Source organism: Rhodococcus sp. NPDC059968, assembly GCF_042738615.1.
Lineage (GTDB): Bacteria > Actinomycetota > Actinomycetes > Mycobacteriales > Mycobacteriaceae > Rhodococcus_F.
Map to the genome: position 1 here is coordinate 1 of NZ_JBHWUE010000057.1, position 57,671 is coordinate 57,671.

Below are 57,671 nucleotides of genomic sequence, written 5' to 3' on the forward strand. Positions count from 1 at the left end.
GGGGGGGGCTCTTGGGGCCCCCCCCGGGTTTGGTGCGCGGCCACGGGGCCCGGGCCCCCCCCCGCCGCTCACGTGTGGGTGAGGTGCCGGTCCTTCACCCTCCGGCCCACTGCCACGGACAGCAGCATCAGCAGTGCCGCCCCCACGAAGCAGGTGGCGTAGCCGACGTGCGGCGCGAGGAGTGAGATGACGAACGGGACGGCGAAGCCGATGTAGATCAGGCAGTAGAACACCGCCACGGTCTGCGCGAGTTCGTCGGCCGGCGCCAGCTTTTCGACGGACGCGAGACCGGAACCGAGCAGGATGCCGTAGCAGGATCCGAGGAGGAAGGCCGCGACGACGATCGCGGCGACGGACAGCGCACCGTGCGTGTATGCGACCACGGTCGCGGCGCCGAAGCCCAGCACCCCGAGGGTGATGCCGACCCGGATTCCGGCGGCGGCGTCGTCCTGCTGCGACCACCGTGTGGCCCACGGCTGGATCACCGCCCCGGTGATCAGGGTCAGCGCCGCGACGAGCCCGGTGAATGCCACGGACGCGGAGCGCAGCGACTCGGAGACGAGCGGCGGAAGGGTCGCGAACGACACGGTCGCCACACCGAACACCCACGGCGCCCAGGGTGTGATGCCCCACCGGAACTGCGGTGTTGCCAGCGCCGACAGGGGTTTGGCGGTGAGGTCCGTCGCCCGGACCCGTGCGTCGGGCACCGTCCACACCAGCGCCAGTGCACCGATCATCATCGCGATGTGCACCAGGTACGGGAGCAGTTCGGGGGCGGGAAGCCACTGCGCGATCACGCCGGCGAACAGGGCTCCGCAGCCGAATCCCGCGGACAGTGACACGGCGGCGCGGCGTGCACCCGCCCCGGCCGGCGCGGTGGAGCTGAGTTCCTTCATCCAGGCGGTTCCGGCGCCGAACGCCATGCCGGACGCGAGTCCGGCCAGCACCCGGCCCAGGTAGAGCAGGTCGGGGACGGCGGCGCCCGCGATGAGGACGAGCGAGGAGACGATGCCGACGGGGATCATCGGGCGGATCACGGCGCGCCTGCCGAAGCGGTCGGACACGCGCCCGAAGTACAGCAGGGCGGGTACGAGCCCGACGACGTACGACGCGAGCATCGCGGTGAACGAGCCGTTTCCGAGGCCGAGATGTTCGCGGTAGACGAGCTGCATCGGGGCGAACTGGTTGGCACCCCAGCTGACCGCGAACAGCGCGGCAGCGAGGCGAACCCAGGGCGAGAGCATCACCTGATCCTCCCAGAGCCTGTAGCGCGGCGAAGTATCAACTCTTCACAGCCCGGGGCGCTCATTCCTGTGCACACTGGCCGTGTGCGGCGGGTGCGGGGATGTCTAGCGTCGATCCCTGAGCACGAGCCGAGGAGGACATGTGTGGGGTAACGACGGAAGCTGGGTCGGCTCGGACGCGCACGCGATCGCCCGCGCCGTGACGAGCCGGGAGGTGTCCGCGAGCCAGGTGCTCGACGACCACCTGGCGCACATCAAGGCCCGCAACCCGGAGCTGAACGCCGTCGTCACCGTCGCCGAGGACCAGGCGATCCGGGCCGCCGACGACCTCGACACCCGGATCGGCCGAGGGGAAGACGTCGGGCCGCTGGCCGGGGTCCCGTTCACGGTGAAGGACCTGATCGCGACCGCGGGTGTCCGGACGACGGCGGGATCGCGCGCACTCGAGCACAACGTGCCGCGCGTCGACGCGCCCGCGGTGGCCGCGATGCGGGCGGCCGGCGCGATTCTCGTCGGGAAGACGAACACCCCGGAGTTCGGGGCGAGCGGCCTCACACACAACGACCTGTTCGGGTACACCGTGAACCCGCTCCGGCCCGACGGCGTTCCCCGCTCCCCCGGCGGTTCGAGCGGCGGCGAGGCGGCGGCGGTCGCGTCCGGGATGAGTGTCGTCGGTCTCGGCACCGACTTCGGCGGCTCGGTCCGCTGGCCCGCCCACTGCACGGGACTGCGGTCCGTGCGCCCGACGATCGGCCGGGTGGACCCCGACGGACAGTATCCGGGCGTCCCGTCGGGCGATCACCTGTTGACCAACCCGGCGACCATGCACGGCACGCTGCAGACGATCGGTCCGATGGCGCGGACCCTGGACGACGCGGCCCTCGTGCTGCGGGTGCTCTCGTCCCGGCAGTACAACTGGACGGACCCGGGTTCGGTAGACCTCTCGCGTCTCGACATCACGTGGGCGCCCGGTGAGGGGACCGTCCCGGTCGACAGGGAGATTTTCGCGGCCGTCGCCGGTGCCGCCGGCCGGCTCGGTGCCCGACCGTACCGGGGTGCGGCGCTGTCGGAGGGGAACGACCTGTTCGGAAGGTTGCGTTCGGTCGAAACCCACACCGACATCGAAGAACTCGGCACCGGATTCGGGACGAACATCACTACGATGCTCGCCGACGCGCGGGACGTGGATCGGCGCCTGGTCGAGCGGCTGTGGGCGCAGCGATCGGAACTCGTGCACCGGCTGCTCGGCGAGATGGGTGACGTGCTCGTCCTTCCCGTCGCCTCGATCCCGGCGCCGCCGCTCGGCGAAGAAGTCTTCGACGTCGGTGGGCAGTCGCTCACGTGGGCGCAGGTCCTGGCGAGCTGTCGCGCGATCAGCGTGACGGGTCTGCCGTCCGTCGTCGTTCCGGTGGGAATCACCCGGTCCGGGTTGCCGATCGGCGTGCAGGTCGTGGCGCGGCCGTGGTGCGAGCACGTGGCGTTGGCCGTGGCCGCCCGGTTGTGAGGCGACCACGGCCGACGCGGGTGTCAGATCACCCGGTCTCGCCGCAGGCCCTCGATGTCTTCGTCGCTCAGCCCGAATTCACCGAGCACCTCGGCCGTGTCCTGCCCCAGTACCATCGGCGGCGCATTCCGGATCGGCAGGGTTTCGTCGTCCACCCAGAACGGACCCCGGACCAGCGGCACTTCACCGCCGTCGGGGGTGGTCACCGGCTGCACCATCTTCAGCGCCTGCACCTGCGGGTCGGCGAAGGCCTGATCGATCGTGTGGACGGGACCGCACGGGATGCCCGCCGCGCGAATCGACGTCACCCATTCGGCCGCCGACCGCACGGACAGCAGTTCGAGAAGTTCCTTGGTGAGCCGATCCCGGTGCGCGAGTCGTGATTGGCCGGTGCGGTATTCGGGCCGGTCGGCGAGGTCGGGATCCCCGAGAACCTCGCACAGCGACACCCAGTGCCGGTCCGAACCGGTCGCGATGATGATGGGGAAATCGGCGGTGTCGAACGTGCCGTACGGCGTGATCGTCGGGTGCGTGTTTCCGTTCGGCTCCGCGACGCGTCCGGTGCTCAGGTAGTTCTGCGCCTGGAACGACATGATCGACAGGGCGGATTCGAGCAGGGATGTCTGCACGTGATGACCGGCGCCGTCGCGGCCGCGGGACACGAGTGCGGCCGTGATGCCCAGCGCCGCATAGATACCGGACACCGTGTCGATGATCGGGATGCCGACGCGCATCGGCGTGTGGTCGCCGGCGCCGGTCACCGACATCAGACCCGACATGCCCTGCGCCACCTGATCGAGTCCCGGCGAGAACTGCTCGGGTCCGGTCGGGCCGAAACCGCTGACGCTCATGACGATCACTCCGGGGTTGTCCTCTGCGAGCGACTCCTGGTCGAGCCCCATGTCCGCGAGGACGCCGGGACGGAAGTTCTCCACGATGACGTCCACGTCGACGGCAATGCGGCGCAGCAGTTTCCGGCCCTGCTCGCTGCGCATGTCGAGAGCGACGGAACGTTTGCCACGGTTGACGGAGGCGAAGTACAGGCTGTCGCTGCCGTCGAACGGCGGCCACTGCCGGGAACTGTCGCCACCGGAACGGGTCTCGACCTTGATGATGTCGGCGCCGAAATCGGACAGCAGTGCCGTGCACAGCGGACCGGCGAGGGCCCGCGTGAGGTCGAGGACCCGGATCCCGCTGAGCAACTGATTCATGGTGGATCCTCGGTTCTCTGTGAAGGAAGGGGGACCGTCCGAGAATTGCGGACGCGTCGATCGATAGCGATGGCGACAATGCACAAGCGGCCGCTGGGGATTTCGGCGCATTGTGTGCCGCGACGGCCGATCGTCGCCGGTTAGCGTGAGGTTCCCTACGAAGCACCCGAGGAGTACGAGACGATGCGCGACATCCTGACGGGCCTGGAAGCGTGGTTCGACCGTGGCGAGAACTTCGCCCTCGCCACGGTGGTGCGCACCTGGAAGTCGTCTCCGCGGGCACCGGGCGCGGCGATGGCCGTGTCGGAATCCGGTGAGGTGCTCGGAAGTGTGTCCGGTGGGTGCGTCGAGAGTGCGCTGTACGAGACGGCGCGGGACGTGCTGGCCGACGGGCGGAGCCGGACGGAAGTGTTCTGCGTGGCGGACGACGACGCGATCGGTGTCGGTCTGACGTGCGGTGGCACCATCGAGGTGTTCGTTCAGCGCATCGGGCACAACGACTTCCCGGACTTCGCGGACGTCGCGCGACGCATCCGCGGCGGTGAGTCGATCGCCGTCGTGACGGAGACCTGCGACGGAGCCCGGACCCGGCGCTGCGTGATCACCGGGGACGGACCCGTCGGCGACCTCGACCTGCCCGAGACCGATGTCGAGAGCGTCCGCCGTCGCCTCCAAGCCGGTGAGTCGCTGGTGTATCAGCTGCAGTCCGAGACGGTGTGCATGGTCGAGATCTTCGCGCCGCCACCGCGGATGTACATCTTCGGAGCCATCGACTTCGCCGCGGCCATGTGCACGCTGGGCGCGTTCGCCGGCTACCACGTCACGGTGATCGACGCCCGCGCCGTGTTCGCGACGCGGGCCCGGTTCCCGGACGCCGACGACGTCGTCGTGATGTGGCCGCACCGATTCCTCGAGACCGCGGCGGTCGACCACCGGACGGTCCTCGCGGTACTCACCCACGACGAGAAATTCGACATCCCGCTGCTGGAGCTCGCCCTGCGTTCGGGCGCGGCGTACATCGGCGCAATGGGCAGCCGGGCCACGCACGACCGCCGGGTCGCGCTGCTGCGCGAACGGGGGACGACCGCGGCGGAGCTGGCGCGGCTGCATTCCCCGATCGGCCTCGACCTCGGCGCCCGCACCCCCGAGGAGACCGCGGTGTCGATCCTCGCCGAGATGATGAAGACGACCCGGGGCACGACGGGGCTCGAGCTTCAGCAGCTGAGCGGTCCGATTCACCGTGACGCGCCGGCCGGGACCGGCCGGCCGCTCGAGTGCTCCGCGTGAACACCGTTTGACGGGTATTCGGGTCGCGACTTAAGGTCACACTTTCGCGCCATCCGGGGCGAGTGTCGGATCAGGTGAGCAGGGTGTTGCAGTGACGACGAGGGATGCCGGTAGTTCCGCTCCCGGGTTCCGCGCAGCCGCCGACACCGGCAACGGGCCTGGTCCGGGCATTGCGCCGCAATCGTTCGCCGACGTGCTGGTGTCCGATCTCCTCGTCTCCCCGACCCTGGTCGCCGGCGAGACCGGCACCTCGCGAGAGGTGTCGAACGTCGCCGTGATGGCGGTGCCGGACATCGGACCGTGGCTCCGGACCGGACAGTTGCTGATCACCACGTCCGCGGTTCTCGGCCGGCTGGTCGAGCCGATCGACGTGTTTCTCGCCCGGCTCGACAGGCGAGGCGTCTCCGGGCTCGCCGTCCGCCTCGACGACCCCACCGCGGCGCTGCCGGCCGAGATGTCCGATGCGGCCGACGAACTCGGGCTTCCCGTCGTCGTGGTCGCGGACCTGTACTCGCAGGCACACCCGCTGGCGGGTGCTCTGGCGGAGCTGTCGGCCCGGCAGGTCGACGCCGTGTTCGAGGCGGACCGGTTGCGGAGAGTGCTCGTCGACGTCGTGATGGCCGGCGGAGGGTTCGCCGAGCTGTCCGTCGCCGTCGCCCGTGAACTGGGCGGTGCCGTGCTGATCACGACACCCGACGGCCGTCAGTTGTGCCGGGCCGGGGACGAGTCCGAGCTGAGCCGGCTGGCGTCGAGTGCGGCGCTCGACTCCACCGGGCGGGTTCGCACCGATTCGACGGAGGGCGGGCTCGGCCTGCACCGGCTGGGCGACGAGTTCATCGCGGTCTCATCGATTTCGGCCAACGGCATCGATCACGGGCGGCTGGTGCACTTCAGCACCGGGCATGCGCTGCGCAGCGAAGACCTGTATCTCGTCGAGCAGGCGGCGGCGGTGTGCGCCCTGGTGGTCGCCCGCGAACTGGTGGTCTCCTCGGTGGAGGAGAAGCATCGCGCGAACTTCGTCCGGGACCTGCTGCTCGGCCGCGGCGGCGAACACGAGCACGTCGTCGCGCACGCCAAGACGTTCGGCTGGGACCTGGACCGTCCCGTGGTCGTCGTGGTGATCGAACCCGATCCGGTCGGTGAGGACGAGCCGTCGGTGCCCACTCGGATGCCTCTCGTCGAGCGACAGGCGCGGGCATTCACGAGTGCCGTCGCGGGCCGTGACACCGGCGCCGCGGTCACCGCACTGGCGTCGGAGACGGTGATCCTGATGGGTGTCGGCACCGACACGATGAACCTCGTCCACGAACTCGTCGCCAACGTGCGTGGCGCCGGCGGCGGTGGTCGCCGGGCGTTCGGGGTGGGCGTGTCCCGGCCGACGGACTCGGTGGACGGCATTCCCGCCCTCTACGGCCAGGCCCGGACCGCGCTGAAGGTGGGGCGGCAGATCACCGGCGCCTGGGCGGTGACACATTTCGACGACCTCGGCGTCTACCGACTGCTGAGCCTCGTCGAGGACGACCGCGAACTCGAGTCGTTCGCCAACGAGACCCTGCGCGAACTGACCGCGGACACAGCCGAGGCGCAGGACATGCGCCGCACCCTCGAGGTGCTGCTCGCCACCAACATCAACATCGCCGAAACCGCACGTCAACTGCACTTTCACTACAACACCCTGCGGTACCGGGTGGTGAAGCTGGAGAAGATGCTCGGGTCGTTCACGGACCACCCCGAATTGCGCCTCGACCTGTCTCTCGCCCTCAAGATCATGGCGATGCGCGGCATCAATTCCTAAAGTTGCCAATTTCGCCGGGCACGCACTGGCAGATTCTTCTCACGCCGGGTGGCTGACGCTGTAATAACGTTGCCCTCCTATCGAGGTGCAACTGTGACATGCGGCACATCATCGAAGCTGGCCGCCGGCACCCCTGCACCGTCACCTGTCTGAAAGGTCCCCCTATGCCTATCTGGACACTGCACGGAGATGGCAAGACCATCGCGCCCGGGGAGGTCGTCGCCCCGAGCGAACGGCTGAGCTGGGGTCGCACGATCGGGCTCGGCGGGCAGCACGTGGTCTCGATGTTCGGGGCCACGTTCGTCTTCCCGATCATCATGGGTCTCAATCCTCAACTGGCCGTGATGTTGTCGGGGTTCTGCACCCTCTTCTTCCTGCTCGTCGTCAAGGGCCGGATTCCCAGTTATCTGGGGACGTCGGCCGCGTTCGTCGGCGGCATCGCCGCCATCCGCGCCCAGGGCGGCACCTCCGCGCAGGTGACGGGGGCGATCCTGGTGTCGGGTCTCGTGCTCGCCGGGATCGGCGTGCTGATCCACTTCCTCGGCGGCGGGGTGGTGTTCAAGATCCTGCCGCCCGTGGTCACCGGCGCCGTCGTCATGCTGATCGGGTTCAACCTGGCCCCGGTCGTGGCCGGGACGTACTGGCCGCAGGACCAGTGGGTCGCGTTGACGGTGATGGTCGTGCTGGTGGTGGCGAGCGTCGCGCTCCGAGGATTCCTCGGAAGGGTCGCGATCTTCCTGACGCTGCTCTTCGGATACGCGCTGTCGTGGGTGCTCGACCTGACGACCGGCATGATCACGTCGTACGACCCGGTCGCAGGCGGGGTCACCGAGCACTTCCGCGTCAACTGGGACGGAGTGTCCTCCGCCTCGTGGATCGGGCTTCCGCCGTTCTCCGACGAGGCGAACGGCATCGTGGGCATCCACGCGCCGTCGTTCAGTCTCACGTTCATCGTCCTCGTGCTGCCCGGTGTGATCGCCCTGATCGCGGAGAACGCCGGACACGTCAAGGCCGTCGCCGAGATCACCAAGACCGACCTCGACCCGATGATGGGACGCGCCCTGATCGGGGACGGCCTGGCCACCACCATCGCGACCAGCCTCGGCGGATCCCCCACGACGACGTACGCCGAGAACATCGGCGTCATGGCCGCGACGAAGGTGTACTCGACGGCCGCGTACGCCGCGGCAGGTGTCATCGCGATGCTGCTGGGCTTCTCTCCCAAGTTCGGCGCCGTCATCTCCGCGACCCCCGGCGGGGTGCTCGGCGGAATCACCGTGGTGCTCTACGGGATCATCGGCCTGCTCGGCGCGAAGATCTGGAAGGAGAACGGCGTCGACTTCGGCAATCCGCTCAACCTGATGCCCATCGCCGCCGGCCTGATCATCGCGATCGGTGACACGGAGCTGACGTTCACGGACAGCTTCTCCCTCAGCGGCATCGCGCTCGGCACGATCGTGGTGATCGGGATGTACCACCTGTGCCGCGTCATCGCCCCGAAGGATGCCGACGACGCCGGCACCGGCCGTCACCACCCGAAGCCGACCGCGGACGATGGAACGGTCCCCGATCGGGTCGGTCAGCTCACGTGATCTGCCATCGGGGGGACGTGAGTTTTGTCACTAGTTCACGAAACGTCGAGCGTACGATACGGGCAGGATCTGAGGAATGAAACCGTCGCCACTGACTTATCACCGACCTCGGTCGATCGACGAGGCCTGTCAGATCCTCGCGGACGTGGCTCACGAGGGAAAGGTGCTCGCGGGCGGGCAGTCGCTGATCCCGTTGCTCTCGATGCGGCTGGCCGCGCCGGCGCACCTCGTCGACATCGGATCGATCCCCCGGCTGGACGCGGTGTCGTCGTCACGCGATCTCGGCGTCACGTTCGACGCACTGACCACCCACTCGGTGCTCGAAGCCGACCGCGGCGCCGCCCAGGTGCAACCCCTGATCGGCCGCGGGCTGCGTCTCGTCGCACACCCGACCATCCGCAACCGCGGCACGACGGTCGGATCCATCGTCCACGCCGACCCGTCCGCCGAGATGCCGGCCGTGCTCGCGCTGCTCGGTGGCTCGGTCACCGTGCGTTCCGTGCGCGGGGTCCGGGAGATCCGCTCGACCGACCTGTTCGCCGGACCGCTCGAAACGACGCTCGAGGCGGACGAGATCGCCACGAGCGTCGCCGTCCCGGCCGCCGAGCCCGGTGTCGGAACGGCGATCGACGAGATCGCCCGCAGGCACGGCGACTACGCACTCGTCGGGGTCGCGGCGCAGGTGCGGGTCGAGGACGGTGCGGTCGCAGAGGTCCGGATGACGTACGTGTCGGCCGGCGAGCTCGGTGAGGTCGTCGACTACACGGACGTGCTACGGGGTGCGTCCGCGACGGACGACCGGGACCCGTTGTGGCGGAATCTGTCCGAGTTCGCGCGGGAACGGATCGATACCGAACCCGACATCCATGCCACGGCGCGGTACCGGTCACAGCTGGTGGCGGCGCTGACCGCCCGGGTCGGGTTCGCGGCCGCGCAGGATGCAGTGCTCGACGGTGCCGCCGTGCACGCGTCGGCGGGAGGAAGGTGACCATGGCAAAGGCAACACGCAGCATCGACGAGCAGCTCGCCGAACTGCAGGAGGAGACGGGCGAACAGCACGTCGCGGTGACGTTCACGCTCAACGCGGTGACGCAGACGGTGGTGCTGCCGTCGCGCACGCTCGCGTCCGACGCGATCCGGCACCATCTGCGCCAGACGGGGACACACGTCGGTTGCGAGCACGGGGTCTGCGGCGCGTGCACCGTGCTGCTCGACGGCAAACCCGTGCGGTCGTGCCTGGTGCTCGCCGCGAGCCTCGAGGGCCGGGAGATCACCACCGTCGAGGGTCTCGTCGAACCCGACGGCACCCTGCATCCGGTGCAGCAGGCGTTCATCGACTGCCACGGCCTGCAGTGCGGCTTCTGCACGCCAGGCTTCGTCACCACCATCGCCGCGTTCCTCGAGGAGAACGATTCGCCCACCCGCGAGGAGGCCACCGACGCGATCGCGGGCAACCTCTGCCGGTGCACCGGATACCAGAACATCAGGGCAGCCGTGCTGCGCGCCGCGGAGATCAAGCGCGAGCGTTCGGGCGAGTTCCCGCTCGGCGCGGACGACGAGTCGTCGCGGGCCTCACTCGACCCGAAGGTCCGCGGCACGACCAACCCGGTCGGTGGAAGGGCAGGGCGAGCATGAGCGTCACGAAACCCCGCACCGAACCCGCGCCCACCAAGGGAGCCGACGCGCCCGCCGCGTCGGAGAAGTTGTTCGGCAAGCCGATTCCCCGCACTGAGGACGCCCGGCTCCTGTCCGGCAACGGCCGCTACCTCGACGATCTGGGCCACAACGCGCTCATCGCCGCGTTCGTCCGGTCACCGCACGCGCATGCCCGGATCACGGGGATCGACATCGATGCCGCGCTCGATCTGCCCGGTGTGCACGCGATCTACACGTACGAGGACCTCGCGGACGACTCCCCGGAGATGGCGGAGAACCTGCCCCTCCTCATCCCGCATCCGGCGATCACCGCACCGCGCAACGGGTATCCGCTCGCCAAGGACGAGGTGAACCACGTCGGCGAGGCGATCGCGATGGTGGTCGCCGACAACCGGTACATCGCCGAGGACGCGTGCGCCAAGATCGACGTCACGTACGAGATGCTCCCACCGGTCGTGGGCGTCGACGTGGCGCGGCAGGCGGGCAACGCCGTTCACGCGGACGTCCCCGACAACGTGGCGGCGCACCTGCAGCACGGATTCGGCGACGTGGACGCGGAACTGGCGAACGCACCGCACCGGCTGACCCTGAACCTCGAGATCGAGCGGTCGGCGTCGATGCCGATGGAGGGCAAGGGCGTCTACGCTCGCTGGGACACCGACGAGCAGGCGCTCACGTTCTGGACGTCCACGCAGACGTCGACGTCGGCCCGCGCCGCGATCGCGGCACGACTGAAGATGGCGCACAACAAGGTCCACTGCATCGCACCCGACGTCGGCGGCGGTTTCGGCGTCAAGATCGTCCACCCGTGGCCGGAGGAGGTCATGGTCACCTGGGCCGCGCGGCGGCTCGGGACGGCGGGCATCTCGAGCGAGGTCAAATGGGTCGAGGACCGGCGCGAGCACTTCGTGTCGAGCGCACACGAGCGCGGCCAGATCCAGGAGGTGACGGTCGGATTCGACGACGACGGCACACTCCTCGCTTTCGACTTCACGTTCTGGCACGACAACGGCGCCTACCTGCCGTACGGCATCATCGTCATGCTGAACACGTCGACGCAGGTGCTCGGGCCGTACAAGCCGAAGTCGTTCCGGGTGGACGCGTACTCGCTGTACACGAACACCGTCATCGTGACGCCCTACCGCGGCGCCGGCCGTCCGCAGGCCGTGTTCGCGATGGAACGGGCGATGGACGCGATCGCGAAGTATCTCGGCAAGGACGTCATCGAGGTTCGTGAGCACAACTTCATCCGGCCCGAGGAGATGCCGTACGACTTCCACCTCACGTTCCAGGACGGCCGCCCGCTGATCTACGACACCGGCGACTACCAGGCCGGGATCGACAAGCTGAAGAAACTGATCGACTGGGACGGGTTCGCCGAGTACAAGAAGCAGGCGAAGGCCGAAGGCCGGGCCGTGGGCATCGGGATCGGCGCCTATGTGGAGGGCACCGGACCGGGCCCGTACGAGGGCGCACACGTTCTCGTGGAAACGTCCGGGAAGGTCAAGGCCGCAACGGGTCTGACCACCCAGGGTCAGGGCCACCAGACGGCGTTCGCGCAGATCGTCGCGGACGACCTCGGCGTGCCGGTCACCGACGTGGAGATCGTCACCGGCGACACCCGCCGATTCGGCTATGCCGTCGGCACGTTCGCGTCCCGCGGCGCCGTGATGTCGGGTTCGGCGTTCCACGTGGCCGCGCAGATGGTGGCGGAGAAGGCCCGCACGATCGCCGGTGAGGCGCTGAACCTCGATCCCGCCGAACTGGAACTGCGCGGTGGGCACGTGTGCAAGATCGGCACGCTGCCCGGCGCCGAGGGCACGTCCATCTCGCTGGGTGTGGTCGCCGTGCTGTCGAACCCGCTGCGCTACGCGTTCGACGACGCGTCGAGGCAGGCCACCGGATTCGCGAAAGCCGACACGGACATGACGATTCCGCCGGTCCGGGAGGGCGAACAACCCGGGCTCGAGGCGACCGGCTACTACTCGCCGCCGACGTCGACGTTCGCGTCCGGCGTGCACGCGGCGATCGTCGAAACCGATCCGGTGACGGCCGAGATCCACGTGCGGCGGTACGCCGTGATCCACGACTGCGGCAACGTCATCAACCCGCGGATCGTCGAGGGCCAGGTCATGGGCGCCGTCGCGCAGGGTATCGGCGGCGCACTGTACGAGAAGATCGTCTACGACGAGCACGGCCAGCTGCTCAACGCGTCGTACATGGATTTCCTGATGCCGTTCGTCACCGAGATGCCCGACTCGCTCGAGATGGACCACACGGTCACCCCGTCCGGCCTCAATCCCCTCGGGATGAAGGGCGCGGGCGAGGCGGGCGTGATTCCCACGTCCGCCGTCATCGCGGCAGCGATCGAGGACGCGGAAGGCATTCCGATCACGTCCATGCCGATATCCCCGTCAGAGTTGTTCGAGCTTCGCCTCGCACACGCGTCGTCACAGAGCAAGGAGAACGAATGAGAATCGCCGGCACCGCCCTACTGACGGCCCCACCGGAGGCCGTGTACGACAACCTGCAGGACGGACGGGTCCTCGCGGCGACCATCCCCGGGGTGCAGTCCCTCGAGCAGCTCAGCGACAACCACTACAAGTTGTCCATCACCGCGGGTGTCGCGTCCATCAAGGGCACGTACGACGGCGAAGTGATTCTGTCGCAGCAGAATCGGCCCGAGTCGTTCGTGATGACGGCATCGGGTGCGGGTGCTCCGGGCACCGTCAAGGCGGATGTGACGGTGCGGCTCGAGGAACGTGACGGCGGCACCCTGCTCAGCTACGACGCGGACGCCGTCGTCGGCGGCATGGTCGGCGGCGTGGGGCAGCGGATGATCACCGGCGTCGCGAAGAAGATGGCCGGGGTGTTCTTCAAGGGCATCGACGGCGTGATCGCCAACGGCATCCCTGCGGCCGAGGTCGTCGCGGCGTCGGGCGAGGTGCCGGCTGCCGCCGGCGTCGCAGCGGCAGCCCCGGTTCCCGCGGCAGCCGCCGCGCGGGTGCGGGTACCCGAGGGAACCTCCACGACAACCGTTCTCGCGTCGGCCGCCCTCGGCGCCGGCATCGCCCTCGCCGGTGTTCTCGTCGGCGGCATCCTCGTGCGGGGCAGCTGCTCGAAGTAGCGCCGCGAACACATCGTCACACAGCACCCCGAACCGTCCGGTTCGGGGTGCTGTCGTCTGTCCGGGTTCATCCGGTCGCGGGCAGCGCCGAACGAGGACCGGTGAGTTCGGCGATATGTGACAAAGAAACCGGGCGGCGAAAGCGGTGCAATTGCTTTACGCGAGACGAGCCCAGGAGGAATCGTGGAATCCAGAAAGATTCGGGTCGGTATCGACACCGGCGGAACATTCACCGACGTCGTGGCTGTGGACGAGGAGTCCGGAGCCGTCGTCACCACCAAGACACCCTCGACGCCTGCCGACCCGGCGCAGGGATTCCTCACCGGAATCGAGAAGGTGCTCGCCAAGCTCGGCGAGACCGGCGACGCGATCGGCGCCGTCAGCCACGGCACCACCGTCGCCACCAACAAGCTCCTCGAAGGCAAGGTCGAAAACCTCGGGTTCATCACGACCGAGGGTTACGAGCACGTGCTCGAGATCGCCCGGCAGTCCGTCCCCGACGGCTACGGCAACTCCTACTTCTGGGTCAAGCCCGACCGCATCGTCCCCGCAGACCGGGTCCGCACCATCGGCGGCCGGCTCGCGTTCGACGGCAGCGAGATCCGCCCCCTCGTCGAGGACGACGTCCGCAAGGCCGCCCGCTTCTTCGCCGAGCGCGGCATCCGCACCATCGGCGTGTGCCTCATGCACTCCTACGCCGACCCGAGCCACGAGAACCGCGTCCGGGATCTTCTGCTCGAGGAATACCCCGAGGCCACGGTGAGCATCTCCAGCCAGGTGCTGCGCGAGTACCGCGAATACGAGCGGTCCATCACCACGCTGGTCGACGCGGCCGTGAAGCCGAACATTCGCAACTACGTGAACAACATCGCCAACCGACTGCGCGAATTCTCGTCCGACGAGGGCGAGGCCCGCGACATCCCGTTCTACGTGATGAAGTCGAACGGCGGCGTGCTCTCCGCCAAGGAGGTCGTGCACCAGCCGATCACGACAGTGCTGTCCGGCCCGGCGGCCGGCGCACTCGGGGCGGCGCTCATCGCGAGTGTCGCGGGTGTCGAGCAGGTCCTCACGTGCGACGGCGGCGGAACGTCGACCGACGTCACCGTCGTGGTCCGCGGTGAGCCCGCGCTGACCACCGAGGGTCGCGTGGGGGCGTATCCGTCGAAGATCCCGATGATCGACGTCGTCACCGTCGGCGCCGGCGGCGGCTCCATCGCCTGGCAGACCCCCGAAGGCACGCTGCGCGTCGGACCGCAGTCGGCGGGCGCCGACCCCGGCCCGCTCTGCTACGGCAAGGGCGGCAGCGAGCCCACGATCACCGACGCCCACGTGCTGCTCGGCCGCATCCCACCCCACCTGCTCGGCGGCGAGATCCCCCTCGACACCGAACTGGCCCGCAAGGGCGTCGAGCAGCTCGCGCACCAGCTGAAGCTCGACTTCGAGGCGTGCGCCACCGGCATCCTCGAGGTGTCGGCGTGGAACCAGGCCAACGCGCTGCGGCAGGTCACCGTCAAGCGCGGCCTCGACGTCCGCGACTTCACTTTGGTGACGTTCGGCGGCTCCGGTTCGCTGCTCGCCTGCCGGCTCGTCGACATCCTCGGGCTCAAGGACGTCCTCGTCCCGCTGAACCCGGGCAACGTGTCCGCATTCGGGCTGCTCACGGTCGACGTCCGCAACGACTACGTGCAGACCCACGTCTGCAGGCACGACCGGTTGAAGATCGAGGAACTGCAGTCGGGGCTGGACGCGCTCGCCGCCGAGGCGGAACGCGCACTCGCCGACGAGGGCTTCGGCGAGGCGGAGCGCAAGTACGCGCGCTCGGCCGACCTCCGCTACCTCGGCCAGGCCTTCGAGGTCCGGGTGCCGGTCGGTGAAGGTCCCGTCACGCAGGAGTTGATGGACGACGCCGCGGACAGGTTCCATCAGGCGCACAAGGAGCTGTACGGCTACGACTTCCGCGGCGACCCGCACCAGCACGTCGAGTGGGTCAACCTGCGCGTCAGCGGCATCGGCCCGATCAAGCGCCCGACGCTGAACGAGATCGCGGCGGGGGCCGGAGCCGAGTCCGCCGTGACCGGCACGCGTCCGGCGTACTTCGACGAGTGGGTCACCACCCAGGTCTACGACCGGGCGCGGCTCGGCGCGGGCGACGTCCTCGAGGGTCCGGCGGTGATCGAGGAATTCAGCTCGACCATCCCCGTGCACCCCGGTTTCCAGGCGCGGATCGACACCTTCGGAAACATCCGCATCACCAAGATCGCCGACTCGAACGGAGCGAACCGATGACCGTCACCACCGAACCCGTTGCAGTGCAGGCGGCCAAGCCCTACCGGCTGACACCGGTCGACGGAAAGACGCCCGACCCGGTGCTGGTGGAGATCGTCGCCGGCTACCTCGCCAGCGTCGAGATGGAGGTCGAGACGTCGATCTCGCGGACCTCCCGCTCCCCCATGATCCGCGACGCGCACGACTTCCGTGCCGGCATTCACGACCGTAACCTCCGGAAGCTCACGGGCCGTTCGTATTCGGCGCTCGTGCATCCGGTGGCGCGGGACTTCCCGCTCGACACGATGAAGCCCGGCGACGTCTACTTCCACAACGACGTCTACCTGTCCGAAGGCGGCATCGGCCACCTCCCCGACCTCTGCGTCACCGTCCCGGTGTTCGCGACCCGGCCGGGCGAGGAGGAGCCGTCCGTCGTCGCGTTCGTGCAGGCGTTCGGCCACCACGACGACATCGGCGGCTGCTGCCCGGGATCGATGCCCTCGGGCGCGACCACGGTGTACGAGGAGGGCCTGATGGTCCCGCCGATCAAGCTGTGGGATCAGGGTGTGCCCAACGAGGCCGCACTGCGCATCATGACCCGCAACTCGCGGATGCCCGACGCGCTGGCCGCCGACCTCGACGCCGAATGTTCGGCGTGCCTCATGGGCGCCCGCCGCCTCACCGAGCTGTTCGAGCGGTACGGCTGCGACACCGTCGAGGCCTGCTTCGACGCGATGATGGACGCGACCACCGAAACGTACCGGCGGGAGATCCTCAGCAAGATCCCGAAGGGCGAGTACACGTGGGAGGACTACGCCGAACACGACGGCGTCGACGAGCCCATGCTGCACCGCCAGCGGATCACGCTCACCAAGACCGGCCCGGAGGACGAGGGCGGCGAACGCCTCATCCTCGACTTCAACGGCACCGGACCGCAGGCCAAGGGGCCCATCAACCACTGCGGTGACTACGCCGACGGCAACTTCCTCATCAAGTGGCTCGCGCCGATCCTGCGCAACCTCGCCGACAGTCCCGAGCGGATGGCGGAACTCGACGTCAACGAGGGTGTCGTGCCGTTGATCGAGATGAAGTTCCCAGAGAAGGGCACGCTGATCACCCCGATCTTCCCGGCGCCCACCAACGCCCGGACGTTCGTGATCCTGCGTCTGCTCGGCGTTCTCGCCGGTGTCGTCGCGAAGGCCGTCGACGGGAACATGCCCGCCGACCAGGAGACCATCCGCTACACGGGTGTGTACGGCGAGGACTTCGACGGGCACTCGTACCTGATGCGGGAGGTGCTCGGCGGCGGGTCCGGTGGCAGGCACTACGCGGACGGTGAGGACACCATCCACGTCGTTCCCGATTCGCGGAACCTACCGACCGAGTTCACCGAGAGCCGGTTCCCGTTCATCGTCGAGAAGCTCGGCCTGGCGAAGGACTCCGGCGGTGCCGGACGCTACCGCGGCGGCCTCGGCTACGAGAAGCACATCCGGATGCTCAAGGACGCGAACTTCATGTCCATCGCCGACCGCTCGATCCTCTCCTGCTGGGGGGTCAAGGGCGGCAAGGCCGGACGTCCCTTCTCGGTGGTCCTCGACCCGGGCGGCCCGAACGAGCGCGAGTTCGATGCGCTGACCGACGCCGAACCGATCAAGGCCGGCGAAGTGGTGCGCATCCGCACCACCGGTGGCGGCGGCTGGGGCGACCCGCTCGACCGTCCGATCGAGGAAGTCGTCCGGGACGTGCTGTGGGGCAAGGTGTCCGCGGAGGGTGCACGCGTCGACTACGGTGTGGTGCTGGCGTCGTCGACCGAGGAGCCGGTCGCGGACGTCGACGCCACCGACGCGCTGCGCGAGCAGATGCGCGCGGACCGCGGCCTGGACGAGCCGTTCTTCGACCGCGGTCCCGGCTACGAACGTCTCTCCGGCGGTGCGAAGTTCGCCGAGTTCGACTTCATCGACCGGTGATCCGATGACCGAGTCGCTCTCCCGCGGTGCCGAGATCGCCGTCATCGGCGCCGCGGGGAAGACCGGAGCCGCCGTCGTGGCGGCGCTCGAGGGGCTCGCCGACGTACGCCGGGTGGTGCACACCGCCCGGCGTTCCGGCGATTTCGCCGTCGACCTCGAAACGGGTGCGGGACTGGAAGAGGCGCTGTCGGGTTGCCGGGGCGTGTACTTCATCGCCCCCAACGTGCACCCCGACGAGCCCGCGCTGCTGCGGAACGCGATGGGCGCCGCAGCGTCGGTGGGTGTCGAGCACCTCGTCTACCACTCCGTGGCCTGGCCTTACACCCCGCTCATGCCCCACCACGTCGACAAGGCGCGGTGTGAGAACGAGCTCAGGACGTTCGGCGGGCTCCGGTGGACCGTCCTGCAGCCGTGCGCGTACGCCGAGAATTTCGGGGCGGTGCTGGCGGGCTCGGCGACGACCGTCGAACTGCCCTACAGTCCCGACGCGGTGTTCTCGTTCGTCGCACTCGCGGACGTCGCCGAGGTGGCCGCGCGAGTGCTGATGGAAGGCCCGGACATCCACCACGGCGCCACCTACGAACTCGGCGGTCCGGAGGCCCTCAGCGTGCGGGATCTGTGCGACCGGGCGGGTGGTCCGGTGTCGGTGAAGCAGGTGTCCGTCGACGAGTGGATGTCGCGGCACGGGCGGGACCTGACGGACGACGGTCGCGCGCGGTTGTCGGCGATGTTCGAGTTCTACGACCGATTCGGGTTCCTCGCAGGCGGCGTGATGTTCGAGGCGCTGCTGGGCCGCCCGCCCACCCCCGCCATGTGAGTGGCAAAGCGTGCCGGGGCACACTTTGCCACTCACCTGGGGTCAGACGCCGATCCGGCCGCCCGACTTCCACACCGCCACGACGGCGGGACGCGGCTGCGAGTCCCCGCCGTCGGGCCAGTGCGACACCGGGTTGTCGGCGCTCGCGTCGTCCAGTTCACCCGGGTGCTGCACGCACACCGTGACCCGCTCCTCGCCGACGATCGGACCGCACGTCTCGGCGCCCTTGGGCACGGTCAGGAACTGCTTGGTCTCCCCGCGGTTCGGGCCCTCGAGGACGACGCTGAACAGGCCGTCGTTGGACTTCAGCGCGTTGCCGTCGGTGGAGATCCACAGGTTGCCGTGCGGATCGAACGCCAGGTTGTCGGGGCAGGAGATCGGGCTGACGCTCTCCTTGTCGAAGCCGCCGAAGTAGGTGTCGGCCACCTTCGGGTCGCCGCACACGAGCAGCAGGTTCCACGTGAACGCGGTGCCGGCGTGGTCGTCGGTGAGTTCGAGGACCTGGCCGTTCTTGTTGTTGTTCCGCGGGTTGGCCTCGTCGGCCGCCGCGGCGCCGTCGACGCCGCGCTTGGTGTTGTTGGTCAGCGCCACGTACACCTTGCCGGTCGTCGGGCTGGGTTCGAAGTCCTCGGGACGGTCCATCTTGGTGGCACCCACCTTGTCGCCGGCCTGACGGGTGAACACTGCCACCTCTTCGGCGCTCATGCCGTCGACGAGCGACTCACCCCGGCCGTCCTCACCGGTGCGCAGCAGCGGGATCCACTTACCGGTGCCGTCGAACGTGCCGCTCGACGGCAGCGTGCCCGACCCGTCGATCTCGTCCGCCGAGTTGCCGCTGAACTTCGCGACGTACAGGGTGCCTGCGTCGAGCAGCGTCATGTTCTGGCGCACGGCGGCCTGGCTGTTGCCGTCCATCATCTTGCGGCTGGAGACGAACTTGTACATGTAGTCGAAGCGCTCGTCGTCGCCGCTGTACGCCACCACCGTGCCGTCGTCGGTGACGTGGATGGTGGCGGCCTCGTGCTTGAACCGGCCCAGTGCCGTGTGCTTGACGGGTGCGGACGTCGCGCCCCACGGATCGACCTCGACGACGTACCCGAAGCGGTTGACCTCGTTCGGCTCCTGGACGAGGTCGAAACGCTTGTCGAACCGTTCCCACTTACGCTCGGACGCAGCACCTTCCACGCCGTACCGCTTCAGCCGTGCGGCGACGACGGGGTCGGTGACCAGTTCGGCGTTCCCGAAGTACTGGTTGAAGTTCTCCTCCCCCGACAGCACCGTGCCCCACGGGGTCACGCCACCCGAACAGTTGTTCAGTGTGCCGAGCACCTTCGTGCCCGTCGGGTCCGTGGACGTCTTCAGGAAGTCGCTGCCCGCGGCGGGACCGGTGACGGCGAATTCCGTCGTCGCCGTGATGCGCCGGTTGTACGGTCCGAAGTCGGGAGTGAGCGTGCCCGAGCCGGATTCGCCCTTCACCTGCACCACGGACAGCCCGTGGGCGGCGAGCGCGGTCTGGAACTGCTCCGGCGACGGGTTCTCGGCGTCGTAGCCCTTGAACATGAACGGCTCGGTGGTGTACTCGTGGTTGACCACCAGCAGGAAGGTGTTCGGCTGCCCCTCGACCGGCAGAAGTCCGGCGAAGTCGTTGTTGAACCCGAACTGCTGCGCCTGCGCCTGGGCGGTCTGGTTGTCGAAGTCGAACGCGGGAGCCCCGGGCAGCACCGGGTCGCCCCAGCGGATCACCACACCCTGCTTGTACCCTTCGGGGACGACGAGGGCGTCCTCGGTGTTGGGGGCGACGGCGTCGAAGTTCGTTCCGGCGGGCGCGCCGCCGTCCGAACCGCCCGTGCCGGAGACGCTTCCCTCGCCGGAGTCGTCCGAGCAGGCCACCAGCGCACTGCCCGCGCCGACGGCGAGGACGGCCATCCCCGTCCCGCGCAGCATCCCGCGCCGCGACAGGGCGGTACGGGCGATGTCACGGAAGTACTCGCCGTGCGAGGTGTTGGGCACGTCGTGGGAGCACGCGTTGCCGCACTTGTACTGACAGGTGACGGATGCGCGCGAGGACACTCCGGCGTGATTGACGAACAGTGCGAGGGGTTTCAAACTCACCGTGGCTCCCGATTCGAATGTGGACAACTCCGGCACCGTAGAAGTCGTAAGCGAGACGAAGGGAACGGTTGCATGAACGTGCGGACAACGAGGTGACCCTAAGTTCTGGCAGAAATTGCTTCTAGCCAGCAGCCCGGCAGCCGTGCACCATTGAAAGATGGACCCCGTCGAAGCGCTGCGGGAAATTGCGTTCTGGCTCGAGCGCTCGCGTGACGAGGCACAGAGGACCGCCGCATTCCGGCGGGCGGCCGATGTGCTGACTTACGCGGACGAGGACGAACTGGCCGATCTGGAGGAGCGCGGGTGGGTGTCGCCACCCGACATCGGGTCCGAGGCCGCCGCGATCATCCGTGAGTGCGCCGAGTCGGTGCCGCTGTACCTGACGTACCTGCGCAATGCGGCCGAGCCGATCGGACTCGGCGGGACGGAACTGCTCGACGCGCTCCGCGGCGACCTGCACACCCATTCGGACTGGTCGGACGGCCGGTGCCCGATCCGGGAAATGATGCGTCGGGCGGCCGCCCTGGGCCACGAGTACTGCGCGATCACCGATCACTCGCCGCGACTGACGGTCGCGAACGGGCTGTCGTCGGAGCAGCTGCTCTCCCAGCTGAGCGTCGTCGCCGAACTGAACGCGGAACTCGCGCCCTTCCGCGTGCTCACCGGCATCGAGGTCGACATCCTCGACGACGGTTCCCTCGACCAGGACGACGACCTGCTCGCCGACCTCGACATCGTGGTGGCCAGCGTGCACTCGCACCTGGACACCGACCGTGCGACGACGACCAAGCGGATGCTGCAGGCCGTGAAGTCCCCGCACGTCGACGTCCTCGGGCACTGCACCGGCCGGCTCGTCGAGGGTGCGCGGGGACCACGGGCCGAATCGAAGTTCGACGCGGAACGGGTGTTCGAGGCGTGCCGCGAGTACGGCACCGCGGTCGAGATCAACTCCCGCCCCGAGCGGCGCGACCCGCCGGGACGCCTGATCGACCTCGCCCTGAACAGCGGTTGCAAGTTCTCCATCGACACCGACGCGCACACCACCGGTCACCTCGCGTGGCAGGGCTACGCATGCGAGCGCGCCGCCGAACGCGGAGTCGAGCCGTCGGACGTGATCAACACCCTGCCCGTCGCCGAGTTGCTGGAGTGGGCCGGAGCACCGATTCGGCAATGATCCGCGTCGGCATCGTTGCGCTCGCAATCGTCGCTCTGCTGGTCGCCGCCGTGTGGGTGTTGCAGCGACGACTGATCTACTACCCCGACAACTCGCCGGTGCCGCCCGCGGACCGGCTGATCGCCGGGGCCGAGGACGTCACCCTGACCACGTCGGACGGCCTCGAACTCGGCGCCTGGTACGTCCCACCCGCGAGCAGGGACCCGCTGATGACCGTCCTCGTGGCCGCCGGGAACGCCGGCAACAGGGCTGACCGGGCGCTGCTGGCGTCGGACCTCGCTGCCGCCGGTTTCGCCACGCTGCTCTTCGACTACCGCGGGTACGGCGGCAACCCCGGTCACCCCGGCGAGGACGGGCTGGCACTCGACGTCCGGTCGGCCCGCCGTCACCTCGTCGACGAGCGTCGCGTGCCGCCGGAGCGGCTGCTCTACTTCGGGGAAAGCCTCGGCACCGGCGTCGTCACCGAACTCGCCACCGAGCATCCACCTGCGGGCCTGTTGCTCCGGTCGCCGTTCGTCGACCTCGCGTCCGTCGGCGCCCGGCACTACCCGTTTCTGCCGGTCCGCCTGTTGCTGCGCGATCGATTCCCCGTCGCGGAGTTCGTCGCACGCATCGATGTGCCCACCACCGTGGTCTACGGCACGGCCGACATCGTCGTTCCACCGGACCAGAGTCAACGCGTCGCCGATGCGGCGCTCGGCCCCGTCGAGACCGTCGTGCTGACCGGGGCGGGGCACAACGACGACGTGATGTTCGGTGGCGCGGAGATCGTCCGCGCCACCGCCGATCTCGCCGCGAGGGCGCTCCGCGCCCCGTGAGCCTTTTTGGTACCCGGGACTACCAAAAGGGCGCACGGGCGCGTCAGCGCACTATGACGACGTCCAGCGTCCGGGGACCGTGGACGCCCTCGACGCGGTTGAGTTCGATGTCGCTGGTGGCGCTGGGACCGCTGATGAACGTCAGCGGCTTGGTCGCGTCGAGGGTCTGGAAGGCCTGCGGCACGGTGTCGACGATCTGATCGGTGCGCACGATGCAGATGTGGTGATCCGGGACCAGGGTCAGTGCCCGCCGCCCCTGACCGGCGCCGCCGTCGAGCACGATCGTCCCGGTGGCGGCGATCCCGAGGGTGCAGCCGGTGACGACCACGTCGAGCGCGTCGAGTTCGAGCGTCGACAGTTCGGCGGGTGACCCGTCGACGACGACGTCGCGTCGCGGCCGCCACGACAGCGGCAGGTCCGGTGGGACGACGGCGCGCGCCCCCTCCGCGATCAGCCCGGTGACGATCTCGGCGACCGTGTTCTCGTCGGCGCGATGGACCTGCGCGCGGTAGTCGTCGACGGTGTGGGCGAAGAACTCGACGTCCCCGGGACCCGACGCGGGCTGCCGGTGGTAGTCACGGGGAACGGGTTCGGGGGCGGGAGCTTCGGCGAGCGCCGACCGGATCCGGGTCAGTATCTCTTCGCGTGCGGTCATCGTGTCGTGTCCTCGTGAGTGCGGGCCCACCATTGTCGGAACGTTTCCTTCGGCGGGGAGGGCAGGTCGCGGCTCGCGGTCCACTTCGATCCCGGGTACGGCAGCGACGTGATGCGTCCCTTCTTGCCGCCCAGCACCCGGCCGACCTTGGACGCCGTCTCGGCGGCGGCGAACCGCTTCTCCGACCCCATCACGAAGCCCGCGGCCTTCATCGCGAGGTCCTGGCCGCCCGGAAGTCCGTGCCGCTCGGAATCGACCTGTTCCGCGCGCAGGTGCACCAGAATGCTGGGGATGTCGATGCGCACCGGGCAGGCGTCGAAGCACGCGCCGCACAGCGTCGAGGCGAACGGCAGCGAGGCGTTCGGGTCGTCGTGACCGGTGGTCCCGGTGAGTTGCGGGCTGAGGATCGCGCCGATCGGGCCCGGATACACCGACCCGTAGGCGTGGCCGCCCGCCCGCTCGTAAACGGGGCACACGTTCAGGCAGGCGCTGCAGCGGATGCAGTGGAGAGCCGACCGCCCGACCTCGTCCGCCAGCACGTTGGTGCGACCGTTGTCGAGGAGGACGACGTGGAAGTTCTGCGGGCCGTCGCCGGGATGCACCCCGGTCCACATGGAGGTGTACGGGTTCATCCGCTCGGCGGTGGACGACCGCGGCAGCAGTTGCATGAACACCTCCAGGTCGGTGAACGTCGGGACCAGTTTCTCGATGCCCATGAGGGTGATGAGGGTGTCGGGGAGGGTGAGGCACATCCGCCCGTTGCCCTCCGATTCGACCACCGCGAGCGTCCCGGTTTCCGCGACCCCGAAGTTCGCGCCGCTGACCGCCACCTTGGCGGAGAGGAACTTTCGCCGAAGGTGTGCCCGCGCGGCCATCGCCAGCGCCCGGGGGTCGTCGGTGATGTCCTTGTCGATGCCGGGCATCGATTTCAGGAAGATCTCGCGGATCTCGGCGCGGTTGCGGTGGATGGCGGGAACGAGGATGTGGCTCGGCTTGTCCTCGCCGAGTTGGACGATGAGTTCGGCGAGGTCGGTCTCGATCGCCGCGATCCCGTTCTCCTCGAGGTGCTCGTTGAGGCCCGTCTCCTGGGTGGCCATCGACTTGACCTTCACGACCTCGTCGGAGCCGGTGGCCCGCACGAGGTCGGTGATGATCCGGTTCGCCTCCTCCGAGTCGCGCGCCCAGTGGACGGTGCCGCCGCGGGCGGTGACGTTCTCATCGAACTGCACGAGCAGTTCGGGGAGCCGCGCCATCACGTCCGCCTTGAGGGCGCTGCCGGCCCGGCGCAGTTCCTCCCAGTCGTCGACCTCGGCGACCGCGGCGATGCGCTTGTTGCGGATGGTGGTGGTGGCCGCGCCGAGATTGGCCCGCAGCTGGGTGTCGGCGAGCGATTTCCGCGCCGCGTCGGGGAAGGATTCTGTGCCCCGGATGTTTCCGGTGCCCGCATGGAAGGTGGGTGAGCCGAGGAACGTGGTCATGCGTTGCTCCCGATCTTCTCGGTGCTCGCCAGGATCTCGGCGAGGTGGACGGTGCGGACCCCGCTGCGCAGCCGGGACAGTCCGCCGCCGATGTGCATCAGGCAGGACGAGTCGCCGGCGCTGCACACCTCGGCGCCCGTGCTCAGGACGTTGCCCATCTTGTCGGCGAGCATCGCGGTCGACGTCTCGGAGTTCTTCAGCGCGAACGTTCCGCCGAAACCGCAACAGGATTCGGCCGCGGGGAGCTCGATCAGGGTCATCCCCCGCACCGCGCGAAGCAGTTGCAGCGGCTTGTCGGCGACGCGCAGCATCCGCAGCGAGTGGCACGTCGGGTGGTACGTCACCCGGTGCGGGTAGTAGGCGCCGACGTCGGTGACGCCGAGGACGTCGACCAGCAGTTCGGACAGCTCGTACGTCCGGGACGCGACCTCCTCGGCGCGCGTCGCGAGCGATTCGTCCCCGTACCGGCGGGCGACCATCGCGTGCTGGTGCCGGACGGATCCGACGCAGGAACCGGACGGTGCCACCGCGACGTCCCAGGACGGTCCGCTCTCGAACGCCTCCACGTGGTGACGCACGAGCGGCAGCGCCTCGGCCTGGTAACCGGTGTTGATGTGCATCTGCCCGCAGCACGTCTGCTTCGGCGGGAACACGACCTCGTGGCCGAGCCGCTCGAGCAGGCGGACCGTCGAGGTGGCGGATTCGGGGAACAGGGCATCCGCCAGGCACGTGGCGAACAGGGCGATTCTCATCGGGTACTCCAACCGGGCTGGGCTGTGGTCTGACCACAGTAGCGCACTGTGGTCAGACCACACCAGGTAAACTTCGTTCGTGCGCACACACGAGGTCGTCCTGCACCGCATCGAGCAGGATCTGGCCGCCGGCAAACTCACCGTCGGCGGACGGCTGCCCGCCGAGCGCGCACTCGCGGAGGAACTGGGCGTCGGACGCTCGTCCGTCCGCGAGGCCATCCGCGTGCTCGAGGCGATGGGCATCGTCCGCACGGCCGTCGGGTCCGGACCGGACGCAGGCGCGATCGTGGCCGCCGACCCGGCCGCGTCCATCGGCGCGGCCCTGCGACTGCACATGGCGACGCGCACGCTGCCGATCCGCGACGTCGTCCAGACGCGCACGCTGCTCGAGTCGTGGGCGGTGCAGGAAGCCGCCGGCCAGGCCCGCGACCTCGACTTCTCGGCCATCGACACGCTGCTCGACGCGATGGACGACGAGGACCTCTCCCCGGAGGCGTTCCACCGGCTCGACGCCGACCTGCACGTCGCGATGGCCGGACTCGCGGGCAACGTCCTCGTCGAGGCGATGATGGTCTCGCTCCGCGACTCCATTCACGGCTACGTCATGCAGGCCGTTCCGCTGCTCGACGACTGGCCTGCGGTCGCGACCCACCTCCGCTGCGAGCACCGCGGCATCGTCGCCGCCCTCCGCGACGGGCACGGCGCCGAGGCCGCCGGCCTGGTGCGGGAGCACATCGAGGGCTTCTACGGGCTGATCCGCTAGGTGCTCCGCACCCGTGCGCCTTTGTGGTTGCTCCAACTACCAGAAAGGCGCACGGGCGCGGTGCGCCTCAGTACGCCCCCAGGATCTGCGCCTCGGCGTCTTCGAGGTAGGTCTTGAGCAGCTGACCTGCGGCTTCGGTGTTGCCGGCGGTCAGGGCGTCGTAGATCTCGTGATTGCGGGTGAGGTACGGGCCGTGGAATCGGTGGGCGTCGTCCATGACGTGGAAGACGAGCCGCGCCTCGTTCCACACGCTGCGCATCAGTTCGTCGATGCGATTGCTGTTGTTGAGGCTCGCGAGGGCGCTGTGGAAGTGGATGTCGGCGGTGCCGACTCCGGTCCAGTCCTCGACGGCGTACCGTTCGTCGGCCAGGTCCAGGGCCTCGGCCACGCGCGACAGGTCGCCGGTGGCGGGGTCGAATCCGTTGACACCCGCGCATTCGACGACACGCCGGCAGATGTAGAGCTCCGTGATGTCCTCGGCCGTGGGCACGCGGACGAAGACGCCGCGGTTGAGTTCGTGCGCGACGAGCCGGTCCTCGATCAGGATCTGGAAGGCCTCGCGCACCGTGTTGCGGGAGACGTCGAGGGCGGCGCAGATGTCGGGTTCGGAGAGTCGCGCCCCTGGTTGGAACGTTCCGTCGATGATCGCGTCCCGCAGAATGCCGGCAACCCGGGTGGTCCTGCTGGTGCGTTCGAGCAGGCCGCGGTGAGCGGCCAGGCGGGAATGCGCATCGCCGCGAAGGGCATTCGAGCTGGTCAAGTCCACTCCTCAGGTTTCGATCTCGACCGCAATCATAGTTGTGAGCTCAGTTCCGCGATGTATTCCATGTTAAACGATCCTCTCAGGGTATTGCAGGATCGTTGAACGATTTGTACCGTGATGGGAGTTACACCGTTTCTTCCGGCAGTTACATCCCTTCTTCAGGCGAGGTGCCATGACCACAGATACACAGACCGAGGTCGCGCAGGCGCGCCCCTTCGACTGGTTCCGCACCCTCGGGCCGAAGGGAAAGAGAGCCTTCGTCGGGGCGTTCGGCGGATACGGACTGGATTCCTACGACTTCCAGGTCCTCCCGCTCGGCCTCGCGGCCATCGCCGCCTACTTCGGCCTCACCACCGGTCAGGCTGGTCTGCTGACGACGGTGACGCTGGTCGTGTCTGCGCTCGGCGGTGCCCTCGCCGGCATCCTCGTCGACAAGATCGGCCGGGTCCGCACCCTGCAGGTCACCGTCGCGACGTACACGATCTTCACGGTGCTGTGCGGCTTCGCTCAAAACTTCGAGACGCTGCTCGTCTTCCGCGCCTTCCAGGGCCTCGGCTTCGGCGGCGAGTGGGCGGCGGGTGCGATTCTCGTGGCCGAATACGCCCGGGCCGAGTACCGGGGCCGGGCCGTGGCGTTCGTCCAGAGCGCGTGGGCAGTCGGCTGGGCGCTGGCGGTGATCGTCTACACGGTCGTCTTCCAGCTGTTCGATCCCGACGTCGCCTGGCGAGTGCTGTTCTTCACCGGTGTTCTGCCCGCCTTCCTCATCATCTGGGTTCGCCGGAACCTGAAGGACCCCGAGGTCGTCACGAAACGTCGTGAGTCCGCGGGCAAACAGACGGGTTCGTTCGCCGCCATCTTCCGCGGCGGACTGCTCCGCACCACCATCTTCGCGTCGCTGCTCGCCACCGGTGTGCAGGGCGGCTACTACACGCTGGCGTCCTGGCTGCCCACATTCCTGAAGACCTCGCGCGGACTCGACGTCGTCGGCACCGGCGGGTACCTCGCCATCTTGATCTCGGGTGCGTTCCTCGGTTACGTCAGCGGCGGCATCCTCACCGACAAGCTGGGCCGCAAGCGGACCATGCAGCTGTTCGCGGCACTGTCGGCCGTCTTCATGGTCGGCTACACCCAGGTGCCCGAGGGTGCGAACACGTTGATCCTCATCCTGGGCTTCCCCCTCGGCTTCTGCACGTCGGCGATCTTCAGTGGTTTCGGATCGTTCCTGTCCGAGCTGTACCCGACGCAGTCCCGCGGCACGGGCCAGGGCTTCACGTACAACTTCGGCCGCGCGGTCGGTGCCGTGTTCCCCGCGGTCGTCGGTTTCCTGGCGGCCACCCAGCTGGGTATCGGCGGCGCGATGATCTTCGGTGCGCTCGGTTACGCCATCGCCGTCGTCGCCTTGTTCTTCCTCCCCGAGACCCGCGGGATCCAACTTGACTGACTCACCGACCGACCTCCGATCCGCATTCCGTTCGGGACGTATCACCCCGACCGCCGGTCTGGCGCCCGGATTCGCACAGACGAATCTCATCGCCGTTCCGCAGGACTGGGCCTACGACGTTCTGCTGTTCACGCAGCGGAACCCGAAGCCGTGCCCCGTCCTCGACGTCGGCGACGTCGGCTCCAGGGCGACGATGCTCGCCCCCGGCGCCGACATCGCCACGGACCTGCCGCTGTACCGCGTGTGGAAGGACGGCGAACTGGCCGACGAGACCGCGGACGTGTCGGCGCTGTGGCGGGACGACCTCGTGGCGTTCCACATCGGATGCAGCTTCACGTTCGAGCATCCGGTGGCCGCCGCCGGGGTGCCGCTCCGGCACGTCGAGCAGGGCAGCAACGTCCCGATGTTCGTGACCAACCGCGAATGTCGGCCCGCAGGCCGGATGAGCGGACCGATGGTGGTGTCGATGCGACCCGTTCCCGAACATCAGGTGTCCCTCGCGGCGGCGATCTCGGCGCGGATGCCCGCCGTCCACGGTGGACCCGTGCACGTCGGTGATCCCGCGGAACTCGGCATCGCCGATGTCGCGGCCCCCGACTTCGGCGATCCGGTGAACTTCGAGCCCGGCGACGTGCCGGTGTTCTGGGCCTGCGGGGTCACCCCGCAGGCGGCGGTGATGGCGTCCCGGTTGCCGTTCGCGATCACCCACGCGCCCGGGTACATGCTCATCACCGACACCCCGGACAGCGAGTACGTCCTGGAGGTTCCCGATGCGTGTTGATCTGAACTGCGACCTCGGTGAGGGCTTCGGGCAGTGGACCCTGGCGGACGACGAGGCCCTCCTCGACATCGTCACCAGCGCGAACATCGCGTGCGGGTTTCACGCGGGGGATCCGATGATCATCCGCCGGGCCTGCGAGGGCGCGGCCGAGCGCAACGTCGCGATCGGCGCGCACGTGGGGTTCCGGGATCTGGCCGGATTCGGCCGCCGTGAACTCGCAGTGGCGCCGGCGGATCTGCGCGACGAAACGTTGTACCAGATCGGCGCGCTCGCCGGGTTCGCGCGGGCCGCGGGGTCCCGCGTGTCGTACGTCAAACCGCATGGTGCGCTCTACAATTCCGCCGCGCTCGACTTCGGGCGGGCCGAGGCGATCGCGTCGGCCATCGACCGGTTCACCGAGCCGCTCGCGCTGATGGGTCCACCCGGCTCGCAGTTGCAGCGTGCGGCGGAAACCCACGGCATCGAGTTCGTCGCCGAGGGTTTCGCCGACCGCCGCTACACCGCCGCGGGCTCGTTGACCCCGCGCTCGGTGACCGGCGCCGTCATCGACGATCCCGACGTCGCCGCCGCCCAGGCCGTGCGCATGGTGTCGAGCGGAACGGTGGAGTCGATCGACGGCGACGATGTCGCGGTGTCGGTGCGCAGCATCTGCGTGCACGGCGACTCGCCCGGATCCGTGCGCACGGCCCGCCAGGTCCGGCACGCCCTGGAGAGTGCCGACGTCACGCTCGGGGCCTTCGCATGACCACCCCCAGCGCCGGCACCCGGATCCTTCCGGCGGGCAACCGGGCCCTCCTCGTCGAACTGGAGTCGGAACCCTTCGTGGTGTCGTTGACCGAACGTCTCCGCAACACACCGGTTCCCGGTGTGGAGGACGTTCTTCCGGCGGCGCGGACGGTGCTCGTCACCACGACTCCGCGGACCGACCTCGACGAGGTGCGCCGCGCACTGCGGACGATGACCGTCGACCTCGAGGCGCAGGAGCGCACCGGCGTCCTCGAATCCGAACCGGTCACCGTCCCGGTCCGCTACGACGGCGCCGATCTCGCCGACGTCGCCGACCATCTGCGGATGAGTCGCGAGGACGTGATCGCGGCCCACACCGCGGCCACCTGGCGCTGCGTATTCATCGGATTCGCACCGGGTTTCGCCTACCTGAGTTGTGGTGACGACCGGCTCACCGTGCCACGGCGGGCCCAGTCCCGCACCGTGGTGCCCGCCGGGTCCGTGGCCCTCGCGGGTGGCTACGGCGCGGTGTATCCCCGGTCTTCCCCCGGCGGATGGCAGATCATCGGAACCACGGACTCCCCGATGTGGAACCTCGACGCGAACCCTCCGGCGCTGCTGCAGCCGGGGCGTCGCGTCCGATTCGTCGACGAGGAAACACTGTGAGTGAACTCGAAGTACTCGAAACGGGTCCGCTCAGCCTGATCCAGGATCTCGGTCGCCCCGGCTACCTGAGTTCGGGTGTGGGCGTGTCCGGCGCCGCCGACCGCGGGTCCGCGAAGCTGGCCAATCGGCTGGTCGGGAACGACGAGAACAGCGCGTGCATCGAGGTGCTGATGGGCGGCCTCGCCCTCCGCTCACGGGAGGTGACGATCGTCGCCGTCACCGGTGCACCCGCCACGGCGCTGCTCGACGGAATCCCGATGGGGCACGCCAGCGTCATCGTGATGCAACCGGGACAGACGCTGCGCCTGCAGTACGCGCAGGCCGGTCTGCGCAGCTACGTCGGCGTCCGAGGCGGCGTCGCGGTGCCGGACGTGCTCGGCTCCCGCAGCACCGACACCCTCTCCGGAATCGGCCCGGAAGCGTTGAAACCCAACGATGTTCTGCCCGTGGGAACCGCTGCGACGAACTTCCCGAACGTCGACGTCGCACCCGTTCCCCCGATGGACGCGGGAACGCTGTCGGTGCGCGTCATCGGCGGCCCCCGCGACGACTGGTTCACCAACCCCGAAGCGTTGACCGCCGGGGCGTGGGCCGTGTCCTCGGACACCGATCGCATCGGGGCCCGCCTGAACCGGCACGGCGACGCGCCGTCTTTGATGCGGACGTCCGAGGCCGAACTCCCGACCGAAGGTGTCGCGCTCGGCTCCATCCAGGTTCCGCCGAGCGGGCAGCCCGTCGTCTTCCTCGCGGACCATCCCATCTCGGGCGGTTATCCCGTCATCGGCGTCGTCGCGGACGAGGACATCGACCGGATCGCCCAGGCTCGACCAGGTCAACTGATTCGCTTCACCACTGCGTGATCGGCTTCGCACCGATCCCACCACAGGAGATCACCCCATCGTCATGAACAGCATCGGCACGGAACTCGACACACCCTGGTCCCACGAGCTGTGGCGCAGCACGCTGCTCGCGGAACCGCACCATCAGGGCACCGCGGTCGCGCGCCACTACGCGTCCGCGCTGCCGATCAGCTATGCCACCGAAACCGATCCGGCACAGGCGATCCGCGACGTCGCCGAGGTGGAGCGTCTCGGCGTCGACAGGGTGGCGCTGACATTCACGACCGCCGAGGCGTCCGCGCCGTACGAGAACCTGAAGATCTACGCGGTCGGGAAACCCGCACCGCTCAACGAGGTTCTGCCGATCCTGTCCAGCCTGGGCGTCAACGCGCTCGACGAACGGCCGGCCGCCTTGACCCGCCCGGACGGGCACCGCGCCTGGATCTACGACCTGACCGTCGATCTGGTCACCGTGACGGAGGGCCACGGGGTGACCCGCGACAGCCGGATCGCGGACGCGTTCCGGGCGGCGTGGACGGGTGAGACCGAGGTCGACGGGTTCAACGCGCTCGTCCTGCACGCCGGGCTCGGCTGGCGTCAGGTGACCGTCCTCCGCGCGTACGCCGCCTACCTGCGTCAGGCCGGGCTCCCCTACAGCCGCAGCAACGTCGAACGAGTCCTGCTGGGCAACAGTGTAATCACGCAACTTCTCGTCGAGTTCCACGCGCTTCGGCTCGACCCGGGCATCGAACGCGACGCCGCCGCGGAAGACGCGCTCGAGGGCCGCATCGTCGACGCGATCGACGCCGTCGCCGGGATCGACGCCGACCGGATCCTGCGGGCACTGCTCTCGCTGATTCGCGCCACCACCCGGACGACGTACTACGCCGGCGACCGTCGGCCCCCGCGCGCTCTCGCGTTCAAGTTCGATTCCTCGTCGATCGACGAATTGCCGCTGCCCCGGCCGAAATACGAGGCCTACGTGTACTCGCCCCGCATGGAGGGCGTGCACCTGCGATTCGACGACGTCGCCCGCGGCGGCATCCGGTGGTCGGATCGTCGCGACGACTTCCGCACCGAGATCCTCGGACTCGTCAAGGCGCAGGCGGTCAAGAACGCCGTCATCGTCCCGGCGGGAGCGAAGGGCGGCTTCGTCGTCAAGAACCCGCCCGTGCCGACCGGCGACGCCGCTGCCGACCGGGACGCGATGCAGTCGGCGGGCATCTCCTGCTACCGCGAATTCATCTCGAGCCTCCTCGACATGACGGACAACCTCGACATCACCACCCGGCAGGTGATCGCGCCGGAGGCCATCGTCCGGCGCGACGGCGACGACACCTACCTCGTGGTCGCCGCAGACAAAGGGACAGCGGCGTTCTCGGATGTCGCCAACGCGATCGGACTCGAGCGCGGGTACTGGCTCGGCGACGGATTCGCGTCCGGCGGTTCCGTCGGATACGACCACAAGGCGATGGGCATCACCGCCCGCGGTGCGTGGGAAAGCGTCCTGCAGCACTTCCGTGAGATGAGCGTCGACACACGCACCGACGACTTCACCGTCGTCGGGGTCGGCGACATGAGCGGCGACGTCTTCGGAAACGGGATGCTGCTCAGCCCGCACATCCGCCTGATCGCGGCGTTCGACCACCGGCACGTCTTCATCGACCCCGATCCCGATCCGCAGCGGTCGTGGGACGAGCGGGCACGGCTCTTCGGGCTCGGCAGGTCGAGCTGGAAGGACTACGACAAGGCGGTCCTCAGCGACGGCGCCATGATCGTCGACCGGTCGGCGAAGTCGGTTCGGCTGACACCGGAGGCGCGGCGTGTTCTCGGGATCGAGGACGATCGGGTCCTCACCACCGTCGAACTCGTGCGCGCCGTCCTCGGTGCGCCCGCGGACCTGCTGTGGAACGGCGGCGTCGGCACATACGTGAAGGCGACGACTGAGAGCCACGCGGACGTCGGCGACAAGTCGAACGACGCGGTCCGGCTCGACGCGCCTGCGCTGCGGGTCCGGGTGGTCGGCGAAGGCGGCAACCTCGGCCTGACGCAGCTCGGGCGAATCGAATACGCGCGCAACGGTGGTCGCGTCAACACCGACGCGCTCGACAACTCGGCCGGCGTCGACTGCTCGGACCACGAGGTCAACATCAAGATCGCCCTGGCAGGCGCCACCGCGGACAACACGCTCACCGCGCAGGACCGGCGAGAGCTGCTGTCCGACATGACCGACGACGTCAGCAGGCTCGTCCTCGCCGACAACCGCAGCCAGAACGAGATGATGAGCCTGAACCGGGCGCAGGCGGGCACACTCGTCAGCTTCCACTCCCGCATGGTCGACGACCTGGAACGCCGCGGCCACGTGGACCGCGCGATCGACGTGCTCCCGACGTCCGCCCAGTTCGGCGCACTCGAACGTGAGCAGAAGGGGCTGACGAGCCCGGAGCTGGCGCAGCTCACCGCGCAGGTCAAGCGTTTCATCAAGAGCGAGGTGTCGGGCACGACGCTCCCCGACAACAGGGTGTACGCCGGCCGGCTGCACAACTACTTCCCGCCGCGCCTCGGCCGGGAGTTCGCGCACACGGTCGCCGCGCACCCGTTGCGCCGGGAGATCGTCACGACGTCGGTCGTCAACGACATGGTCGACCGCGCGGGGATGACGTACGCATTCCGGCTGCGGGAGGAGACGGGCGCCGACTCCGCGGAGGCGGTGAACGCCTTCACGGCGGTCACCGAGATCTTCGACCTCGGAGCGACTTTCGAACGGATCCGGGCGGCCGCCGACACGACGCCGACGCCGGGCACGAATGCACTGACGGTGCAGACCCAGCGACTGATCGACCGCGCGTCGCGGTGGCTGACCACGCACCGGCCACAACCGCTGCCGCTCGAGGCCACCATCGCCCGCTACCGGCCGGTCGTCCGCGACCTCGGGCCACGCGTGCGGGAATGGTTGCGCGGCGACGAGATCACTGCGGTCGAGCGGCGCACCGAGGCCCTCACGTCGCGAGGGGCGGACGCCGGGCTCGCCGCCGACGTCGCGGACCTCCTGCACACGTATTGCCTCCTCGACATCGTGGACATCGCGGAGATCTCACAGCACCGTCCCGAGGACGTCGCGGAACTGTACTTCGCGCTGTCGGCGCATCTGCACATCAACACCGCACTGACCGCCGTCACGGCGCTCCCCAGGCTGGACCGGTGGCACGCCCTCGCGCGCCTCGCCCTGCGCGACGACCTCTACAGCTCGCTGCGCGCCATCACCCTCGACGCGCTGTCCGTGAGCGAACCCGGCGAGGACGCAGCCGACAAGGTCGACCAGTGGGAACAGCACAATGCCGCCCGGCTCGCCCGCGCGCGTGCCCTGCTGACCGAGATCGAGTCGGAGGTCGCCACCGAACCCACGCTGGCGCTGATCTCCGTCGCGGCCAGGCGGATCCGGGCGATGACGCGGTAGGCGCTTCGCGCCCGTGCGCCTTTCTGGTTGTTCCAGCTACCAAAAAGGCGCACGAGCCGCGGAGCGGCCTAGAGCACCTGCGACAGGAACTGCTGCAGCCGTTCGGTTTCGGGTTTGTCGAACAGCTGGTCCGGCTTGCCGGTCTCGACGACGGCGCCGTGGTCCATGAACAGCACGGTATCGGACACCTCGCGGGCGAAGCCCATCTCGTGGGTGACGACGACCATCGTCATGCCGCCGTTGGCGAGGTCGGCCATCAGCGCGAGGACGCCCTTCACCAGCTCGGGGTCGAGTGCGGAGGTGGCCTCGTCGAAGAACATCACCTCGGGCTTCATCGCGAGGGCGCGGGCGATCGCGACGCGCTGTTGTTGCCCTCCCGACAGGTTGCCGGGCCGCGAGTCGGCCTTGTTGGCGAGGCCGACGAGTTCGAGTTGCTCGAGCGCCACCGACCGCGCCTCGTTCTTGGACATACCCTTGAGCTTGCGGGGCCCGAGGGCGATGTTGTCGACGACGGTCTTGTGCGGGAACAGGTTGAAGTGCTGGAACACCATGCCGATGCGCTGCCGCAGCTTGTCCGGGTTGTCCTTCAGCACCGACTTGCCGTCGAGCAGGACGTCGCCCTGATCGGGTTCGTGCAGCCGGTTGAGGACCCGCAGCAGCGTGGATTTGCCGGAGCCGGACGGTCCGATCACGGTGACGGTGTCGCCGGCGTCGACGTGGAGGTCGACGCCGCGGAGCACCTTGTTGGTGCCGAACGCGAGATGCAGGTCGGTGCCAGTGAGAGAGACGGCCATCGCCTTATCCCCTTTCCACGACGATGGACTGTTCCACCGGGTCGAGCGTGCCGGACGTGTCGGCGCGGCCGGTGCGCAGACGGTTGTCGATGTAGTTGACGAGGTGGGTCAGCGGAATCGTCATCGCCAGGTAGAACAGGCCGGCGGCGACGAGCGGCGACAGGTTGCCGGTCTGGGCGTTGAGGTCGCGGCCGACGGCGAACAGCTCCCGCTGGCTGACGAGCAGGCCGAGGAAGTAGATCAGCGACGAGTCCTTGATCAGGGAGATGAACTGGTTCATCAGCGCGGGCAGCACCCGTCGCACACCCTGTGGGACGACGACGAGCGTCATCGACTTCCGGTAGCTGAAGCCGAGCGCCCGGGACGCCTCGAGCTGTCCGGGTTCGACGCTCTGGATGCCGGACCGGAAGATCTCACCGATGTACGCGGACGCGAGCAGCGACAGCGCGGCCGCACCGAGCCAGTAGGGGTTGTTGCCGGTGAGTCCCTTGACGATGGGTCCGGCGCCGAGGCCGACGATGAGGATGATGACGACGGCGGGCAGGCCGCGGAACACGTCCGTGTAGATGCGGGCGGGCCAGCGGAGCCAGCGGGTGCGGGAGATCCCGGCCATCGCGAGCAGCATGCCGAGGACGGTGCCGACGATGCCCGACGCCAACGCCAGGATCAACGTGTTCGGCAGACCGGTCTTGAGCAGATCGGGGAATGCCCGCGTGTAGAGGTCCCAGTTGAAGAACGTGTCCTTCAGCTGCTGGAGTGTCGATTTGGGTTCCGCGACCGGGGTTTCGGTCGTGTTCTGCGAGTTCTGGGCGGCGAGCGCGGCGAAGTCCGGCAGGTCGGGCGCCGGTGCCGCCTTGCTGCCGGGCTTCCAGCCCTCGGGCAGTTCGCGGGGCACCCAGTCGGAGTACAGCTGCGCCCACGTGCCGTCCGCGATGGTCGCGTCGAGACCGGAGTTGAGGGCGTCGATGAGCGGCTGGTTCTCCTTGTTGACGGCCCAGCCCACGAAGTTGTTGACGCTGAAGGTGTTCTCGACGATCGACGTGGGATCGCCCGGCGCGATGGCACCCTCGGCCTGCTGCGACGGCGCCACCCAGGCGTCGATCTGCCCGGACTTCAGATTCGCGTAGGCGGTGGCGTAGTCGGGGAACTTCACCGGGTTCAGCTTCAGCGTGTTCACGACGTAGTCGTCCTGGACGGTGCCCTGGACGACGCCGATGCGGGTGGACGCGGTGAGGTCGTCGAAGCCCTGGATCGGACCGCCGTTGGGAACGACGAGGGAGAAGTAGCCGAAGTCGTAGCCGTTGGTGAAGCCGACGGTGTTGCGGCGTTCGTCCGTCGTCGTGATGGACGAGGATCCGACGTCGAAGCGCCGCCCGGCGACCTGGGCGAGCAGTCCGGCGAACTCGGTGCCGACGAAGTCGACGCGCAGGCCCAGTTTGCCGGCGACGGCTTTCAGCAGTTCGTTGTCGTAGCCGGTGAACTGGTTCTCCGAGTTCACGCAGATGCTCGGCGGTGCGTCGGACAGCGTGCCGACGGTGAGCACACCGGGGGTGATCAGGTTCAGTTTCGACGTGTCGATCTGGTCGATCGGGGTTGTCGACGGCGTCGTGTAACGGTCCTCGGCCGCGGCACCGGCGGCGGCGAGGTTGGTCGGGGCGGCGGTGGCCGCGCCCACGCCGGGTGGCGAACACAGATCCTGCGATGCCGCCCCCGACGTCTCCCCGTCACTCGAACACGACGACAGGGTCAGCGCCAGCAGGGCGGTGAGCAGCAGCGCCACCACCACACGGATCTTCGCTCCGACGGAAGAAAACATGGTGAGCAGCGTAACCCTGGCAGTCGGTATTTCCGGGGTCGGAGGACGTGTGGGGCGACGCCCGTCACTCTCCTTGTTTGTCATACAAACAAAGTCGAGTTATTGTTTGTCATACAAACAAGTAGGAGCGCAGACATGGTGCCGCAGACGGGCCGAGCAGCGCGAGCCACCCGGGAGTCCGGTCGTCAGACCCGCGACGCCCTGTTCACCGCCGCCACCGAACTGTTTCTCGCGAACGGCGAGGGCGTCCCGATCACGCAGATCTGCGCCGCCGCGGGGGCCCACCCCAACCAGGTGACCTATTACTACGGTTCCAAGGAACGGCTCTTCGTCGAGGTCGCGTGTGCTGCCGTGTTGCGCGCAGGCAAGAGGGCCGAGGACGACGCGGCCACCGCGGAGACCGTCGGCGACTACACGGAGAGACTCGTCGGCTCCCTGCTCGGGCCCGGCGCGCCCAGCGTCGAACTCTTCACCTCGGCGATGCTGATGACGGGACGGCGCAACGAACTGCGCGACCTCATCACCGACACCCTCCGCACTCTGCACTCCTCGGGCGAGGACGCGCTGATCCGCACCCTGATGCGCACCGGTTGGCAACTGCGCGCCGGCATCGACGTCGAATCGAAGGCGTTCTGGTCGGCGATCTTCGGCCTCGTGATCCAGAAGACCGCCACCGGTGAGAGCTTCGGCTACTCGCTCGAGGAGGCCGTCGCCGTCATCTTCGCGAACCTCCAGATCCCCGAGACCGTCCTCAACACCTCCATCGACTGAACCCCTCTTCTTCAAGGAGCGCGATGAACATCGTGCGCGTATTCGACAGCAACGTCCGGAAGACGCCCGACAAGGTCTTTCTCCATTTCCAGGGGCGCGACCATACGTATGGTTCCGTGCAGGACGGCAGCCGCCACGCGGCCGCCCTGCTGCGGAAACTGGGGGTCGGGCGCGGCGAGCGCGTCGCCCTCATGTGTTTCAACACCCCCGGCTTCGTCTACGCGATGCTCGGCGCCTGGCGCATCGGCGCGGTGGTGGTGCCGGTCAACCACAAGATGCAGGCACCCGAGGTCGACTACATCCTGCGGCATGCGCAGGTGAAGGTGTGCGTCTTCGACGGCGAACTCGCACCCGTGATCGAGCGACTCGAGACGCCGGTGCAGCTGCTGACCACCGACACCGCCGTGGCGGGCCTCCCCTTCTTCGACGACGCGATCGCGGACCCGGACGGCATCGACGGCATCGACCTCGACGAGAACGACCCCGCGGAAATCCTCTACACCTCCGGTACCACCGGCGCGCCCAAGGGTTGCGTGCACAGCCACCGCAACGTCGTGCTCGTCCGCGAGTACCACCCCGTCCACTTCCTGGAAGCGGTACAGCAGCAACGCATCACGCTGTGCTTCGGACCGCCGGTCATCTACACCACGGCACTGAATGCGGTACCGGACTTCGCCGACTACGACCTGTCCAGTGTCCGGGCCTGGCTCTACGGCGGCGGGCCGATCGGCGCCGACGTGGCGCGCCGGCTCGTCGAGTCGTACCGGACGACCCGCTTCTACCAGGTGTACGGGATGACGGAGACGGGTCCCGTCGGGGCCGTCCTCTACCCGGAGGAACAGCTCGCGAAGGCCGGCTCGATCGGCCGGGCGGCGCTCGCCGGCGTCGACATGCGCCTGGCCGGCCTCGACGGCTGTGATGTGCCCGCCGGGGAGATCGGCGAAATCTGGCTGCGTACCGAGACTGTGATGCAGGGCTACCTCGACGATCCCGGTGCCACCGCAGCCGTGTTCGCCGACGGCGGCTGGTACCGCACCGGCGATCTCGCACGCAAGGACGACGGCGGCTACCTCTACATCGTCGACCGGGCGAAAGACATGATCATCACCGGCGGCGAGAACGTCTATTCCAAGGAAGTGGAGGACGCCATCTCCGGCCATCCCGACGTCGTGGACGTCGCGGTGGTAGGCCGGCCGCACCCCGAGTGGGGTGAGACCGTCGTCGCGCACGTCGTGTGGCGTGAACCGGACGTCGTGGGTGCCGACGACATCCGTGACTACCTGTCGGACAAGCTGGCGCGCTACAAGATTCCCCGCGACTACGTGTTCGCCACCGTGTTGCCCCGCACTCCCACCGGCAAGATCCAGAAGCACCTGATCCGCTCCGCGAGCTGACTCACGAAAGACAGTGTCATGACTACTTTTTCCGAAACGAACGTCACCCATCCCGCACCCCACCGGACGCACGCCGTGCTCAACCAGTCGGTACCCCGCACCGAGGTCAACGAGTTCACCCTCGACACGGTGCTGTCCGAGGGCGTGCGTCGCCACGACGCCGACTGGGCCACCGGCGAACTCACCGACATCGGCGCACTCGTCGGCAGCGCCACGTTCCAGCACGACGCCGAACTCGCCAACACGATCATCCCCGAACTGAAGACGTTCGACCGCTGGGGCAACCGGATCGACGAGGTCGAATACCACCCCGCGTACCACCGGATCATCTCCGCGGCCGTCGCTCACGGAGCGCACACGTCGGCCGGGGCCGATCCGAAGCCGGGCGCGAACGTCGCTCGCGCAGCGGCATTCATGATGTTCGCGCAGATCGAACCCGGACACTCCTGCCCGATCTCGATGACCAACGCCGTCATCCCCTCCCTCGAACTGCAACCCGACGTCGCCGCGATCTGGAAGCCCCGCGCGCTGTCCCGCAGCTACGCCCCCGAACTCGACGCACCCGGCAAGGCGTCCGCGATCTTCGGCATGTCCATGACGGAGAAGCAGGGCGGCTCGGACGTCCGGGCCAACACCACCGTCGCGAAACCCGCCGGTCGCGGCGGTCCCGGCGCCGACTACCTCCTGACCGGGCACAAGTGGTTCTGCTCCGCGCCGATGTCCGACGCGTTCCTCGTCCTCGCGCAGGCGGAAGGCACAGGCGGCGAAGGACTGTCGTGCTTCCTGCTGCCGCGCATCCTCCCGGACGGCACCCGCAACGTCTTCCGCATCCAGCGGCTGAAGAACAAGCTCGGCAACAAGTCCAACGCGTCGTCCGAGATCGAACTCGACGGCACTGTCGGCGTCATGGTCGGCGAACCGGGGCGCGGCGTCCGCACCATCATCGAGATGGTCGCGCGCACCCGCCTCGACTGCGTGCTCGGCAGCACCGCGGGGATGCGGCAGTCCGTCGCCGAGGCGGTGTGGCACGCCCGGCACCGTTCGGCGTTCGGCAAGGTCCTGGCCGATCAGCCCGCGATGACGTCGGTGCTCGCCGACCTGGCGCTCGAGTCGGAGGCGGCCATCGTCACCGCGCTGCGCCTCGCCCGGGCCCACGACGAGGACGCGAGCGAGCAGGAACGCAGCTTCCGCCGCCTCGCGACCGCGGTCGCGAAGTACTGGATCTGCAAGCGCGGCCCGCACCACGCCTACGAGGCGCTGGAATGCCTGGGCGGCAACGGCTACACCGAGGACTTCCCGCTCGCCCGCCGCTACCGAGAGCAGCCCGTCATGGCCGTGTGGGAGGGGTCCGGCAACGTCATCGCCCTCGACGTCCTGCGCGCGATGACCCGCGAACCCGACAGCGTCGACGCGTTCGACGCGGAGGTGAACCTGTCCCGCGGCACCAACGCGGTGCTCGACGAGCACCTCGACCGGGTCCGGCGTCTGCTCGGCGAACTCGCCGGACTCGACGCTGCGGCCGCCCAACTGCGCGCCCGTACCGTCGTCGAATCGATGGCCCTCGCGCTGCAGGCGTCGCTGCTGACCCGGTTCTCGCCCGCCGCCGTCGCCGATGCATTCGTCGACGCCCGCCTCGGCCCCGACCGCACGCACGAATACGGCACCCTCTCCCCGTCCGCCGACCTGCAGGCGATCCTCAGGCGGGCGTAGGCGGCTCCGCCGCCCGTGCGCCTTTTTGGTAGCTGGGACAACCAGAAAGGCGCACGGGTGCGAAGCGCCCTCGGGCTCGGACGGCGGTCCCTGCGCAGACGACCACGGCGACGCCGCCGAGGATGGTGGCCCAGGTGAGCTGTTCACGCAGCAGCAGGGCCGCCCAGCTGATGGTCAACACGGGTTGGACCAGTTGGACCTGGCTGACCTGCGCCATCGGCCCGATCGCGAGGCCGCGATACCAGGCGAAGAAGCCGAGGAACATGCTCACCACGCCCAAGTACGCGAACGCGGCCCACTCGATCGGTGAGCCGGTGGGCGGCTGCCGGATCGCCGACATGACTGCCAGGGTGATCATCAGCGGCGCGGCGACCATCAGCGCCCAGGATACCGTCTGCCATGCGCCGAGTTCGCGGGCGAGGAGGCCCCCCTCGGCGTATCCGACCGCGGCGGCCACGACGGCGCCGAACAGCAGTAGGTCCGCCCAGTGCAAGTGACCAACCCCGTCGCCCTGCATGGATGCGAACACGACAGACGCCAGGGCGCCCACCCCTGCCATGATCCAGAACGACAGTGGCGGATGCTCCTTGCCCCGGACAACAGCGGTTACCGCCGTGGCCGCCGGCAGCAGCGCGATGACGACGGCACCGTGACTGGCAGGCACAGTCGTCAGGGCGAAGGACCTGAGAAGCGGGAAGCCGACGACGATTCCGGCCGCCACCACACCGAGACGCGCCCACTGCACACCTCGCGGAAAGCGCTGCCGGGTCAGCGTCAGAGCTGCCGCCGCGAGCACCGCCGCGATCACTGCCCGGCCCGAGCCGATGAACATCGGCGACAACCCGGTCACCGCCACCCGAGTGAACGGCACCGTGAACGAGAACGCTGCCACCCCGAGCAGGCCCCACCAGAGGCCGGCGCGAGAAGGCGATAACACTGTTGCGCGAATTTGAGTAGCGCTACTATCTACCGTCATGGTCAACGATAGCAGCGTGCGCATCGTCACCGCACTGGGTAAATGGATCGCCCAGGCGCCACCCGGCGCGCGGCTCCCATCGACCCGGTCACTCGTCGCCGAGTACGCGGCGAGTCCGGTGACCGTGCAGAAGGCCCTGCGTACCCTGACTGCGCAGGGGCTGATCGAGAGCAGGCCCGGCGTCGGCACGTTCGTTCGCGCCGTTCGGACGGCCCGGCCGCTCGACTACGGATGGCAGACTGCGGCTCTGCGATCCCCGCAGAGCCGCCTCCCCGCGCTGTCGACTCCGATGCGCCGGGCCCCCAACGATGCGATCGCGTTGCACGCCGGCTATCCGGATCGGGAACTCCTACCCGAGCGCCTGGTTCGATCCGCGCTGACCCGGGCAGCACGCAGCGACGCCGCGCTGTCACCCTCTCCCGCCGCGGGCCTCCCGGAGCTGCAATCGTGGTTCGCCAACGAACTGGGCACCTCGACACCCGTCGGCGTCACGCCGCCCACGGCGAGCGACGTCATCGTTTTGCCCGGAAGTCAGAGCGGGCTCAGCTCCGTCTTCCGGGCCCTGGTTCCCATCGGGCAACCGCTGCTGGTGGAGTCGCCCACGTATTGGGGGGCCATACTGGCCGCGGCCCAGGCCGGAGTGCATGTGGTCCCCGTCCCCAGCGGACCCGAAGGCCCCGACCCGGACGAGCTGGCGCGAGCCTTCGCGGAGACCGGCGCGCGGGTGTTCTACGCTCAACCGAATTACGCCAACCCCACCGGCGCGCAATGGTCGAACATGGTGTCCGAAAACGTATTAGAGGTTGTCCGGGCAAACGGCGCCTTCCTCGTCGAAGACGACTGGGCCCACGATTTCGGGATCGACACCGACTCCAACCCCGTCGCCGCGCACGACGACGCCGGCCATGTGGTCTACCTCCGCTCGCTGACCAAGAGCGTGTCACCGTCCATACGCATCGCCGCAGTCATCGCCCGCGGTCCGGCCCGGGAACGCATCCTCGCTGACCGCGGAGCCTCATCGATGTATGTCAGCGGACTACTCCAGGCCGCAGCACTCGACGTCGTCACCCAGCCCGGATGGCAGACCCACCTGCGCAATCTCCGGCAACAACTCCGAGCACGCCGCGACCTGCTCGTCACCAGCCTGCGCGAGCACGTCCCCCGAGCTCACCTCACCAACGTGCCCAAAGGCGGACTCAACCTCTGGGTGCGCCTGCCCGACGCAACCGATCTCCGGCAACTCGTCCGCGACTGCGAAGCCGCAGGAGTGCTCATCGCGCCCGGCGGCGAGTGGTTCCCCGCCGAACCCGCCGGGCCATTCATCCGACTCAACTACTCCGGCACGAACCCCGGCGCCTTCCCTGAAGGCGCACGCGTGATCGGCGAAAAGCTCGCCCGCAACACCTGAGGCGGCTCCGCCTCCCTGCGTGGTCAACGAGTCTCTGGACTCCTTGGCCGCTCACGGGCGGCGGAGCCGCTTGTCTCCGGCGGACAAATCCCCGCGCAAACTCGAGCCCCACGGAATATTCCGCATCTCGCTCCCCCTGCATAGTGTCGTGGATCACACCACCACTGAAGGGGATCGAAACCGTGTCGGACATCGGCTATTTCGCTTGGGACCTCGCGACAGCACGTGCTGACGCACCGTGCCTGCGCGACGACCACCTCGACCTCACCTACCGGCAGTTCGCCGACCGCGTGGATGCGTTCGCGACGCAACTGACAGACAACGGCGTCCGGAGCGGGGACGTCGTCGCCGTGATGCTGCCCAACCGGGCGGAACTCCTGGTCGCCCTGATGGCCGCGTGGCGGATCGGCGCGACCGCGACCCCGGTCAACCCCACGTTCACCGCCGTCGAGGCGGAATACCAGTTCGCGGACGCCGAGGCCGTCCTCGTCGTCAACGAGGGACCGGGCGCACCCTCCGGCGGCCGCCCGACGATCGCCGTGGCCGACATGGCGACGACCCCGCGCCCGAACTGGGCCCCCGACAGTGGCCCGTCCGGCGACGACATCGCACTCCTCATCTACACGTCCGGTTCGACGGGACGCCCCAAGGGGGTCATGCTCACCCACGACAACCTGCAGTTCATGAGTTCGTCGATGGTCGAGCACTTCTCGCTCACGGCCGCCGACCACTGCCTGCTCGTCCTGCCGCTGTTTCACGTCAACGCGATCTGCGTGAGCTTCCTCGCGCCGATGCTGGCCGGCGGGCAGTTGAGCGTCACCGGACGGTTCTCTCCGGCCCGGTTCTTCGACGACGTCGCCAGGCTGCGGCCGACGTACTTCTCCGCGGTCCCGACCATCTACGCCCTCCTGGTCTCCCAGGACACCGTCGGCGACACCTCGTCGCTGCGGTTCGCGGTCTGCGGGGCGGCACCGATCTCCAAGGAACTCCTCGACCGTGCCGAGCAGCGTTTCGGACTCGTCATCGTCGAGGGGTACGGGCTCACCGAGGGCACGTGCGCGTCGGCGTGCAACCCGCCCGGCGGTGTCCGCAAGCTCGGCACGGTGGGCCCGGCGCTGCCCGGACAGCGGATCGCCATCGCCGGACCCGACGGCGAGCACCTGCCCGTCGGCGTCACCGGAGAGGTGATCGTCGCAGGTGCCAACGTCATGCACGGTTACCGGGGACGCCCCGAGGAGACCACACGGACCGTCGTCGACGGTTGGCTGCACACCGGCGACGTCGGCCGCCTCGACGAGGACGGCTACCTCACCCTCGTCGACCGGATCAAGGACATGATCATCCGCGGCGGCGAGAACATCTACCCCAAGGAGATCGAGAACGCCCTCGCCACCCACGACGGCGTGCTCGAGGCAGCGGTGATCGGCGCACCACACGAGGTGTACGGCGAGGTGCCCGTCGCGTACGTCGTCACCTACCCCGACAGCCCCGTCACCGGCGACCAGCTCACCGACCACCTCCGAGGATGCCTCACGAAAGTCAAACTGCCCGTGTCTATTCACGTCGTCGACGCTCTGCCGCGCAACCCCGTCGGCAAGATCGACAAGCCCGGCCTGCGCAGCCGCCACCGGCCTGCCGCCGTCAGCTGATCCAGTACGCCCCACACCTCGGGACCCACCCGAGGCGATGACCCCTACCCACCTCAGCCCAGGAGCCTCCCATGGGATTCAAAACCGGGAACTTTCCCGACGTCGACCCCGCCACCTTCCTCGACCGCCCGTTCTTCGACCGCATCCGCGCCATGTCGACGCACTGGGTCGACTACGGCTTCGGGACCCCGAAGATGGTGCACACCATCTACATCCTGAAACTACTCGTCCTCTATCTCGGTGTGGGCCTGTCCATCGCGACCTTCACCTCCGGGTACAACGTCCTCGACGTCGGTGCATGGTGGAACGCCCCGGTCGTGTATCAGAAGCTGATCCTGTGGACGATGCTGATCGAGATCCTCGGACTGGGTGGTTCCTGGGGGCCGCTCGCCGGGCACTTCAAGCCCATGATGGGCGGCGCCCTGTTCTGGTTGCGACCCGGCACCATCCGGCTGCCACCGTGGCCGGGGAAGGTGCCGCTGACGTCCGGTGACACCCGCACCGTGTTCGACGTTCTCGTCTATCTCGCCATCCTCGTCAACCTCGCCCTGGCGCTCGGGTTCGCCGGCGTGCACACACCGTCCATCGACGCAGTGCTGCCCGGCAACCACGGCCTGGTGAATCCCACGCTTCTGTTGCCGCTGATCGTCTTGCTGGTCGTGATCGGGCTGCGCGACAAGGTCGTCTTCATCGCAGCGCGCGGCGAGCAGTACTTCCCGGCCGTCGTCTTCTTCGGTGTCCTTCCGTTCGTGGACATGATCGTCGCGCTGAAGCTGCTCATCGTGTCGGTGTGGGTCGGCGCCGGCGTCTCCAAGCTGGGCCACCACTTCTCGATGGTCGTGCCTCCGATGCTGTCCAACACCCCCTGGTTGCCGTTCAAGTCGATCAAGCGCGCCCACTACCGCAGCTTCCCGAACGACCTGCGGCCGTCGGTCGTCGCCGGTGGGGTCGCCCACGTCCTCGGCACCGTCGTCGAGGTGGTCACGCCGCTGGTGCTGCTGTTCACCACGAACGGCACCGTCACCCTGCTCGCGGTCGCGCTGATGGTCGCGTTCCACCTGTTCATCCTGTCGACGTTCCCGCTTGCAGTTCCGCTCGAGTGGAACCTGCTGTTCGCCTACGCGTCGGTGTTCCTGTTCCTCGGCTTCCCGAACGCCAACGGCTTCGGATTGGGAGACTTCTCGTCCCCGCTGCTGCTCGCCGTGATCATCGCGGCACTGGTGTTCTTCCCCATCCTCGGGAACCTGCGCCCCGACCTCGTCTCGTTCCTGCCCTCGATGCGCCAATACGCGGGCAATTGGGCGTCGGCGACCTGGGCCTTCGCGCCGGGCGCGGAGGACAAGCTCGACCAGTTCGTGAAGCGGCCCAGCCAGAACACCCGCACCCAGTTGCTGGCGACCTACCCGCCCGAGGTGGCCGACGTCGTGATGCACCAGCTGCTGGGCTGGCGGTCGATGCACAGTCAGGGCCGCGCCTTGCTCTCACTGATGAGCCGGCAACTCGGCGACAACATCGACACCTACTCCCTGCGTGAGGCCGAATTCAGCTGTAACTCACTGGTGGCGTTCAACTTCGGCGACGGGCATCTGCACAACGAACACCTGATCGCCGCGCTCCAGCGCCGCTGCAACTTCGCCCCCGGCGAGTTCCTCATCGCCTGGATCGAGTCGCAACCGATCCACAAGGGCGTCCAGGAATACAAGGTGATCGACGCCGCCCTCGGCGTGATCGAACGCGGCACCTACAAGGTCGCCGACGCCATCGCCGAGCAACCGTGGCTGCCGAACGGTCCCATCCCGTTCGACGTGCAGTGGACACTGGAGGGAGACATTGCCAGGTCGAGTACGCAGGAGGCGACGGTGCCGGACAATAGTGCGGCGGTGCGGCCGTGACCACCGCAGTCGTGGTCGGCAGCGGGCCCAACGGGCTCGCTGCCGCGGTCCACCTCGCCCGCCACGGTGTCGAGGTGCAGGTCCTCGAGGCGGCCGACACCATCGGCGGCGGCACCCGGTCCGCGGAACTCACCGTCCCCGGACTCGTGCACGACAACTGCTCCGCCTTCCACCCCATGGGCGCCGGGTCGCCGTACCTGCAGACCCTCGACCTCGAACGCTACGGCCTGAAGTGGAAGTGGGCCGACATCGACTGCGCCCACCCCCTCGACACCGGTGACGCCGGACTCCTGCACCGCTCCGTCCACGCGACCGCCGCCGGCCTCGGCGCCGACGGAACCCGCTGGCAGCGGATGTTCGGCGGGCTCGCCGACGGCTTCGACGACCTCGCCGCCGACCTGATGCGACCGATCGCGAACGTCCCGCGACACCCCCTGAAGCTCGCGAGCTTCGGGCCCCGGGCATTACTGCCTGCGACCGCCACCGCCCGGTGGTGGCGCACCGAGAAGGGCCGAGCGCTGTTCGGCGGGGTCGCCGCCCACGCCTACTACCGCCTCGACCGTCCCGCCACGTCCGCGGTCGGGTTGATGATCGTGGCCGCCGGACACCGCTACGGCTGGCCGGTCGCCGAGGGCGGATCGCAGTCCATCACCACCGCGCTCGCCGCGATGCTCACCGATTGGGGCGGCAAGATCACCACGGGCACCCGGGTCCGCGGCAGCCGCGACCTTCCGCCCGCGGACGTCGTTCTGCTCGACGTCGCCCCGTCCGCCGCCGTCGACATCCTCGGCGACCGGATGCCGTCCCGGGTCGCGAAGGCTTACCGCCGCTTCCGGCACGGCCCGGCGGCGTTCAAGGTCGACTTCGCCGTCGAAGGCGGCGTTCCGTGGACGAACCCCGACTGCGGCCTGGCCGGGACCGTCCACCTGGGTGGCACTTTCGCGGAGATCGCCGACGCCGAACGTGACGTCGCGACGGGCCGGATGCCGACGCGCCCCTTCGTCCTCGTCGGCCAGCAGTACCTCGCCGACCCCGGCCGGTCGAAGGGCGACCTGCACCCCCTGTACGCGTACGCCCATGTTCCGCATGGCTATTCGGGCGACGCCACCGAGGCGGTGGTCGCGCAGATCGAACGGTTCGCCCCGGGGTTCCGCGACCGTATCGTGGCCACCGTGAGCAGCGGGCCGGTCCGGCTGGCGGCGTCGAACCCGAACTACGTCGGCGGCGACATCATCGGCGGCGCCAACACCGAGACCCAGGTGGTACTGCGACCACGGATCGCCCTCGACCCCTACAGCACCGGAGTGCCGGGCACCTACCTGTGCTCCGCATCGACGCCGCCGGGGGCAGGCGCGCACGGGATGAGCGGGTACAACGCCGCCCAGTCCGCGCTGCGCTACCTGCGGCGGCGCGGAGGCGACGTCCTGTGAACGCAGTCGTCGACCGGCACGGTTCGATTGCCGTGATCACTCTGGACCGTCCCGGAGACGGGAACGTCGCGGACGCCGAGATGTCCGCCGCGTTCAGTGCGGCGATGGACACGTTCGCGGGTGATCAAGGCCTTCGGGTGGGCATCGTCACCGGTACAGGAGACACGTTCTGCGCCGTTGCGGACATCTCGGCGCTGACCGCCGGGCGGATGAGCGCGTACCGGGGGTTCGCCGACTTCGTTCGTCATCAGGTCGGCAAACCGCTGATCGCCGCCGTGAACGGACTGGCGTCGGATGGAGGCCTCGACCTCATCCTCGGGTGTGACGCCGCCATCGTCAGCTCCGAGGCCACGCTGCGGCCACGGCAGGCACGGGACTCGGTGTTCACGGCGGACATCCTCGAACCGGAAAGGGCGTTGCGTTGCGGGATCATCGATCGGATCGTGCATCCGCACGAAGTGTTGCCCGAATCCTGGCGGCTGGCGCGGGCACTGGCGGTCACACCGCCCGCGCCGGAGGGGATCGCCGCGGCGGTGACGCGTCGGCGCCGCGCCGGGGCACCGCATTTTCGGCGAGGGCAATCAGCCGGGTGTCAAAACTGCCGGCCCCAGCCATTGACACGCGAGTAGTGCAAGTTCGACTGCGAGCCGATCACGGGTGAAATCCTCACCGCGTTCCTCGGCTGCACGCTTGACCCGGTACTTCACGGAGTTGTAGTGCAGGCCTAGTTCTTTCGCCGCGGTGACGTTGCTGAGATTGTTCGCGAGATAGACCTGCACGGTGTCACGCAGGCGGGCGGCGTTGTCGCTGTCGGCTGCCAGCCCACGCAGGACGGCGTGTACCCAGGCGCGGGTCGCGGCCAGGTCGTCGATCAGCAGGGAGACCGTGGACACCCCCGGTTCGTCGTAGGCGGTGACGACGGGGGCGTTCCGGCCGGCGGCGAGTGCGAGCGCCCGGGCGCGTTGCGCGCCACCGTGAGAGTGGCGAAACCCGCTCGGGCCGTGTGCTACCCCGCCCACGGACATCGCGAGACCCGGATACCGCCCGGTGAGAAAGTCGCCCAGTTCGCCGTACCCGCGTCGCGCAGCTTTCCGTGCACCCAGTGGGATCCACACCCAACCGGTGACCCGGTCCGCGGCCACGAACAACGGGTCGGTCACGCCCCCGATGAAGCCGGCGACGTCGTGTGCCGCGGCCTCGATCCTCGCCAGCATGTCACCCGCATCGGTGTCGGACACCCAGATGATCGCGGCGAGGTGACGTTGAAGCAGAACATAATTGAGGGCGGCACCGGCGTCCGGATCGTCGTTGCCTGCCAGTATCTCCTGCACGCGAACAGCCCGGACACCGCTCTGGTGCGCCAGCCAACGCTCACGTTCACGCTCGTAGACTTCGACGACCTGCTGCGAGACCCTGTCGATGTACACCGACATGACGGTGATGATGCGTTGGAGTACCGGCACACCGAGCTCGGACGGGACCGCAGCTCCGCCCAGCTCGTCGAACACGAGTCCGAGCAAGTTGGTCTGCCCCAGCCGATAGGCGCGCACCAGAGCATTGACGGGAACCCCGTGCTGGGCAAGCCGTCTCGCGTACTCCATGGCGGCTGCCGGCGCATCCAGGATGTCCGGGTCGATATCGTGCTGAAGCGTGTGGAAGATGGTGTCGAGATTGCTCTCCACACTTGCACCGAGGAGATCGAACAACTGTCGATCAGCGCGCAGATCCGGGATCTCCGCATAGAGCACTTCGGTGATGTCGCCGGTCAGTGGCACCAGCCGCTGGTTGAGTGAAGCTGCGATGCGTCCGACCAGGAGCGCGACGCGCTCGTCGTGTGAAGCCATGGTGAGGACAATAGAGGGTGTCGGCACCGCAGGTACCCGTTCACCGGAAATCTCTTCTACCAGCGAACTGTCGCGCATGAGTCCAACAGGCCGAGGGGGCTCTTGTCCGGGCAGGACAAAAGCCGGCCGATCATTGGTGCTTCGGAGACGTGGTCAAGGCCGGACGGGCTCTTCTACCGTGAGGAGCGCTCGTTCGACGCCACGAGACTCTCGACGAGAGCCGGGTGCGTCCCCCTGCCCACGGGGCATGAGCAGGTTTCCTCCTCACCAGAAGAACGAAGGAATGCGATGAACGACAACAGTTTCCATGGCCGAACCGCTGTCATGTCCGGCGGAAGTCGTGGCATCGGCCTCGCGATCGCGCGCGCCCTCGCCAGTCGAGGGGGGAACGTTGTCCTGCTCGCCAAGACCGACACTCCCGACCCGCGACTGCCCGGAACCATTCATACCGCCGTCAGTGAACTGAACGAATTGGGTGGACATGCCGTGCCGGTGGTCGGTGACGTCCGCAACGGCAGCGACATCGCCCGGGCCGTCGACACCGCCCGCGACAACTTCGGTGGCGTCGACATCGTGGTCAACAACGCGAGCGTGCTCGACATCTCGAAGACTGAGGACCTCACGCTCAAGAGGTTCGATCTGATGCAGCAGGTGAATGTGCGCGGCACCTTCGCGCTGACCCGCGCCTGCCTGCCCTACCTGCAGAAGTCGGCGAGCCCTCACGTACTGACCCTCTCCCCTCCGCTCAACATGTCACCGCAGTGGCTGGGCGCCCACCCCGGATACATGCTCGCAAAGTACGGGATGACGCTGGCGGCGCTGGGGATCGCCGCCGAGTACGCGGAGGTAGCTCTGTCCAGCAACTGTCTGTGGCCGCAGACGACGATCGCGACAGCGGCCGTGGGCAACCTGCTCGGCGGCGACGCGAGTCTGCAGCACGCGCGGTCCCCGGAAATCATGGCCGACGCGGCAATCGAACTCCTCAGCCGTCCCGCCGGCACCGACAACGGCCGAACCCTTCTCGACGTCGAGGTTCTCGCCGAAGCCGGCGTCACCGATTTCACAAGCTACGGAGGTACTCCGCCCCTCGCGATCGACATCTTCGTCGACGCGGTGGTCTCCGGATGACATCCGGCCCCATCGAGCACCACCGCGGGCGTCCGGGGGTTGACACCACGCCGCCGCCGCGGACAATATATGCAAACGCTTAGAAAATAAGCATATGCTTAGAACTGAGGGGCTGCAGGTCCGCACCGACTGCCGTCCACCACGTCAATCGGTAGGAGTTACCCATGCCCGAGGCTGTCATCGTTTCCATCGCCCGTTCCCCGATCGGTCGCGCCATGAAGGGATCGCTCAAGGGCATGCGCCCCGACGACCTCGCCGCGCAGATGGTCCAGGCGGCACTGGACAAGGTGCCCGCGCTCGACCCCACCGACATCAACGACCTGATCCTGGGCTGCGGTCTGCCCGGCGGCGAGCAGGGGTTCAACATGGGCCGCAACGTCGCGGTCCAGCTCGGCTACGACTTCATCCCCGGCACCACCATCACCCGGTACTGTTCGTCGTCGCTGCAGACCACCCGCATGGCCCTGCACGCGATCAAGGCCGGTGAGGGCGACGTGTTCATCTCCGCCGGCGTCGAGACCGTCTCCCGGTTCGTCAAGGGCAACTCCGACTCGCTGCCCGACACCCAGAACCCGCTGTACGCCGACGCACAGACCCGCACCGAGAAGCTCGCCCAGGGCGGGCGGCAGTGGGTCGACCCCCGCGAGGAGGGCCTGGTCCCCGACACCTACATCGCGATGGGCCAGACCGCGGAGAACGTCGCGCAGATCACCGGCATCACCCGCGAGGAGCAGGACCGCTGGGCGGTGCGCTCGCAGAACCGCGCCGAGGAGGCCATCAACAACGGCTTCTTCGAGCGGGAGATCACCCCGGTGACCCTGCCCGACGGCACCGTCGTGACGAAGGACGACGGCCCCCGCGCCGGCACCACCTACGAGGCCGTCAGCCAGCTCAAGCCCGTCTTCCGTCCGGACGGCACCGTCACCGCCGGCAACGCGTGCCCGCTCAACGACGGCGCCGCCGCCCTGGTGATCATGTCCGACACCAAGGCCAAGGAGCTGGGGCTGACCCCGCTGGCCCGGATCGTGTCCACCGGGGTGTCCGGGCTGTCGCCGGAGATCATGGGTCTCGGCCCGATCGAGGCGTCCAAGCGGGCCCTCGCCATCGCGGGACTGGGCATCTCCGACATCGACCTCGTCGAGATCAACGAGGCGTTCGCCGTCCAGGTGATCGGGTCGGCGCGGGAGCTGAACATCGACGAGGACAAGCTCAACATCTCCGGCGGCGCGATCGCTCTCGGTCACCCGTTCGGCATGACCGGTGCCCGCATCACCGCCACGCTGCTCAACAACCTGACCACCCACGACAAGCAGTTCGGCCTCGAAACCATGTGCGTCGGAGGCGGTCAGGGCATGGCGATGGTCCTCGAACGGCTGTAGGCGGCTCCGCCACCCGTGCGCCTTTTTGGTTGTTCCGGCTACCAGAAAGGCGCACGGGTGCGAAGCGCCTACGCCAGGCCGGACAGCGGCGGCGGGGTGTTCTCGTCGCGCCAGGCGATGGCCTCCTTCAGAGTGCTGAGGTCGTAGTCGGGACCGCCCACACCTACGGTGAAGAGGGTGACGCCGGCGTCGACTTGGGCTGCCGCGTCCTCGACACCCGGCCACGATGTGGAGTGCTGGATGCTGTCGGGGCTGCGTCCGGCATCCTGTGCGTACCCGGCGAGGATCCCCGACTTTCGCTTGTACGTGTCCATGTCGCTGAAGCTGTGCCAGATGTCGCCGTATTTCCCGACCAGCGGCAACGTCTTCTTCTCGCCGCCACCGCCGATGAGGATCGGAATGTGCCGGGTGGGTGCGGGTTCCAGCTTGCCGAACCGGGCGGTGATCCGCGGAAGATACTCGGCGAGCAGGTCGAGCCGTGACCCGGCGGTACCGAATTCGTAGCCGTACTCGTCGTAGTCGCGCTCGAACCAGCCCGAGCCGATGCCCAGGATCAGCCGTCCGCCGCTGATGTGATCGACGGTGCGGGCCATGTCGGCGAGGAGGTCCGGGTTCCGGTAGCCGGCACACGTGACGAGCGCGCCGATCTCCACTCGCTCCGTCTGCTCGGCGAACGCCCCGAGCATCGTCCAGCACTCGAAGTGGGCGCCGGCCGGATCGCCGTACAGCGGATAGAAGTGATCCCAATTGAAGACGATGTCGACGCCGGCGTCCTCGGCCCGCAGCACCGCGTCGCGGATCATCCCGTAGTCGGGCGCGTGCTGCGGCTGAAGTTGGACACCGATGCGAACTGGACGAGTCATTCGTGGCTCCTCGGAGTAGACGTTGGGCCTTCTCGATCCATAGTGCTCGCGCGACGGCCGGGCGCACAATGAACCGGCCGAGCGGACGATCTGAGCGGGCGAATGTGCCGTCCGACGCCTCAGGTGCGTCGAAAGGTACATCCACCCGGCGGTCGCCGCCTCAGTTCAGCCGCACCCCGCCCGCGAGGAGCATGGTCCGCAGGACGAATGCCGCCTCGGGGCCGATGATCTCCCCGACCAGGGTGAGGTAGCGGTCCACGTACTCCGGTCCGTGCGGCGCGACCGTCGGGTACTCGGGGTCGGACGGATCGAGGTGATGGGCGATCTCGTGGAGCACCACCAGTTCGCGGAACGCCCAGGCGCTCCCGTTCCGATGCTCGGGTACCGCGATTGTCGCGCAATCGTTTTCGTAGTGGGCGGCCTTGTTGCCCGACCGCGCGCGGACGTGAATCGGGGTGGCCGCCCGCGTCCATGTGGACCGCACCCAGTTCAGGGCGAGCACCCGGTCCACGTAGTCCTGCACCGAGTCGATCGACGCGAACTTGCGTTCCACCGGCAGCGTCACCTGCGACCCGAGAACGTCGACGACGCGCAGCCCGCGCTCGTCGGCGCGGTCGAACATGGTGCGCACGAGGGCTTCCGCGTCGTACACGGCGGTCCGCTGGGTGTCGCGGGGTCGCTTCACGACGGGATCTGCTTTCGGGAGGTCGACAGTTCGGGTGAGTTGCTCAGGCGGGCGGTCCGGGCGGCGCGGTCGCCGGCCCGGCGGGCGCTCGACGAATGTCCGGCGGACGCCCGCCCTCCTCGCCACATCCCGCGGGCCTGCGAGTTCTCCGAGTAGTAGTCCTTCAGCTCGAGCTGCTTGTCGCGCAGGACCAGCGCCGTCTCCGCCGACGACTCCAGCACGGACACTGCCTGCTCCTCGGCCTCCTTCTTCGCGTCGGCGAGGCGCTGCCCGATCCGCGCGGCGTAGGCGAGCTGGAAATTCAACCGGGCGGTGACACCGGCGACGGGGCGTCGCACCCGTGTCGCGACCCGGCGGCGTCCGCGCTTCTCGATTTGCGTCCGCACCGTCGTCTCGCTGCGGTACTCCCCCGACTTGATGTACGCGTCGGACGCCCGGACCATCTGGATCAGCAGGCTCGCGTACAGGGCCTCGCAGACATCGATGTCGCCCGCGAACCCGTATGCGTAGATGACGGCCGACGTCTGGGCGATGTCGCACTGGACGTCGTTGGCGGCGGCGATCACCAGGAACAGCTGCGCGTACGTCCGCAACCCCTTCTTGCCCGGTTCGCCGATCGTGATCAGGCGCTGCGTGGGAGTGGCCCGCTTCTCCCTGCCCGCCGCGTGTGCACGCGCCACCGCGAGGTCGATCGAGGCGGCGGTCGCGAGCCGTTGGGCGGCGGCCATGAAGGCCTCGCCCTCGTGCGGGTTGTCGGTGGATTCCGCCTGCCGGAGGAGCCCACCGATGCGGGTCAGCATCTTGTCGGAACTCACCAGGGGAGGCTAGCGCCCGTGCGCCTTTCTGGTCGTCGGCGCTACCAAAAAGGCGCACGGGCGCGAAGCGCCTACAGCCGCTCGAGGTCGTCGAGGATCAGGTTTGCGCCGGTGAGACCGATGCCGGTGATCCACACCCGGTAGTCGGTCTGGCGGACGCCGTCGCGTCGTGACGGCCCCATCTGCCCGACGAGTGCGGGGTCGATCCCCAGTTCCCCCGGTGCGGACGTGTTGGCGACGAACGCGATGTCGGAGTCGATCTGGGCGACGTTCTCGAGTGAGATCTCGGACATGTCGTTCTTCGCGTCCCACGGTTGTCCAGTGATGGTGTAGCCGGCCGCGGTCAGCACGGAACCGGAGAACGTGCCGGGTCCGTGGAGGCGCAGACCGTCGTCCATCACGCGGATGACGTGCGCGGTGCGGCCCCGGTTGGTTTCGCTCAATGCGGCGGCGCGGGCGTGGAACGCCGACAGCTTCTGCTCGGCTGCTTCCGTCTCCCCCATGGCCTCGGCGAACAACCGCAGCGTCCCTTGCCAGTCGACCGCCGGCGACACCGCGAACACGGTGGGCGCGATCGCCGACAGCGCGTCGTACAGGTCGCCGTGCCGCTGCTTGCTGCTGAGGATGAGGTCGGGCTGCAACGCGGCGATTGCCTCGAGGTTCGGTTCGGCGATCGACCCGACGACGGTGGTGCTGTCCAGTCCGCCGCCGAGGTAGGCAGGCAGCGCGTCGGCGGAGCCTGCCTGAGCCGCGCCGACCGGTGTCTTCCCGAGCGTGACGACGGTGTCGATGGGCAGGCTGTCGAGGGCGACGATGCGACTGGGCCGGTTGCTCACCGTTGTCGTGCCCATGGCGTGGGTGACGGTGCGCTGCCCGCTGCTGTCGCTGCCCGTTGCGGCGTCGGGTCGCGCGCATGCGGCGGTGAGGGCGGCCAGCGCGGCTGCTCCCAGCCCGGCACCGAATTCTCGTCGCGTCAGGGCGTCGACGATCTCCTGCCATTGGACGTCGGTGACATTCGGGGAGCACGTAGCTGAACGCATCCTGGACCTCGATCTTGAAGGGGGTAGAAGATAGGCGAACCTAACCTTATACAGTCTGTTGCGTGAGCGTGCAGACGACGACGTCGCCCGAGGGGTGGACGCCACCGGCGTGCGCGGCGCTTTCCCGGTCACTCCAGGAGCCGTTGTGCGGCACCGCGCCCCGGGTGCGGGGCTGGCTGCTGATCGAGCAACCCGGACCGTGGGGTCGCGACCGGCTCCGGCAGAGCCGCCTCGATCCGGTCCTCGGCGACGCGCTCGCCGCCCGGTGCGCCGATGAGGGGGTGCGTCCGGTGCTGATCCGCACCCGGCAGCGCCGCGACGTCGCCGCCGGACGTCACGTCTACCTCGTGCGTCCCGGACGCACCGAGGGCTGGGCGGAGCGACTGCTGGTGCGCGAGGACCGGGAACTGCTCGACCTCGACCTGGACCTCACGAATCTGCCGCCCGGCCGAGGGGAACGCCTCGATGCCACCGAATCACTCTTCCTGGTCTGTACCCACGGCAAGAAGGACGCCTGCTGCGCGTCGTTCGGACGCCCCGTCGTCACCGGTCTCGGCCACCGCGACGGACGGGTCTGGGAGTCGACGCACGTCGGCGGCGACCGGTTCGCCGCGACCGTGGTGTGCCTGCCGTCGGGCATCTACTACGGCCGGGTCACCGCGGAGGCCGCGGAACACATTGTCGCCGAGCATGATCGCGGACGGGTGGTGCTCGAACACTACCGCGGCCGGTGCACCGACGACCCGGTGCTGCAGTTCGCCGAGCACGCTGTCCGGGTCGAGCGGTCGCTGCTCGGACTCGACGACGTGATCCCGCTGTCGGCGGTCCCGCGACCGGACGGCGACACCGACGTCCTGGTCCGGCACCCGGACGGCACCGACCGGGTCCGGGTGCGCACGACCCGCACCGAACCCCGCCTGACCGCCTGCAGCGCGGGTGTCGTGGACAGCCCGGACCGGTTCGAGGCGGCTCCGCCACCCGTGCGCCGTTCTGGTAGCTAGGACAACCAAAAAGGCGCACGGGCGCGAAGCGCCCCTGCGGCAGGCGGTCTCGTTACGGTCACACCCGCGACTCATGGTGTTCACGCGGCATTCACGCCCCCGACCCATCGAGGCGTTCATCCCCACCTGTGGAGAAACCTGTACATGAATGTGGCCAACGCGATTCGGACCGAGGGTAATTCGGCC

The 57,671-nt window shown here is 68.6% G+C and carries 46 protein-coding genes; 31 read left to right on the plus strand and 15 right to left on the minus strand.

Annotation, left to right across the window (positions count from 1 at the left end; all coding sequences use genetic code 11):
- Positions 1–68: 68 nt before the first annotated feature.
- Positions 69–1,244: an MFS transporter gene (locus ACFWAY_RS34480; protein WP_378513695.1), complete on the minus strand. Its 1,176-nt coding sequence runs from the start codon at positions 1,242–1,244 to the stop codon at positions 69–71.
- Between the two features lie 142 nt (positions 1,245–1,386).
- Between ACFWAY_RS34480 and ACFWAY_RS34485 the strand changes: the two genes are divergently transcribed.
- A complete protein-coding gene (locus ACFWAY_RS34485; RefSeq protein WP_378513696.1) occupies positions 1,387–2,748 on the plus strand; it encodes an amidase in 1,362 nt (453 codons plus the stop codon).
- 23 nt (positions 2,749–2,771) lie between these two features.
- Here ACFWAY_RS34485 and ACFWAY_RS34490 read toward each other — a convergent pair whose 3' ends face one another.
- Positions 2,772–3,959 (minus strand): CaiB/BaiF CoA transferase family protein, encoded by a 1,188-nt coding sequence (locus ACFWAY_RS34490; protein WP_378451284.1) that lies wholly within the window; start codon positions 3,957–3,959, stop codon positions 2,772–2,774.
- A gap of 183 nt (positions 3,960–4,142) precedes the next feature.
- Here ACFWAY_RS34490 and ACFWAY_RS34495 point away from each other — a divergent pair, with 183 nt between their 5' ends.
- From ACFWAY_RS34495 to ACFWAY_RS34540, 10 genes are all read left to right on the plus strand, one after another.
- Complete coding sequence (locus ACFWAY_RS34495; RefSeq protein ID WP_378513697.1) at positions 4,143–5,246, plus strand: XdhC family protein; 1,104 nt, start codon at positions 4,143–4,145, stop codon at positions 5,244–5,246.
- A gap of 91 nt (positions 5,247–5,337) precedes the next feature.
- Positions 5,338–7,041 carry a PucR family transcriptional regulator gene (locus ACFWAY_RS34500; RefSeq protein ID WP_378451282.1) on the plus strand — a complete coding sequence of 568 codons (1,704 nt, stop codon included), beginning with the start codon at positions 5,338–5,340 and terminating at the stop codon, positions 7,039–7,041.
- Positions 7,042–7,205: 164 nt separating this feature from the next.
- A complete protein-coding gene (locus ACFWAY_RS34505) occupies positions 7,206–8,633 on the plus strand; it encodes a uracil-xanthine permease family protein (protein ID WP_378451281.1) in 1,428 nt (475 codons plus the stop codon).
- Positions 8,634–8,709: 76 nt separating this feature from the next.
- Positions 8,710–9,621: an FAD binding domain-containing protein gene (locus tag ACFWAY_RS34510; protein ID WP_378451280.1), complete on the plus strand. Its 912-nt coding sequence runs from the start codon at positions 8,710–8,712 to the stop codon at positions 9,619–9,621.
- A gap of 2 nt (positions 9,622–9,623) precedes the next feature.
- The gene (locus ACFWAY_RS34515; protein WP_378451279.1) at positions 9,624–10,268 is read left to right on the plus strand and encodes a (2Fe-2S)-binding protein; all 645 of its coding nucleotides are present in this window, start codon (positions 9,624–9,626) and stop codon (positions 10,266–10,268) included.
- Complete coding sequence (gene cutA, locus ACFWAY_RS34520) at positions 10,265–12,763, plus strand: aerobic carbon-monoxide dehydrogenase large subunit (protein ID WP_378451278.1); 2,499 nt, start codon at positions 10,265–10,267, stop codon at positions 12,761–12,763. The genes ACFWAY_RS34515 and cutA overlap by 4 nt, the downstream gene beginning before the upstream one ends.
- Positions 12,760–13,416, plus strand: coding sequence for a carbon monoxide dehydrogenase subunit G (locus tag ACFWAY_RS34525; protein ID WP_378513698.1), 657 nt, complete (start codon positions 12,760–12,762; stop codon positions 13,414–13,416). Before cutA ends, ACFWAY_RS34525 begins: the two co-directional genes overlap by 4 nt.
- 183 nt (positions 13,417–13,599) lie before the next feature.
- Positions 13,600–15,702, plus strand: a complete 2,103-nt coding sequence (locus ACFWAY_RS34530) for a hydantoinase/oxoprolinase family protein (RefSeq protein WP_378451276.1) — start codon at positions 13,600–13,602, stop codon at positions 15,700–15,702.
- Positions 15,699–17,648 (plus strand): hydantoinase B/oxoprolinase family protein, encoded by a 1,950-nt coding sequence (locus ACFWAY_RS34535; protein ID WP_378451275.1) that lies wholly within the window; start codon positions 15,699–15,701, stop codon positions 17,646–17,648. Before ACFWAY_RS34530 ends, ACFWAY_RS34535 begins: the two co-directional genes overlap by 4 nt.
- A gap of 4 nt (positions 17,649–17,652) precedes the next feature.
- The gene (locus tag ACFWAY_RS34540) at positions 17,653–18,465 is read left to right on the plus strand and encodes an NmrA family NAD(P)-binding protein (protein WP_378513699.1); all 813 of its coding nucleotides are present in this window, start codon (positions 17,653–17,655) and stop codon (positions 18,463–18,465) included.
- A 42-nt stretch (positions 18,466–18,507) separates the two neighbouring features.
- Here the strand turns inward: ACFWAY_RS34540 and ACFWAY_RS34545 are convergent, their stop codons facing one another.
- The gene (locus ACFWAY_RS34545; RefSeq protein WP_378513700.1) at positions 18,508–20,577 is read right to left on the minus strand and encodes a PhoX family protein; all 2,070 of its coding nucleotides are present in this window, start codon (positions 20,575–20,577) and stop codon (positions 18,508–18,510) included.
- 157 nt (positions 20,578–20,734) lie between these two features.
- On the opposite strand from ACFWAY_RS34545, the gene ACFWAY_RS34550 reads away from it, so the two are divergent.
- Both ACFWAY_RS34550 and ACFWAY_RS34555 read left to right on the plus strand, forming a co-directional pair.
- Positions 20,735–21,751, plus strand: coding sequence for a PHP domain-containing protein (locus tag ACFWAY_RS34550; RefSeq protein WP_378451272.1), 1,017 nt, complete (start codon positions 20,735–20,737; stop codon positions 21,749–21,751).
- Positions 21,748–22,569 carry an alpha/beta hydrolase gene (locus ACFWAY_RS34555; RefSeq protein WP_378513701.1) on the plus strand — a complete coding sequence of 274 codons (822 nt, stop codon included), beginning with the start codon at positions 21,748–21,750 and terminating at the stop codon, positions 22,567–22,569. The genes ACFWAY_RS34550 and ACFWAY_RS34555 overlap by 4 nt, the downstream gene beginning before the upstream one ends.
- A 43-nt stretch (positions 22,570–22,612) precedes the next feature.
- Here ACFWAY_RS34555 and ACFWAY_RS34560 read toward each other — a convergent pair whose 3' ends face one another.
- The 3 genes from ACFWAY_RS34560 to ACFWAY_RS34570 are packed head-to-tail and all read right to left on the minus strand — an operon-like array spanning position 22,613 to position 25,454.
- Complete coding sequence (locus tag ACFWAY_RS34560) at positions 22,613–23,224, minus strand: lactate utilization protein C (RefSeq protein ID WP_378451271.1); 612 nt, start codon at positions 23,222–23,224, stop codon at positions 22,613–22,615.
- Entirely contained in the window at positions 23,221–24,702 is a 1,482-nt protein-coding gene (locus tag ACFWAY_RS34565) for a LutB/LldF family L-lactate oxidation iron-sulfur protein (RefSeq protein WP_378513702.1), read from the minus strand. Before ACFWAY_RS34565 ends, ACFWAY_RS34560 begins: the two co-directional genes overlap by 4 nt.
- A complete protein-coding gene (locus tag ACFWAY_RS34570; protein ID WP_378513703.1) occupies positions 24,699–25,454 on the minus strand; it encodes a (Fe-S)-binding protein in 756 nt (251 codons plus the stop codon). The genes ACFWAY_RS34565 and ACFWAY_RS34570 overlap by 4 nt, the downstream gene beginning before the upstream one ends.
- A 79-nt stretch (positions 25,455–25,533) precedes the next feature.
- Here ACFWAY_RS34570 and ACFWAY_RS34575 point away from each other — a divergent pair, with 79 nt between their 5' ends.
- Positions 25,534–26,217: a FadR/GntR family transcriptional regulator gene (locus ACFWAY_RS34575; protein WP_378451268.1), complete on the plus strand. Its 684-nt coding sequence runs from the start codon at positions 25,534–25,536 to the stop codon at positions 26,215–26,217.
- Positions 26,218–26,284: 67 nt separating this feature from the next.
- On the opposite strand, the gene ACFWAY_RS34580 is transcribed toward ACFWAY_RS34575, so the two are convergent.
- Positions 26,285–26,983 carry a GntR family transcriptional regulator gene (locus ACFWAY_RS34580; protein ID WP_378451267.1) on the minus strand — a complete coding sequence of 233 codons (699 nt, stop codon included), beginning with the start codon at positions 26,981–26,983 and terminating at the stop codon, positions 26,285–26,287.
- Positions 26,984–27,152: 169 nt separating this feature from the next.
- Here ACFWAY_RS34580 and ACFWAY_RS34585 point away from each other — a divergent pair, with 169 nt between their 5' ends.
- From ACFWAY_RS34585 to ACFWAY_RS34610, 6 genes are read left to right on the plus strand one after another with little or no spacing between them, the layout of a single operon-like run.
- Entirely contained in the window at positions 27,153–28,421 is a 1,269-nt protein-coding gene (locus ACFWAY_RS34585; protein WP_378451266.1) for an MFS transporter, read from the plus strand.
- Positions 28,414–29,202, plus strand: coding sequence for a putative hydro-lyase (locus ACFWAY_RS34590; RefSeq protein WP_378513704.1), 789 nt, complete (start codon positions 28,414–28,416; stop codon positions 29,200–29,202). The genes ACFWAY_RS34585 and ACFWAY_RS34590 overlap by 8 nt, the downstream gene beginning before the upstream one ends.
- On the plus strand, positions 29,192–29,947 hold the full coding sequence (locus ACFWAY_RS34595) for a LamB/YcsF family protein (RefSeq protein ID WP_378451264.1): 756 nt from the start codon (positions 29,192–29,194) through the stop codon (positions 29,945–29,947). The genes ACFWAY_RS34590 and ACFWAY_RS34595 overlap by 11 nt, the downstream gene beginning before the upstream one ends.
- Positions 29,944–30,594: an allophanate hydrolase subunit 1 gene (locus tag ACFWAY_RS34600; protein ID WP_378451263.1), complete on the plus strand. Its 651-nt coding sequence runs from the start codon at positions 29,944–29,946 to the stop codon at positions 30,592–30,594. Before ACFWAY_RS34595 ends, ACFWAY_RS34600 begins: the two co-directional genes overlap by 4 nt.
- A complete protein-coding gene (locus ACFWAY_RS34605) occupies positions 30,591–31,454 on the plus strand; it encodes a biotin-dependent carboxyltransferase family protein (protein ID WP_378451262.1) in 864 nt (287 codons plus the stop codon). The genes ACFWAY_RS34600 and ACFWAY_RS34605 overlap by 4 nt, the downstream gene beginning before the upstream one ends.
- Positions 31,455–31,497: 43 nt before the next feature.
- The gene (locus tag ACFWAY_RS34610) at positions 31,498–34,890 is read left to right on the plus strand and encodes an NAD-glutamate dehydrogenase domain-containing protein (RefSeq protein WP_378513705.1); all 3,393 of its coding nucleotides are present in this window, start codon (positions 31,498–31,500) and stop codon (positions 34,888–34,890) included.
- A 68-nt stretch (positions 34,891–34,958) separates the two neighbouring features.
- On the opposite strand, the gene ACFWAY_RS34615 is transcribed toward ACFWAY_RS34610, so the two are convergent.
- The gene (locus tag ACFWAY_RS34615) at positions 34,959–35,684 is read right to left on the minus strand and encodes an amino acid ABC transporter ATP-binding protein (protein ID WP_378513706.1); all 726 of its coding nucleotides are present in this window, start codon (positions 35,682–35,684) and stop codon (positions 34,959–34,961) included.
- 4 nt (positions 35,685–35,688) lie between these two features.
- Entirely contained in the window at positions 35,689–37,500 is a 1,812-nt protein-coding gene (locus ACFWAY_RS34620; protein WP_378513707.1) for an ABC transporter substrate-binding protein/permease, read from the minus strand.
- 135 nt (positions 37,501–37,635) lie between these two features.
- Between ACFWAY_RS34620 and ACFWAY_RS34625 the strand changes: the two genes are divergently transcribed.
- From ACFWAY_RS34625 to ACFWAY_RS34635, 3 genes are read left to right on the plus strand one after another with little or no spacing between them, the layout of a single operon-like run.
- A complete protein-coding gene (locus tag ACFWAY_RS34625) occupies positions 37,636–38,271 on the plus strand; it encodes a TetR/AcrR family transcriptional regulator C-terminal domain-containing protein (protein ID WP_378513708.1) in 636 nt (211 codons plus the stop codon).
- Positions 38,272–38,294: 23 nt separating this feature from the next.
- Complete coding sequence (locus ACFWAY_RS34630) at positions 38,295–39,665, plus strand: class I adenylate-forming enzyme family protein (RefSeq protein ID WP_378513709.1); 1,371 nt, start codon at positions 38,295–38,297, stop codon at positions 39,663–39,665.
- Positions 39,666–39,683: 18 nt separating this feature from the next.
- The gene (locus ACFWAY_RS34635) at positions 39,684–41,375 is read left to right on the plus strand and encodes an acyl-CoA dehydrogenase family protein (protein WP_378513710.1); all 1,692 of its coding nucleotides are present in this window, start codon (positions 39,684–39,686) and stop codon (positions 41,373–41,375) included.
- Here ACFWAY_RS34635 and ACFWAY_RS34640 read toward each other — a convergent pair.
- Positions 41,362–42,351 (minus strand): DMT family transporter, encoded by a 990-nt coding sequence (locus ACFWAY_RS34640; protein ID WP_378513711.1) that lies wholly within the window; start codon positions 42,349–42,351, stop codon positions 41,362–41,364. The genes ACFWAY_RS34635 and ACFWAY_RS34640 overlap by 14 nt on opposite strands.
- Here ACFWAY_RS34640 and ACFWAY_RS34645 point away from each other — a divergent pair.
- From ACFWAY_RS34645 to ACFWAY_RS34665, 5 genes are all read left to right on the plus strand, one after another.
- A complete protein-coding gene (locus ACFWAY_RS34645) occupies positions 42,350–43,759 on the plus strand; it encodes a PLP-dependent aminotransferase family protein (protein WP_378451254.1) in 1,410 nt (469 codons plus the stop codon). The two genes, ACFWAY_RS34640 and ACFWAY_RS34645, sit on opposite strands and share 2 nt — an antisense overlap.
- A gap of 182 nt (positions 43,760–43,941) precedes the next feature.
- Positions 43,942–45,408, plus strand: coding sequence for a class I adenylate-forming enzyme family protein (locus tag ACFWAY_RS34650; RefSeq protein WP_378513712.1), 1,467 nt, complete (start codon positions 43,942–43,944; stop codon positions 45,406–45,408).
- 71 nt (positions 45,409–45,479) lie between these two features.
- Positions 45,480–47,300 (plus strand): DUF3556 domain-containing protein, encoded by a 1,821-nt coding sequence (locus ACFWAY_RS34655; protein ID WP_378513713.1) that lies wholly within the window; start codon positions 45,480–45,482, stop codon positions 47,298–47,300.
- The gene (locus ACFWAY_RS34660) at positions 47,297–48,730 is read left to right on the plus strand and encodes a phytoene desaturase family protein (protein WP_378451251.1); all 1,434 of its coding nucleotides are present in this window, start codon (positions 47,297–47,299) and stop codon (positions 48,728–48,730) included. Before ACFWAY_RS34655 ends, ACFWAY_RS34660 begins: the two co-directional genes overlap by 4 nt.
- Entirely contained in the window at positions 48,727–49,359 is a 633-nt protein-coding gene (locus tag ACFWAY_RS34665; protein WP_378513714.1) for an enoyl-CoA hydratase/isomerase family protein, read from the plus strand. Before ACFWAY_RS34660 ends, ACFWAY_RS34665 begins: the two co-directional genes overlap by 4 nt.
- On the opposite strand, the gene ACFWAY_RS34670 is transcribed toward ACFWAY_RS34665, so the two are convergent.
- Entirely contained in the window at positions 49,312–50,574 is a 1,263-nt protein-coding gene (locus ACFWAY_RS34670; protein WP_378451249.1) for a PucR family transcriptional regulator, read from the minus strand. The two genes, ACFWAY_RS34665 and ACFWAY_RS34670, sit on opposite strands and share 48 nt — an antisense overlap.
- Before the next feature lie 288 nt (positions 50,575–50,862).
- On the opposite strand from ACFWAY_RS34670, the gene ACFWAY_RS34675 reads away from it, so the two are divergent.
- Together ACFWAY_RS34675 and ACFWAY_RS34680 are read left to right on the plus strand one after the other, a co-directional pair.
- The gene (locus ACFWAY_RS34675; protein WP_378451248.1) at positions 50,863–51,702 is read left to right on the plus strand and encodes an SDR family oxidoreductase; all 840 of its coding nucleotides are present in this window, start codon (positions 50,863–50,865) and stop codon (positions 51,700–51,702) included.
- 164 nt (positions 51,703–51,866) lie between these two features.
- The gene (locus ACFWAY_RS34680) at positions 51,867–53,081 is read left to right on the plus strand and encodes an acetyl-CoA C-acetyltransferase (protein WP_378513715.1); all 1,215 of its coding nucleotides are present in this window, start codon (positions 51,867–51,869) and stop codon (positions 53,079–53,081) included.
- Positions 53,082–53,149: 68 nt separating this feature from the next.
- Here ACFWAY_RS34680 and ACFWAY_RS34685 read toward each other — a convergent pair whose 3' ends face one another.
- The 4 genes from ACFWAY_RS34685 to ACFWAY_RS34700 all read right to left on the minus strand — a co-directional run bounded on the left by ACFWAY_RS34685 (position 53,150) and on the right by ACFWAY_RS34700 (position 56,484).
- On the minus strand, positions 53,150–53,944 hold the full coding sequence (locus ACFWAY_RS34685) for an LLM class F420-dependent oxidoreductase (RefSeq protein WP_378451246.1): 795 nt from the start codon (positions 53,942–53,944) through the stop codon (positions 53,150–53,152).
- Between the two features lie 160 nt (positions 53,945–54,104).
- Positions 54,105–54,629 carry a TIGR04338 family metallohydrolase gene (locus tag ACFWAY_RS34690; RefSeq protein WP_378451245.1) on the minus strand — a complete coding sequence of 175 codons (525 nt, stop codon included), beginning with the start codon at positions 54,627–54,629 and terminating at the stop codon, positions 54,105–54,107.
- Positions 54,626–55,444 carry a DUF2786 domain-containing protein gene (locus ACFWAY_RS34695; RefSeq protein ID WP_378451244.1) on the minus strand — a complete coding sequence of 273 codons (819 nt, stop codon included), beginning with the start codon at positions 55,442–55,444 and terminating at the stop codon, positions 54,626–54,628. The genes ACFWAY_RS34690 and ACFWAY_RS34695 overlap by 4 nt, the downstream gene beginning before the upstream one ends.
- A gap of 71 nt (positions 55,445–55,515) precedes the next feature.
- Positions 55,516–56,484, minus strand: a complete 969-nt coding sequence (locus tag ACFWAY_RS34700; protein ID WP_378513716.1) for an ABC transporter substrate-binding protein — start codon at positions 56,482–56,484, stop codon at positions 55,516–55,518.
- A gap of 62 nt (positions 56,485–56,546) precedes the next feature.
- Between ACFWAY_RS34700 and ACFWAY_RS34705 the strand changes: the two genes are divergently transcribed.
- Positions 56,547–57,485: a sucrase ferredoxin gene (locus ACFWAY_RS34705; protein ID WP_378513717.1), complete on the plus strand. Its 939-nt coding sequence runs from the start codon at positions 56,547–56,549 to the stop codon at positions 57,483–57,485.
- Positions 57,486–57,671: the final 186 nt, after the last annotated feature.

Coding starts and splice junctions, on each gene's coding strand:
- ACFWAY_RS34635 (WP_378513710.1), top strand. CDS start 39,684: ATGACTACTTTTTCCGAAACGAACGTCACCCATCCCGCACCCCACCGG.
- ACFWAY_RS34555 (WP_378513701.1), top strand. CDS start 21,748: ATGATCCGCGTCGGCATCGTTGCGCTCGCAATCGTCGCTCTGCTGGTC.
- ACFWAY_RS34490 (WP_378451284.1), bottom strand. CDS start 3,959: ATGAATCAGTTGCTCAGCGGGATCCGGGTCCTCGACCTCACGCGGGCC.
- ACFWAY_RS34525 (WP_378513698.1), top strand. CDS start 12,760: ATGAGAATCGCCGGCACCGCCCTACTGACGGCCCCACCGGAGGCCGTG.
- ACFWAY_RS34480 (WP_378513695.1), bottom strand. CDS start 1,244: ATGCTCTCGCCCTGGGTTCGCCTCGCTGCCGCGCTGTTCGCGGTCAGC.
- ACFWAY_RS34685 (WP_378451246.1), bottom strand. CDS start 53,944: ATGACTCGTCCAGTTCGCATCGGTGTCCAACTTCAGCCGCAGCACGCG.
- ACFWAY_RS34535 (WP_378451275.1), top strand. CDS start 15,699: ATGACCGTCACCACCGAACCCGTTGCAGTGCAGGCGGCCAAGCCCTAC.
- ACFWAY_RS34630 (WP_378513709.1), top strand. CDS start 38,295: ATGAACATCGTGCGCGTATTCGACAGCAACGTCCGGAAGACGCCCGAC.
- ACFWAY_RS34675 (WP_378451248.1), top strand. CDS start 50,863: ATGAACGACAACAGTTTCCATGGCCGAACCGCTGTCATGTCCGGCGGA.
- ACFWAY_RS34670 (WP_378451249.1), bottom strand. CDS start 50,574: ATGGCTTCACACGACGAGCGCGTCGCGCTCCTGGTCGGACGCATCGCA.
- ACFWAY_RS34600 (WP_378451263.1), top strand. CDS start 29,944: ATGACCACCCCCAGCGCCGGCACCCGGATCCTTCCGGCGGGCAACCGG.
- ACFWAY_RS34615 (WP_378513706.1), bottom strand. CDS start 35,684: ATGGCCGTCTCTCTCACTGGCACCGACCTGCATCTCGCGTTCGGCACC.
- ACFWAY_RS34505 (WP_378451281.1), top strand. CDS start 7,206: ATGCCTATCTGGACACTGCACGGAGATGGCAAGACCATCGCGCCCGGG.
- ACFWAY_RS34700 (WP_378513716.1), bottom strand. CDS start 56,484: ATGCGTTCAGCTACGTGCTCCCCGAATGTCACCGACGTCCAATGGCAG.
- ACFWAY_RS34645 (WP_378451254.1), top strand. CDS start 42,350: ATGGTCAACGATAGCAGCGTGCGCATCGTCACCGCACTGGGTAAATGG.
- ACFWAY_RS34495 (WP_378513697.1), top strand. CDS start 4,143: ATGCGCGACATCCTGACGGGCCTGGAAGCGTGGTTCGACCGTGGCGAG.
- ACFWAY_RS34595 (WP_378451264.1), top strand. CDS start 29,192: ATGCGTGTTGATCTGAACTGCGACCTCGGTGAGGGCTTCGGGCAGTGG.
- ACFWAY_RS34515 (WP_378451279.1), top strand. CDS start 9,624: ATGGCAAAGGCAACACGCAGCATCGACGAGCAGCTCGCCGAACTGCAG.
- ACFWAY_RS34620 (WP_378513707.1), bottom strand. CDS start 37,500: ATGTTTTCTTCCGTCGGAGCGAAGATCCGTGTGGTGGTGGCGCTGCTG.
- ACFWAY_RS34655 (WP_378513713.1), top strand. CDS start 45,480: ATGGGATTCAAAACCGGGAACTTTCCCGACGTCGACCCCGCCACCTTC.
- ACFWAY_RS34585 (WP_378451266.1), top strand. CDS start 27,153: ATGACCACAGATACACAGACCGAGGTCGCGCAGGCGCGCCCCTTCGAC.
- ACFWAY_RS34640 (WP_378513711.1), bottom strand. CDS start 42,351: ATGACGGTAGATAGTAGCGCTACTCAAATTCGCGCAACAGTGTTATCG.
- ACFWAY_RS34570 (WP_378513703.1), bottom strand. CDS start 25,454: ATGAGAATCGCCCTGTTCGCCACGTGCCTGGCGGATGCCCTGTTCCCC.
- cutA (WP_378451278.1), top strand. CDS start 10,265: ATGAGCGTCACGAAACCCCGCACCGAACCCGCGCCCACCAAGGGAGCC.
- ACFWAY_RS34610 (WP_378513705.1), top strand. CDS start 31,498: ATGAACAGCATCGGCACGGAACTCGACACACCCTGGTCCCACGAGCTG.
- ACFWAY_RS34560 (WP_378451271.1), bottom strand. CDS start 23,224: ATGACCGCACGCGAAGAGATACTGACCCGGATCCGGTCGGCGCTCGCC.
- ACFWAY_RS34680 (WP_378513715.1), top strand. CDS start 51,867: ATGCCCGAGGCTGTCATCGTTTCCATCGCCCGTTCCCCGATCGGTCGC.
- ACFWAY_RS34625 (WP_378513708.1), top strand. CDS start 37,636: ATGGTGCCGCAGACGGGCCGAGCAGCGCGAGCCACCCGGGAGTCCGGT.
- ACFWAY_RS34510 (WP_378451280.1), top strand. CDS start 8,710: ATGAAACCGTCGCCACTGACTTATCACCGACCTCGGTCGATCGACGAG.
- ACFWAY_RS34550 (WP_378451272.1), top strand. CDS start 20,735: ATGGACCCCGTCGAAGCGCTGCGGGAAATTGCGTTCTGGCTCGAGCGC.
- ACFWAY_RS34565 (WP_378513702.1), bottom strand. CDS start 24,702: ATGACCACGTTCCTCGGCTCACCCACCTTCCATGCGGGCACCGGAAAC.
- ACFWAY_RS34540 (WP_378513699.1), top strand. CDS start 17,653: ATGACCGAGTCGCTCTCCCGCGGTGCCGAGATCGCCGTCATCGGCGCC.